Annotated in this window: 52 protein-coding genes (1 of these 52 only partly in view); 29 read left to right on the top strand and 23 right to left on the bottom strand. The window is 71.0% G+C overall.

What is annotated here, in order from left to right; all coding sequences use genetic code 11:
- Positions 1-422, bottom strand: the start of a protein-coding gene (locus ACO2TI_RS04130) for a putative bifunctional diguanylate cyclase/phosphodiesterase (RefSeq protein WP_423282189.1). The gene continues 1,276 nt to the left of window position 1, outside the view; the window shows 422 of its 1,698 coding nt (coding positions 1-422); the start codon lies at positions 420-422; the stop codon falls past the left edge of the window.
- 260 nt (positions 423-682) lie between these two features.
- Between ACO2TI_RS04130 and ACO2TI_RS04125 the strand changes: the two genes are divergently transcribed.
- Complete coding sequence (locus ACO2TI_RS04125) at positions 683-1,015, top strand: hypothetical protein (RefSeq protein WP_423282188.1); 333 nt, start codon at positions 683-685, stop codon at positions 1,013-1,015.
- A gap of 21 nt (positions 1,016-1,036) precedes the next feature.
- On the opposite strand, the gene ACO2TI_RS04120 is transcribed toward ACO2TI_RS04125, so the two are convergent.
- The 6 genes from ACO2TI_RS04120 to ACO2TI_RS04095 all read right to left on the bottom strand — a co-directional run bounded on the left by ACO2TI_RS04120 (position 1,037) and on the right by ACO2TI_RS04095 (position 9,170).
- Positions 1,037-2,761, bottom strand: a complete 1,725-nt coding sequence (locus tag ACO2TI_RS04120) for a methyl-accepting chemotaxis protein (RefSeq protein ID WP_423282187.1) — start codon at positions 2,759-2,761, stop codon at positions 1,037-1,039.
- A gap of 102 nt (positions 2,762-2,863) precedes the next feature.
- The gene (locus tag ACO2TI_RS04115; protein WP_423282186.1) at positions 2,864-4,246 is read right to left on the bottom strand and encodes a TolC family protein; all 1,383 of its coding nucleotides are present in this window, start codon (positions 4,244-4,246) and stop codon (positions 2,864-2,866) included.
- Between the two features lie 2 nt (positions 4,247-4,248).
- The gene (gene trxC, locus ACO2TI_RS04110) at positions 4,249-4,683 is read right to left on the bottom strand and encodes a thioredoxin TrxC (protein ID WP_423282185.1); all 435 of its coding nucleotides are present in this window, start codon (positions 4,681-4,683) and stop codon (positions 4,249-4,251) included.
- Between the two features lie 22 nt (positions 4,684-4,705).
- Positions 4,706-4,915 carry a YgaP family membrane protein gene (locus tag ACO2TI_RS04105; protein WP_423282184.1) on the bottom strand — a complete coding sequence of 70 codons (210 nt, stop codon included), beginning with the start codon at positions 4,913-4,915 and terminating at the stop codon, positions 4,706-4,708.
- On the bottom strand, positions 4,912-8,130 hold the full coding sequence (locus ACO2TI_RS04100; protein WP_423282183.1) for an efflux RND transporter permease subunit: 3,219 nt from the start codon (positions 8,128-8,130) through the stop codon (positions 4,912-4,914). The genes ACO2TI_RS04105 and ACO2TI_RS04100 overlap by 4 nt, the downstream gene beginning before the upstream one ends.
- The gene (locus ACO2TI_RS04095; protein WP_423282182.1) at positions 8,130-9,170 is read right to left on the bottom strand and encodes an efflux RND transporter periplasmic adaptor subunit; all 1,041 of its coding nucleotides are present in this window, start codon (positions 9,168-9,170) and stop codon (positions 8,130-8,132) included. The genes ACO2TI_RS04100 and ACO2TI_RS04095 overlap by 1 nt, the downstream gene beginning before the upstream one ends.
- 158 nt (positions 9,171-9,328) lie before the next feature.
- Between ACO2TI_RS04095 and ACO2TI_RS04090 the strand changes: the two genes are divergently transcribed.
- Positions 9,329-9,700 (top strand): ArsR/SmtB family transcription factor, encoded by a 372-nt coding sequence (locus tag ACO2TI_RS04090; RefSeq protein WP_423282181.1) that lies wholly within the window; start codon positions 9,329-9,331, stop codon positions 9,698-9,700.
- Positions 9,701-10,065: 365 nt separating this feature from the next.
- Positions 10,066-11,862 (top strand): SulP family inorganic anion transporter, encoded by a 1,797-nt coding sequence (locus ACO2TI_RS04085; RefSeq protein WP_423282180.1) that lies wholly within the window; start codon positions 10,066-10,068, stop codon positions 11,860-11,862.
- Here ACO2TI_RS04085 and ACO2TI_RS04080 read toward each other — a convergent pair.
- Positions 11,843-12,310, bottom strand: coding sequence for a glycine zipper 2TM domain-containing protein (locus tag ACO2TI_RS04080; RefSeq protein WP_423282179.1), 468 nt, complete (start codon positions 12,308-12,310; stop codon positions 11,843-11,845). The genes ACO2TI_RS04085 and ACO2TI_RS04080 overlap by 20 nt on opposite strands.
- A 113-nt stretch (positions 12,311-12,423) precedes the next feature.
- Positions 12,424-12,981 (bottom strand): HNH endonuclease, encoded by a 558-nt coding sequence (locus ACO2TI_RS04075; protein ID WP_423283302.1) that lies wholly within the window; start codon positions 12,979-12,981, stop codon positions 12,424-12,426.
- A gap of 253 nt (positions 12,982-13,234) precedes the next feature.
- Between ACO2TI_RS04075 and ACO2TI_RS04070 the strand changes: the two genes are divergently transcribed.
- The 11 genes from ACO2TI_RS04070 to ACO2TI_RS04020 all read left to right on the top strand — a co-directional run bounded on the left by ACO2TI_RS04070 (position 13,235) and on the right by ACO2TI_RS04020 (position 24,269).
- Positions 13,235-13,939, top strand: a complete 705-nt coding sequence (locus ACO2TI_RS04070; protein ID WP_423282178.1) for a TetR/AcrR family transcriptional regulator — start codon at positions 13,235-13,237, stop codon at positions 13,937-13,939.
- Positions 13,940-13,989: 50 nt separating this feature from the next.
- Entirely contained in the window at positions 13,990-15,780 is a 1,791-nt protein-coding gene (locus ACO2TI_RS04065) for an acyl-CoA dehydrogenase C-terminal domain-containing protein (RefSeq protein WP_423282177.1), read from the top strand.
- 33 nt (positions 15,781-15,813) lie between these two features.
- Positions 15,814-16,257 carry a DUF2147 domain-containing protein gene (locus tag ACO2TI_RS04060; protein ID WP_423282176.1) on the top strand — a complete coding sequence of 148 codons (444 nt, stop codon included), beginning with the start codon at positions 15,814-15,816 and terminating at the stop codon, positions 16,255-16,257.
- Between the two features lie 38 nt (positions 16,258-16,295).
- Positions 16,296-18,680, top strand: a complete 2,385-nt coding sequence (locus ACO2TI_RS04055) for a 3-hydroxyacyl-CoA dehydrogenase/enoyl-CoA hydratase family protein (RefSeq protein WP_423282175.1) — start codon at positions 16,296-16,298, stop codon at positions 18,678-18,680.
- Positions 18,681-18,753: 73 nt separating this feature from the next.
- The gene (locus ACO2TI_RS04050) at positions 18,754-19,185 is read left to right on the top strand and encodes an endonuclease domain-containing protein (RefSeq protein WP_423282174.1); all 432 of its coding nucleotides are present in this window, start codon (positions 18,754-18,756) and stop codon (positions 19,183-19,185) included.
- A complete protein-coding gene (locus tag ACO2TI_RS04045; protein WP_423282173.1) occupies positions 19,178-20,377 on the top strand; it encodes an acetyl-CoA C-acyltransferase in 1,200 nt (399 codons plus the stop codon). Before ACO2TI_RS04050 ends, ACO2TI_RS04045 begins: the two co-directional genes overlap by 8 nt.
- A gap of 80 nt (positions 20,378-20,457) precedes the next feature.
- Positions 20,458-21,324: an alpha/beta fold hydrolase gene (locus ACO2TI_RS04040; protein WP_423282172.1), complete on the top strand. Its 867-nt coding sequence runs from the start codon at positions 20,458-20,460 to the stop codon at positions 21,322-21,324.
- Positions 21,325-21,352: 28 nt separating this feature from the next.
- Complete coding sequence (locus ACO2TI_RS04035) at positions 21,353-22,114, top strand: enoyl-CoA hydratase (RefSeq protein WP_423282171.1); 762 nt, start codon at positions 21,353-21,355, stop codon at positions 22,112-22,114.
- Positions 22,115-22,150: 36 nt separating this feature from the next.
- Positions 22,151-22,864 (top strand): SGNH/GDSL hydrolase family protein, encoded by a 714-nt coding sequence (locus tag ACO2TI_RS04030; protein ID WP_423282170.1) that lies wholly within the window; start codon positions 22,151-22,153, stop codon positions 22,862-22,864.
- Between the two features lie 24 nt (positions 22,865-22,888).
- Positions 22,889-23,722: an SDR family oxidoreductase gene (locus tag ACO2TI_RS04025; protein WP_423282169.1), complete on the top strand. Its 834-nt coding sequence runs from the start codon at positions 22,889-22,891 to the stop codon at positions 23,720-23,722.
- 124 nt (positions 23,723-23,846) lie between these two features.
- The gene (locus tag ACO2TI_RS04020) at positions 23,847-24,269 is read left to right on the top strand and encodes a PaaI family thioesterase (protein WP_423282168.1); all 423 of its coding nucleotides are present in this window, start codon (positions 23,847-23,849) and stop codon (positions 24,267-24,269) included.
- On the opposite strand, the gene ACO2TI_RS04015 is transcribed toward ACO2TI_RS04020, so the two are convergent.
- Positions 24,266-24,700 (bottom strand): hypothetical protein, encoded by a 435-nt coding sequence (locus ACO2TI_RS04015; protein WP_423282167.1) that lies wholly within the window; start codon positions 24,698-24,700, stop codon positions 24,266-24,268. The genes ACO2TI_RS04020 and ACO2TI_RS04015 overlap by 4 nt on opposite strands.
- Positions 24,697-24,882: a glycine zipper 2TM domain-containing protein gene (locus tag ACO2TI_RS04010; protein ID WP_423283300.1), complete on the bottom strand. Its 186-nt coding sequence runs from the start codon at positions 24,880-24,882 to the stop codon at positions 24,697-24,699. Before ACO2TI_RS04010 ends, ACO2TI_RS04015 begins: the two co-directional genes overlap by 4 nt.
- Positions 24,883-25,048: 166 nt before the next feature.
- Here ACO2TI_RS04010 and ACO2TI_RS04005 point away from each other — a divergent pair, with 166 nt between their 5' ends.
- A complete protein-coding gene (locus tag ACO2TI_RS04005; protein WP_423282166.1) occupies positions 25,049-26,905 on the top strand; it encodes a diguanylate cyclase in 1,857 nt (618 codons plus the stop codon).
- A gap of 24 nt (positions 26,906-26,929) precedes the next feature.
- Here the strand turns inward: ACO2TI_RS04005 and ACO2TI_RS04000 are convergent, their stop codons facing one another.
- Positions 26,930-27,982, bottom strand: coding sequence for a serine endopeptidase (locus ACO2TI_RS04000; protein ID WP_423282165.1), 1,053 nt, complete (start codon positions 27,980-27,982; stop codon positions 26,930-26,932).
- 68 nt (positions 27,983-28,050) lie between these two features.
- Between ACO2TI_RS04000 and ruvB the strand changes: the two genes are divergently transcribed.
- Positions 28,051-29,115, top strand: coding sequence for a Holliday junction branch migration DNA helicase RuvB (gene ruvB / locus ACO2TI_RS03995; RefSeq protein ID WP_423282164.1), 1,065 nt, complete (start codon positions 28,051-28,053; stop codon positions 29,113-29,115).
- A 7-nt stretch (positions 29,116-29,122) separates the two neighbouring features.
- Here the strand turns inward: ruvB and ACO2TI_RS03990 are convergent, their stop codons facing one another.
- Positions 29,123-30,253 (bottom strand): sterol desaturase family protein, encoded by a 1,131-nt coding sequence (locus ACO2TI_RS03990; protein WP_423282163.1) that lies wholly within the window; start codon positions 30,251-30,253, stop codon positions 29,123-29,125.
- A 57-nt stretch (positions 30,254-30,310) separates the two neighbouring features.
- Positions 30,311-30,985, bottom strand: coding sequence for a TetR/AcrR family transcriptional regulator (locus tag ACO2TI_RS03985; protein ID WP_423282162.1), 675 nt, complete (start codon positions 30,983-30,985; stop codon positions 30,311-30,313).
- Between the two features lie 103 nt (positions 30,986-31,088).
- Between ACO2TI_RS03985 and ACO2TI_RS03980 the strand changes: the two genes are divergently transcribed.
- From ACO2TI_RS03980 to ACO2TI_RS03940, 9 genes are read left to right on the top strand one after another with little or no spacing between them, the layout of a single operon-like run.
- Complete coding sequence (locus tag ACO2TI_RS03980; RefSeq protein WP_423282161.1) at positions 31,089-32,369, top strand: NAD(P)/FAD-dependent oxidoreductase; 1,281 nt, start codon at positions 31,089-31,091, stop codon at positions 32,367-32,369.
- The gene (locus tag ACO2TI_RS03975) at positions 32,369-33,130 is read left to right on the top strand and encodes a DUF1365 domain-containing protein (RefSeq protein WP_423282160.1); all 762 of its coding nucleotides are present in this window, start codon (positions 32,369-32,371) and stop codon (positions 33,128-33,130) included. The genes ACO2TI_RS03980 and ACO2TI_RS03975 overlap by 1 nt, the downstream gene beginning before the upstream one ends.
- Entirely contained in the window at positions 33,127-34,371 is a 1,245-nt protein-coding gene (locus ACO2TI_RS03970; RefSeq protein WP_423282159.1) for a class I SAM-dependent methyltransferase, read from the top strand. The genes ACO2TI_RS03975 and ACO2TI_RS03970 overlap by 4 nt, the downstream gene beginning before the upstream one ends.
- Before the next feature lie 16 nt (positions 34,372-34,387).
- Positions 34,388-34,915: a chalcone isomerase family protein gene (locus ACO2TI_RS03965; protein ID WP_423282158.1), complete on the top strand. Its 528-nt coding sequence runs from the start codon at positions 34,388-34,390 to the stop codon at positions 34,913-34,915.
- On the top strand, positions 34,912-36,174 hold the full coding sequence (locus ACO2TI_RS03960; RefSeq protein WP_423282157.1) for an MFS transporter: 1,263 nt from the start codon (positions 34,912-34,914) through the stop codon (positions 36,172-36,174). The genes ACO2TI_RS03965 and ACO2TI_RS03960 overlap by 4 nt, the downstream gene beginning before the upstream one ends.
- Entirely contained in the window at positions 36,171-36,704 is a 534-nt protein-coding gene (locus ACO2TI_RS03955) for a DUF3833 domain-containing protein (protein WP_423282156.1), read from the top strand. The genes ACO2TI_RS03960 and ACO2TI_RS03955 overlap by 4 nt, the downstream gene beginning before the upstream one ends.
- Positions 36,705-36,722: 18 nt before the next feature.
- Positions 36,723-37,496, top strand: coding sequence for an SDR family NAD(P)-dependent oxidoreductase (locus ACO2TI_RS03950; RefSeq protein ID WP_423282155.1), 774 nt, complete (start codon positions 36,723-36,725; stop codon positions 37,494-37,496).
- Positions 37,497-37,499: 3 nt separating this feature from the next.
- Positions 37,500-37,946, top strand: a complete 447-nt coding sequence (locus ACO2TI_RS03945; RefSeq protein ID WP_423282154.1) for a nuclear transport factor 2 family protein — start codon at positions 37,500-37,502, stop codon at positions 37,944-37,946.
- Between the two features lie 35 nt (positions 37,947-37,981).
- The gene (locus ACO2TI_RS03940; RefSeq protein ID WP_423282153.1) at positions 37,982-39,679 is read left to right on the top strand and encodes an MFS transporter; all 1,698 of its coding nucleotides are present in this window, start codon (positions 37,982-37,984) and stop codon (positions 39,677-39,679) included.
- 111 nt (positions 39,680-39,790) lie between these two features.
- Here ACO2TI_RS03940 and ACO2TI_RS03935 read toward each other — a convergent pair whose 3' ends face one another.
- The 4 genes from ACO2TI_RS03935 to ACO2TI_RS03920 all read right to left on the bottom strand — a co-directional run bounded on the left by ACO2TI_RS03935 (position 39,791) and on the right by ACO2TI_RS03920 (position 43,073).
- On the bottom strand, positions 39,791-40,480 hold the full coding sequence (locus ACO2TI_RS03935; RefSeq protein ID WP_423283298.1) for a histidine phosphatase family protein: 690 nt from the start codon (positions 40,478-40,480) through the stop codon (positions 39,791-39,793).
- A gap of 11 nt (positions 40,481-40,491) precedes the next feature.
- Positions 40,492-41,118 (bottom strand): YbhB/YbcL family Raf kinase inhibitor-like protein, encoded by a 627-nt coding sequence (locus ACO2TI_RS03930; RefSeq protein WP_423282152.1) that lies wholly within the window; start codon positions 41,116-41,118, stop codon positions 40,492-40,494.
- Positions 41,119-41,368: 250 nt separating this feature from the next.
- Positions 41,369-41,692 (bottom strand): DUF1840 domain-containing protein, encoded by a 324-nt coding sequence (locus ACO2TI_RS03925; protein ID WP_423282151.1) that lies wholly within the window; start codon positions 41,690-41,692, stop codon positions 41,369-41,371.
- Between the two features lie 37 nt (positions 41,693-41,729).
- The gene (locus tag ACO2TI_RS03920; protein WP_423282150.1) at positions 41,730-43,073 is read right to left on the bottom strand and encodes a class I SAM-dependent methyltransferase; all 1,344 of its coding nucleotides are present in this window, start codon (positions 43,071-43,073) and stop codon (positions 41,730-41,732) included.
- Positions 43,074-43,173: 100 nt separating this feature from the next.
- Here ACO2TI_RS03920 and ACO2TI_RS03915 point away from each other — a divergent pair, with 100 nt between their 5' ends.
- Positions 43,174-44,025 (top strand): fumarylacetoacetate hydrolase family protein, encoded by an 852-nt coding sequence (locus ACO2TI_RS03915; protein WP_423282149.1) that lies wholly within the window; start codon positions 43,174-43,176, stop codon positions 44,023-44,025.
- Positions 44,026-44,053: 28 nt separating this feature from the next.
- Here the strand turns inward: ACO2TI_RS03915 and ACO2TI_RS03910 are convergent, their stop codons facing one another.
- From ACO2TI_RS03910 to ACO2TI_RS03895, 4 genes are all read right to left on the bottom strand, one after another.
- Positions 44,054-45,331 carry a DUF5666 domain-containing protein gene (locus tag ACO2TI_RS03910; RefSeq protein WP_423282148.1) on the bottom strand — a complete coding sequence of 426 codons (1,278 nt, stop codon included), beginning with the start codon at positions 45,329-45,331 and terminating at the stop codon, positions 44,054-44,056.
- 11 nt (positions 45,332-45,342) lie between these two features.
- Complete coding sequence (locus ACO2TI_RS03905) at positions 45,343-46,251, bottom strand: DUF6502 family protein (protein ID WP_423282147.1); 909 nt, start codon at positions 46,249-46,251, stop codon at positions 45,343-45,345.
- Between the two features lie 64 nt (positions 46,252-46,315).
- Positions 46,316-47,428, bottom strand: a complete 1,113-nt coding sequence (locus ACO2TI_RS03900; protein ID WP_423282146.1) for a methyl-accepting chemotaxis protein — start codon at positions 47,426-47,428, stop codon at positions 46,316-46,318.
- Positions 47,429-47,547: 119 nt separating this feature from the next.
- Positions 47,548-48,531, bottom strand: coding sequence for a helix-turn-helix domain-containing protein (locus ACO2TI_RS03895; protein ID WP_423282145.1), 984 nt, complete (start codon positions 48,529-48,531; stop codon positions 47,548-47,550).
- Positions 48,532-48,633: 102 nt separating this feature from the next.
- Between ACO2TI_RS03895 and eat the strand changes: the two genes are divergently transcribed.
- The 3 genes from eat to eutC are packed head-to-tail and all read left to right on the top strand — an operon-like array spanning position 48,634 to position 52,215.
- On the top strand, positions 48,634-50,004 hold the full coding sequence (gene eat, locus ACO2TI_RS03890; RefSeq protein WP_423282144.1) for an ethanolamine permease: 1,371 nt from the start codon (positions 48,634-48,636) through the stop codon (positions 50,002-50,004).
- A 7-nt stretch (positions 50,005-50,011) separates the two neighbouring features.
- Positions 50,012-51,415, top strand: a complete 1,404-nt coding sequence (locus ACO2TI_RS03885) for an ethanolamine ammonia-lyase subunit EutB (protein ID WP_423282143.1) — start codon at positions 50,012-50,014, stop codon at positions 51,413-51,415.
- Entirely contained in the window at positions 51,415-52,215 is an 801-nt protein-coding gene (gene eutC, locus ACO2TI_RS03880) for an ethanolamine ammonia-lyase subunit EutC (RefSeq protein ID WP_423282142.1), read from the top strand. The genes ACO2TI_RS03885 and eutC overlap by 1 nt, the downstream gene beginning before the upstream one ends.
- A gap of 9 nt (positions 52,216-52,224) precedes the next feature.
- Here eutC and fdhF read toward each other — a convergent pair whose 3' ends face one another.
- Positions 52,225-55,074 carry a formate dehydrogenase subunit alpha gene (gene fdhF, locus ACO2TI_RS03875; protein ID WP_423282141.1) on the bottom strand — a complete coding sequence of 950 codons (2,850 nt, stop codon included), beginning with the start codon at positions 55,072-55,074 and terminating at the stop codon, positions 52,225-52,227.
- Positions 55,075-55,335: the final 261 nt, after the last annotated feature.

The following is a 55,335-nucleotide window of genomic DNA, read 5'->3' as shown; positions in this document are numbered from 1 at the left end:
TCGAAGCCGTCGAGCGGGCGGCGGTAGGAGCCGACGAACCAGCGCAGCTCGCCGTCATGCGCGGCGAGCGCCTGAACGTCGAGCCAGACGCGAAACAGGCTGCCGTCCTTGCGGCGATTCCAGACCTCGCCGCCCCAGCTTCGGCGCTCGCGAAGGCTGCGCCACATCTGCTGGTAGAAGGCCGCGTCCTGCAGGCCCGACTTCATCAGCCGCGGCCGTGCGCCGACCAGCTCGTCGCGGGCGTAGCCGGTGGTCGCGAACATCGCCGCATTGGCATAGCGCACGATGCCGCGCGCGTCGGTCACCAGCACCGGCACGGCCAGGCGCGACAGCACGCGGGCGAGGTCGTCGGTCGACAGCGTGGACAGCGCCTCGCCGCGGGCCGATTCGGGCGCCATTCTTAAGAGGTTCGGAGCAAGCATGGCGGGGCTTGATTGACAGGCTTCGCAGCCTAACGGCCGGGCGCAGGGGTTCCGAGGCAGGAATCGACTGTCGAGGCCTCGACTGAAGGCATACCGCGCCAGACTTGACGCGCGTCAAGCCTGACCAAGCAGTCAGCGGCGGGACCGCCCGCGCGCATCCCCCGGATGCGCGCGCTCATCCATGGCAGCGGCACCTACGCACGCGGCGCGAATCCACCATGCTGGAGGCCTTCGTTTCCTCGGCTTCCACGGCTGATCGCATGAACGCGCAAGGGCACTCGCCATCCACCGCACCTCGCTGGCTGCGGCGCGTGCTGGTCGTGCCGCTCGCGCTGGCGCCGTTCGCGGCCGCGGCCCAGGGCGAGCCGGAGCCGCCGCTGGTGTGGCGCGTGCAGATCGAGCGCCGCCCCGCGGACGACGTGCTCGAGATGCGCTGGCGGGGCGACCCGCACCAGGGCCCGGGCGCGCGCGACGAGGCGCTGCGGCAGCGCCACTTCCAGCACCTGCTGCGCTTCGAGCTCGACCGCGGCGAAAGCATCTCGCTGCGGCCGGGCCGCGGCGGCCTGAGGCTGGTCTACCGGGCCGAGTTCTGACCTGGCGATCGCCTCACGTCGTCAGAAGCTGGTCCAGTCGTCGTCGCCAGCCGGTGCCGCGGCCAGTGGCGGGGTTGCGCGCGGCGCAACCGGCGCGGCCTTCGGTGCGGCCGGCTTGGCCGCCTTCGGGAGCGCTGTCGCACTCGCCGGGCGCGGCTGCGACCGGGCGACGTGCGCGGCCGACGCGGCCGATCCGGCCGGCTCGCCGGTCCTGAACACCGACACCGCCTCGGCGAGCTTGCGCGCCTGCTCGCTCATCGACGCCGCCGCGGCGGCCGACTCCTCGACCAGCGCGGCGTTCTGCTGCGTCAGCTGGTCGAGGTTGCCGATCGCCTGGTTGACCTGGCCGATGCCGTCGCGCTGTTCCTGCGCGGCCGCGGCGATCTCGGTGATCAGGTCGCTCACGCGCTTCACCGAGGAGACGATCTCTCCCATGCTCGCGCCGGCCTCGCCGGCCAGCTGCGCACCGGCCTCGACCCTCTCGACCGAGCTGCCGATCAGCGTCTTGATCTCCTTGGCGGCGGAGGCGCTGCGCTGCGCGAGGCCGCGCACCTCGCCGGCCACCACGGCGAAGCCGCGGCCCTGCTCGCCGGCGCGCGCGGCTTCCACGGCCGCGTTGAGCGCGAGGATGTTGGTCTGGAACGCGATGCCGTCGATCACGCCGATGATGTCGGCGATCTTCTTCGACGCCTCGCTGATCGAGTGCATGCTGTCGACCACGCGCTCGACCACGGCGCCGCCGCGCTCGGCGGCGCCGGCCGCGCCCGCGGCCAGCTGGTTGGCCTGGCGCGCGGTGTCGGCCGACTGCGCGACGGTGCCGGTGATCTCCTCCATCGATGCCGCGGTCTGCTGCAGGTTGGAGGCGGTCTGCTCGGTGCGCGCGGAAAGGTCCTGGTTGCCGGTGGCGATCTGCGCCGACGCGGTACCCACCGACTCGACGCCCATGCGCACCTGCGAGACGAGTTCGCGCAGGCGCTGGTTCATTGCGCCCAGCGCGCGCGTGAGCTGCGCCACCTCGTCGCGGCCGCTGGCGTGCAGCGAGCGCGTCAGGTCGCCTTGCGACACCGCTTCGGCCAGCTGCACCGCCTCGCCCAGCGGGCGCGTGATGGCGCGCGCGATCGCGAACGCCATCGCGACGCCACCGGCAATCGCCGCCAGCAGCACCGCCACCACCAGCAGGCGGCTGTTGGCGTAGATCTCGTCGGCGCGGTCACCGTCGGCGACGGCATGGTCGTCGTTGTATTTCTCGAGCTGCTTGAACAGCGCGAGCGCCGCGTCGAAGCGCTGCACGCCCTGCACCGTGACGAGGTCGGTGGCCTCGTCGATGCGGCCCTGGCGCATCGCGTCGACCAGCGGCGGCGTCAGCTCGACGTAGTGCTTCCACGCGGCCATGGCCTTGTCGAAGATCGCGCGCTCGTCGGCGTCGTGGATGGCGGCCTCGTAGCTCTTGGCGGCCTGCTCGAACACCTCGCGCGCCTGCGCGACGAGCGGGATCAACGTTTCGACCTCGTTGGGCTGGGCGATCGCGAGCCGGTACTCGCGGGTGCGGTAGCGCGTCGCGCTCTCGGCCATGCGCAGGCTGTCGCGCACGCCGGCCAGGCGCACTTCGGAGATCAGGTCGAGCTGGTCGCCCAGGCGTGACATCTGCCACAGCGAGAAACCGCCGAGCAAGGCCATCGCAGCCAGCACGGCACCAAAGGCGACGGCGAGCTTGCCGCCCACCGTCAAGCGGTCGAAGAACTTCATGGGGAGCTGGATCGTGGACTACTTCGATCCAGTATCGGCACGAATCCCAAGCGCTTGAGGCTGGAATTGGCCGGTCATCCTGCGGCGTCGTCTCCTCAATGGTCACGGACGCTGCGGCGCCTGGAGCCGCGCGTTGGCGCGCTGCAGCGCGATGTCGTCGAGCTCGCCGGCCAGCGCGGCCAGCTGCAGGTGGCGCGTGACAAGGCGCACGCGCGCCTCTGTCAGCGCGAGTTCGGCGGCGGTGGCGTCGTTCTCCGCGTTGAGCAGGTCGAGCGTCGTGCGGTCGCCGGCTTTCAACCCCACGCGCGTGGCGTCGAGTCGCGCGCGGGTGGCCTCAAGCGCAGCGGCGAGCGCGCCCGTCTGGCTCGCGCCGACCGCCAGGTCCAGCCAGGCGGCGCGGGTCTGCTGGGCCACCCGCTGGCGCGCACGCTCGAGCTCGGCCTGCGCCTTGTCGGCCAGCGCGCGATCCTCGGCATGCACAGCGCTTCGCGTGCCACCGGTGTACAGCGGCACGGACAGCTGCACACCGATCGCGCCGTTGCGCCCGGTGTGGCTCGCACGTCCGAAGTCGCCGTCGCCGGAGATGCGGTCGTAGCCCAGCTGCGCGACCACGTCGAGCGTTGGCGACAGGGCCGCCGAGGTGGCGCGTGCCTGGGCCCGGGCCACGTGCACATGCGCTTCGGCCATCATCAGGCCGGGGTTGCGCCGCGCGGCGCGGTCGAGCCAGTCGTCCAGCGTGCCGACGCCCTCGAGGAGCCGTTCGCCCGGCAGCGCCAGCGGCTCGTCGTTCAAGGCCAGCCCGGTGACGTCGGCCAGCGCATTGCGCTGCAGCTGCAGCTGCGTTTGCGCGGCCAGTCGCTCCGCCTGCAGCGCCGCCGCGCGGGCACCGGCCTCGTGCACGTCCGTCACCGGACGGTCGCCGATGCGAAAACGATCGCGCGCCTCGGTGGCCGCCTGGTCCACGGCCTGCTGCTGGCGCTGCAGCAGGCGCAGCCGCTCGGCCGCCAGCGCGGCGCCGAAGTACGCCTCGGTCGTGCTCAGCATCAGCGCCTGGCGTGCCTGCGTCCATTCGAACTCGGCCGCCCGTGCGCTCGTTTCCAGGGCCTCGCTGCGCGCGCTGCGTTCGCGGCTGTAGACCGGCTGGCGTAGCGCGAGCGCATAGCGCGTGCCCGTGCCACCGGTCACCGAGGTGTCGAAGTTCACGCCGTTCGTCTGGCCGAAGCCCGGGGCCGAGAACTGCGCGCCGCGGGCCGCGGTCTCGCTGGCGGCGTAGGACACGCCGCCTTCGAGCACCACGCTGGGCCGCCACAGCGTCTGGGCCTGCTCGCCACGCGCGCTGCCTGCCGCGCGCGCGGCCAGCGCAGCGGCGGCGTCGGGCGCGTGCTGCTGGGCAGCTGCCCAGGCCTGCACGAGGTCGAGCGCGTGCGCTCCCGGCGCCAGCGCAGCGGCCGCCAGCAGCGCGAGGACGCGCAGCGGGGGTTTCATCGTCAGGCCCATCTCGCGCCGAGCTGCTGGCGCAGCCAGTTCACGATCTCGCCAGCGGGCATCGCGCCGCTGCGGCGCGCGATCTCTCGACCGCCGAGGAACAGCACCATCGTCGGAATGCTGCGCACGCGATGGCGAAGGCTGGCGCGCGGCGCGGCTTCGGTGTCGACCTTGACGAAGCGCACCAGCGGCAGCTGGGCAGCCGCAGCGGCGAACTGGGGCGCCATCAGCTTGCAGGGGCCGCACCAGTCGGCCCAGAAGTCCACCAGCACCGGCAGCTCGGTGCCTGCGACGAAGGCGTCGAAGCCGCCGTCGTCCAGCGCCACGGGTTGCGGCGCCATCAGCGGCTCGCCGCAGCGCCCGCATTGCGCAGCGTCGGCGAGGCGGTCGTCGGGCACGCGGTTCCTGGTGCCGCACGAAGGGCAGACGACTTGCATGGCAGCCTCACACGTTGCGAGATCAGCAGCCGGGCTTCACGCCCAGCCTGCGCAGGATGATTTCCAGCGGACACCACTGGGTGAACGCGCTTTGCAGCAGGTTCGCGCCAACGAAGGCCGTGAAGGCAAGCCACCACGCGCTCAGGTAAAGCGGGCTGCCGGGCACGCCCAACGCCAGGGACAACAGGATGAACAGGCCCGCGAACATGCGGACGACGCGCCACGAGGTCATGCGTGTGCTCCTTCGGAGGTTGAGGGGGACGGCGAAACCGGCACCGGCCGGTGCCGGTACGCGACGTAGTACAGAAGCGGGATCACGACCAGCGTCAGCAGCGTGCTGACGAAGATGCCGAAGATCAGCGAGATCGCGAGGCCGTTGAAGATGGGGTCGTCGAGGATGAAGAACGCGCCCAGCATCGCGGCCAGGCCGGTCAGCAAGATGGGCTGAGCGCGCGTCGCGGCCGAGCGCACGACCGCCTCCTTCAGCGGCATGCCCTGCGCGACCTGCAGGCCGATGAAGTCCACCAGCAAGATGGAGTTGCGCACGATGATGCCCGCCAGCGCGATCATGCCGATCATGCTGGTGGCCGTGAACGGCGCGCCCAGCAGCGCATGGCCCGGCATCACGCCGACGATGGTCAGCGGGATCGGCGCCATGATGATCAGCGGCGTCAGGTAGCTCGCGAACTGGGCGACGACCAGCAGGTAGATCAGGATCAGCCCGACCGCGTAGGCGGCGCCCATGTCGCGGAAGGTCTCGTACGTGATCTGCCACTCGCCGTCCCACTTGATCGCGTAGTCGCGCCAGGTGTCGTCGGGCTGCCGGATGAAGGTTTCGCCCAGGCTGCCGCCGCCTGGCGTGCGGATCGCGGCCAGGGCCGGGCGCATCTGGAACATGGCGTACAGCGGGCTGTCGACCTTGCCGGCCATGTCGCCGACCACGTAGTGCACCGGCAGGCCGTCCTTGCGGAAGACCGGCTGCTCGCGCAGCGTGTCGCTCACCATCACCAGTTCGCGGATCGGCACCAGCTGGCCGGCGGCGCCGTGCACGCCCAGTTGCAGCAGCGCGTCGATGTCGCCGTGCCGTTCGGGCGGCAACTGGATCGTCGCGGCGGCCGGGTACTTGCTCTGGTCGTGCAGGTAGGCGGCGGCCTCGCCGGCCAGGCCCGCGCGCAGCGTGCTCACGATCTCCGACTGCGCGACGCCGAGCAGCGCGGCCTTGCGCCGGTCGACGAGCAGCAGCTTGCGTGCAGCGTCGGCGATGCCGGAGTCGTCGACGTCGACCACGCCCGGCGTGCTTTCGAACACCGCGCGCACGGCCTTGGCCACGTCGCGCCGGCCCGCGGCTTCAGGGCCGTAGACCTCGGCGACGATCGGCGAGAGCACCGGCGGGCCGGGCGGCACCTCGACCACCTTGACGTTGGCGCCGTGACGCCGGCCGATCTTCTGCAGCTCGGGACGAAGCCGCGTCACGATCGCGTGGCTTTGCTCGTCGCGATGGTGCTTGTCGACGAGGTTGACCTGCAGATCGCCGACCTCGCCGCCGGCGCGCAGGTAGTACTGCCTCACCAGGCCGTTGAAGCTGATCGGCGCGGCCGTGCCCGCATAGGCCTGCACGTCGGTCACCTCCGGCTGTCGGACGAGGTGGTCGCCGAGCTCGCGCAACACCGCGGCCGTGCGCTCGACCGTCGTGCCGGCCGGCATGTCGACCACCACCTGGAACTCCGACTTGTTGTCGAAGGGCAGCATCTTCAGCACCACCAGCCCCAGCGCCGGCAGCGCGAGCGACAGCCCGATCAGGCCCGCGACGCCGGCGCCGAGCCATGCGCGGTTGCGCGGTCCGCGGCGCTCGTCCAGCAGCGGGCGGAAGACGCGCTCGAACAGCGGGCCGAGCCTCGCGCCCAGGCCCCGAGACTCGTCCTGCGCATGCCCGCTCGCGTGCTTCATCCACAGGCGGGCAAGCCACGGCGTCACGACGAAGGCGATCGCCAGCGACAACAGCATGCCCATGCTGGCGTTGATGGGGATCGGGCTCATGTACGGCCCCATCAGGCCCGAGACGAAGGCCATCGGCAGGAGTGCCGCGATCACGGTGAGCGTGGCCAGGATGGTGGGGCCGCCGACCTCGTCGACCGCGCCGGGAATCAGCTGCGCGAGCGTCTTGTCCGGGTGCAACGCCATGTGGCGGTGGATGTTCTCCACCACGACGATCGCGTCGTCGACGAGGATGCCGATCGAGAAGATCAGGGCGAACAGCGAGACGCGGTTCAGCGTGAACCCCCACGCCCACGACGCGAACAGCGTGACGGTCAGCGTGAGGATGACGGCGCTGCCGACGATCGCGGCCTCGCGCCGGCCCAGGGCGAAGAAGACCAGCGCGACCACCGACGCCGTGGCGAACAGCAGCTTCTGAATCAGCTTCATGGCCTTGTCGTTGGCCGTCGCGCCGTAGTTGCGCGTCTCGGCCACGCTCACGCCCTGCGGGATCAGCGTGTTGCGCACGGCGTCGACGCGCCGCATCACCGCGTCGGCCACCGAGATCGCGTTCTCGCCCGGCTTCTTGGTGATGGCGATCGTCACCGCGGGCGACTCGCCTTCCTTCGTGGCATGCCAGACGTAGCGCTGGGGCGCCAGCGGGCCGTCGACGACGCGCGCCACGTCCTGCATGAACACCGGCCGGCCGTTGCGCGCGCCGACCACCAGCTCGCCGACGTCGCGCGCATCGCGCAGATAAGGGCCGGCTTCGAGCGCGACCGCGCGGTCGGCGCCCAGCAGTTCGCCCACCGGCGCACCGAGGTTGGCCGACTGCAGCGCCCGGCGCAGCTCGGCCACTGTGACGCCGGCGCCGGCCATGCGTGCCGGGTCGATCTCGACGCGCACCGCGCGGCCCGGGCCGCCGACGGTCGCGACTTCGCGCGTGCCGGGCACGCGCTTGAGCTCGGCCTCCAGCGTGTGCGCGACGCGCTCCAGGTCGAAGGCACCGACGCCGGCGTCGCGCGAGTGCAGCGTCAGCGTGACGATGGGCACGTCGTCGATGCCCTTGGGCTTGATGAGGGGCTCGCCGACGCCGAGGTGGCGCGGCAGCCAGTCGGCATTGGAATGGACGGTGTCGTAGAGGCGCACCAGCGCATCCGTGCGCGGCACGCCGACCTTGAACTGCACGGTGACGATGGCCAGGCCCGGACGCGAGACGCTCATCACGTGCTCGGTGCCGGCGATCTGCGACAGCACCTGCTCGGCCGGCACCGCCACCATCTGCTCGACGTCCGCGACCGACGCGCCGGGGAAAGGCACCAGCACGTTGGCCATGGTCACGTTGATCTGCGGCTCTTCCTCGCGCGGTGTCACGAGCACCGCGAACGCGCCGAGCAGCAGCGCCACCAGCGCCAGCAGTGGCGTGATCTGCGCCGACTGGAAGTAGCGCGCAATGCGCCCGGAGATTCCCATCAGCGCACCCGTGCCGCAGCCTGCGGGTCCAGCGCGACGCGCTCGCCGGCGGTCACGCCGGACAGCAACTCGACCGACTCCCCGCTGGCCGGCCCAAGGCGCACCTGGCGCAGCAGCGGCCTGCCGTCGGCGCCGATCACGTAGACGCCGGTGAGCTCGGCGCGCCGCACCACCGCCCGCAGCGGCACCGTGACGCGGGGCGCACCGTCGCTGCCGGGCAGCCAGACGCGCGCAAACATGCCGGGCGCGGCCCGCGTGGCGGCGGGCAGGTCCAGGCGCAGCTCCACGGTATGCGTCTGCGGATCGGCCGCCGGCAGCACCTGCCAGCCTGCCGGCTTGAGGCGATCGGGCGTGCGGCCCGGCAGCTCGACGAGCGGCTCGGCCTGCGGCGCGGCGGCCAGGGCCTGCGCGGCCCCCTGCGGCACCGGCGCGCTCACGCGAAGCGCCGCCGGGTCGTAGAGCGTGAGCAGCGCGCGGCCGGGCATGGCCATGTCGCCCAGCACGACGGCCACGTCGGACACGATGCCGCCGTAGGGGGCCCTCACCACGTAGAAGCCCGACTCGGTGCGCGCTGCGCCGGCTGCAGCCAGCTGCGCGGCGGCCTGCGCCTGCGCTGCCTTGAACTGCGCCTCGGCACGGTCGAGCGCCGCCTGGCTGATGTAGCTCTTGTCGAACAGCTGTTGCTGGCGCTCGAACTCCCTGGTCGCGGCGTCCTGGGCGGCGCGCGCCGCCTGCACCTGCGCGGCCGCCGCGCCGGCTTGCTGCTCGGCCGCGCGCGCGTCCAGGCGCAGCAGCACTTGGCCTGCCGCGACGCGCTCGCCCGCCTTCACCTGCAGCGCCACGACCGCGCCCGACACCTGGGCCGCAACCACCGTCTGGCGCACCGCCTCGACCACGCCGTCATAGCCGGCTTCTCGCGCGGTGGCGCTCGGCGCCACCACCACGCTGGCCAGCGCCCCCGGCGCGTCGGCGGCCACCGCTGCCTGCGCCGCCACGAGAGCGGCCAGCGACAGCATTGCGAGCTTGCGTTTGTGATTCATGTCGTTGGTTTCGCGCCTGAAATTCGGCTGGCATTCGGCTTCTTGTTGTGTAGTATTTAGCTATTCAGCTAAATAGTCAAGTGGCTACGTTAACGAACATCTTCCGGAAGCGGCCAATGAGGCATCATTCGCACTCCACATCCACCTCGTGTCCCGGCATGGAAGGCTTGCCCCCCGAGGCGTTGTCCCAGGTGGCGTCGTATTTCCAGGCGCTGTCGGAGCCGACGCGCCTGCAGATCCTCAACCTGCTTCGCGGCGGCGAGCGCAACGTCGGCGAGCTGGCCCAGGCCTGCGGCTACACCTCGGCCAACATCTCTCGCCACCTGTCCCTGTTGATGCAGCACGGCCTGGTCGAGCGCGAGAGTCGCGGCAACGCCGTCTACTACCGCATGGCCGATGACTCGGTCTACGCGTTGTGCGACCTCGTCTGCGGCAGCATCGCGCGCCGCCTCGACCGCAGCGCCCAGGATCGCAAGGCCTTTGCGCGCGCACGGCCCGCCGCCTCTCGCGCGCGATCGCGGGGCGCCTGATGCCGCGCCATGGCTTTGCCGCCTTCGCGCCCGCGCAGTGACAATCGAGCGAGGCCAACCCATCGACGCACCCCCGGGGGAATTGCTGTCTGGCATTGAATCGCTGCCGCACGCGGTCCGGATTGATTTGCGTCAGTCGCGCGCCCGGCAGGACTCGGCATCAGCATCGTCATGACCCATGCCGTGCCTCGCGTCCCGTGAACCTGTCCACCGCATACCCATGACCGTCAACAGGCACCCCCGTTCGCCCGCGGCTCCACTGGCCGGTGGCACACCGCAAGGGCGACCGGGCGGCACCTGCGGCGCATGAGCCGCCGGGCCGCTCCCAAGGCGAATTCCGGAGTGCGCAGCACGGAGGATTCCCAATGAGCCGCCGTGCCGCTCGCCTGTTCGGCGGCTGGGTGGGCGAGCTCTCGCGCGAGACCCTGCGCGCCGACCTGATGGCCGGCCTGCTCGGCGCGCTGCTGGTGCTGCCGCAAGGCATTGCGTTCGCGTCGCTCGCCGGCCTGCCGCCGCAGATCGGCCTGACCACCGCGGTGCTGCCGGCCGTCATCGCGGCGCTGTTCGGCTCGAGCCGGCACGTGGCCACGGGCCCGAGCAACGCGACCTCGCTGGCGTTGGCGGCCATGCTCGCGCCGCTCGCGGTGGCCGGCAGCGCGAGCTACATCGAACTCGCGTTCGCGGTCACCTTGCTGGTGGGCGTGCTGCAGACGGCCGTCGGCGCGCTGCGGCTGGGCGGCATCGCCAACTTCATCTCGCCCGCCGCGCTGCTGGGCTTCACCACCGGCGCCGCGCTGCTGATTGCGCTGCATGCGCTGCCCGACCTGCTCGGCGTCACGGTGGACGCGCACGGCAGCGCCGCCTTCCTCGCCGCGCTCGCTCAGCAGCTCGAGCTTGCGAAGCCGGGCCCGCTGCTGGTCGGTGGCGTGACGCTGGCGGCGGCCGTCGCCGTGCGCCGGCTGCAGCCGCGCTGGCCGGCGATGCTGATCGCGCTGGCCGCCGGCACGCTGCTGGCGAGCGCGCTGCCGCCCGGCGAGGCGTGGCGCGTTGCGCAGGTCGGCCAGGTGCCGGCGCCGCTGCCGATGCTGCACTGGCCGGCGGTCGATGCCTCGCGCTGGTTCGAGCTGATGGGCCTGGCGCTGCCGCTGGCGCTGGTCGCGCTGGCGCAGTCGATCTCGATCGCCAAGGTGATCGGCGCGCGATCGGGCCAGCGCATCGACGCGAACCGCGAGTTCCTCGGCCAGGGCCTGGCCAACCTCGTCGGCGGCCTGACCTCGTCGTATATCGCCTGCGGCTCGATGAACCGCTCGCTGCCGAACTATGAAGCCGGTGCGCGCACGCCGCTGGCCTCGGTGTTCGCGGCCGTGCTGCTGCTGGCGCTGGCGCTGGCGAGCGCGCCGCTGCTGGCGCTGATTCCGCTGGCGTCGATCGCCGCGCTGCTGCTGCTGGTGGCCTTCAACCTGCTCGAGCTGCCGCAGTGGCGCAGGCTCGCGAGGCTCGAGCGCTCGGACCTGGCGATCGCCGCGGCCACCGCGCTGGCCACGATCACGCTGCGCATCGAGATCGCAATCCTGCTGGGCAGCATCCTGTCGCTGGGCACTTATCTTCTGCGCACGTCGAAGCCGGCGATGCGCACGATGGGCTTCGATTCGTCCGACCCCAACCGGCCCTTCGTCGTGGTCGACGGCCGCAGCCCTGCGGACGGCGCGCTGCCCGAATGCCCGCAGCTCAAGCTGCTGCGCATGGAAGGCGCGGTCTACTTCGGCGCTGTGGCCCACGTCTCGGACCATCTTGCCGCGCTGCGCGCCGCGCCCGACGCGCCCAAGCACCTGCTCGTGATGAGCAAGAGCATGAACTTCATCGACCTCGCCGCGGCGCAGATGTGGGACGAGGAGCTGCAGCGCCGACGCGCGATGGGCGGCGACCTGCACTTCCATCGCCCGCGCCCGCCGGTGGTCGACCTATGGCGGCGCACCGGATTCCTCGAGGCGCTGGGCCCCGGACACGTTCACGCCGACAAGCGCAGCGCGATCGCGACCATCGTGCCGCGGCTCGATGCGGCGATCTGCGCGCGCTGCCGTGTGCGCGTGTTCTTCGAATGCGCCGACCAGCCCGGCGCGTCCGATCAGCCGAGCGTGTTGCTCAGCGCGCCGGCGCCCTAGCCACGCGCGTCGTGCCGCCGCTGGAGACCAGGATCACCGGGTCGCCGGGCTGGAAGGCCTCGCTGCCTTGGGCCTGCACGATCGCGCGGCGCTCGCCGTTGCGCAGCTGGACGATGATCTCGTAGGCCTGCTCGCGCGTCGAGTGACGCTCGACCTGGTTGCCGATCACCGCGCCGGCCACGGCACCGAGCACGCCGACCACGATGGCCTCGTTGCGCCCGCCGACCGTGCTGCCCGCGACGCCGCCGGCCACCGCCCCGGCCGCGCCGCCGATGCCCGACTGCGAGCCTTCGACCGTGACCGGCCGGATGCTGACCACCGTGGCGTCTTGCACCGTCGACAGGCGCTGCGCGTCCTCGCGCTTGATCACGTCAGGGCTGGTCGTCGAGCACGCCGCCATGGCGAGCGCGATGGCCAGCGCGGGGCCGGCGGTCCATTGGGTCTTCATTGGGAATTCCTTGAAAGTTCAGCCGAAGCAACGAGCGCGATGCACGCGACGTTGACCAAAGCTGCGAGTGTGACCTGCGGCGCGAGCGCCGGGTTCCGGCCCGGCGACCGAGCTCAGCCGTGGAGCCGGCTCGTGCGCGGCACGCTCGCGAGCAGGAACTCCATCTGGTCGGCCAGGATGCGCCGCCCGCGAAGAATCATGTCTTCGTGCAGGCTGGGCACGTAGGGCAGGTAGAGAAGGCTCATGCGCGCCTCCTCGGGCAGGCGATTGCCCTTGCGGCCGTTGCAGGCGCGGCACGAGGTGATGCAATTCATCCACGTGTCCTTGCCACCGCGCGAGACCGGCACGATGTGCTCGCGCGTGAGCTGCTCGGGATGGAGCCGGTGGCCGCAGTAGGCGCAGACGTAGCGATCGCGGGCGAACAGCTTGGGGTTCGACATCGCCGGCGTGGTCCGCCAGGCGCGGCTGGGGATCGCGCCGCGCACCGCGATGATGGAGTGCACCTCGATGCGCGACTGGCGCCCGGTCACGCGCTGGATGCCGCCGCGCAGCACCGCGCGCGCCGGGCCGAGCGTCCACGCGACGCCATCGCAGGCATAGATCACCGCCGCCTCGCGAGCCGAGATCCAGGCTTGCGGGCGACCGGACACGTCGAGCTGTAGCACGTCCAACATGCGTGACTCCTCGTGTCGAGCATACGGCGAACCGCTCGCGGCACTCAAGCGACGCCCCAGGAAGCCGAGCAAAGCGCACGAAGTCGCCATCACGGCGCGGCGCGGTTCGCCGGCCCGCGACCCCCAGGCACCCGCGTAAACCCTAGGTGCAGCTAGGCGACAGGCTCTACAAATCGTGAAGCCCGCATCACACCGGGGTCACGGAAAGCTGCAAAATAGAACGATCGTTCGTTTCTTTTTGCAGACCGCCATGTCCACCTCCGCATCCCTCGCCGCGCCCCGCCGCAGCAGTACGGGCAGCCGTGGCACGCTGCAAAAAGGCCAGCAGACGCGCGCCGCCATTCTGGAGGCGGCCCTTGGGCTGGCGTCGCAGATCGGGCTCGAAGGCCTGTCGATCGGCGCGCTGGCCGAGGTCATGCAGATGAGCAAGTCGGGCGTGTTCGCCCACTTCGGCTCGCGCGAGGAGCTGCAGATCTCGGTGGTGCGCGAGTACCACAACAAGTTCGAGGAAGAGATCTTCATGCCGGCGATCCGCGAGCCGCGCGGGCTGCCGCGGCTGCGCGCGATGTTCGAGCGCTGGGTCAAGCGCGTGTCGGTCGAGGTCGACTCGGGCTGCATCTACATCAGCGGCGCGGTCGAGTTCGACGACCGGCCCGGCCCGGTGCGCGACGCGCTGGTCGGCATGGTGCGGGCCTGGCACCAGGCGCTCGAGAAGGCGATCCGCATGGCGATCGACGAAGGCCACCTGAAGGCCGACGCCGACCCGATGCAGATGCTGTTCGAGATCCACGGACTGATCCTCGCGCTGCACCACGACGCGCGCTTCATGCGCAATGCCGGCGCGCTCGAGCGCGCCCACCGCGGCTTCGAGCGCATCGTGTCCGACTACCTCGCTGTCCCCGGCACGACCAGGCCGGCGCCCGCCAAGACCGCAGCGCGCGCTCGCGCGCGCTGACGCGATCCGTTCCCTTCGTTCGTTTCACCTGTCCTTCGGAGTTTCTCGAGATGGCGACCTACACCCCCCCGTTGCGTGACATGCAGTTCGTGCTGCACGAGCTGCTCAACGTCACCGACGAGCTCAAGCTGCTGCCGCCGCACGCCGAGGTCGACGCCGACACCATCAACGCCGTGCTCGAAGAAGGCGGCAAGTTCGCCGCCGGCGTGGTGTTCCCGCTCAACCGCAGCGGCGACGAAGAGGGCTGCACACTCGACAAGAACACCCACGAGGTCACGCCGCCCAAGGGCTTCAAGCAGGCCTACCAGCAGTACGTGGAAGGCGGCTGGCCCGCGCTGTCGTGCGACCCGGCCTTCGGCGGCCAGGGCCTGCCAATCGTGCTGAACCAGTGCTTCTACGAGATGCTGAACTCAGCCAACCAGGCCTGGACGATGTATCCGGGCCTGTCGCACGGCGCCTATGAAGCGCTGCACGCGCACGGCACCGACGCGCAGAAGAAGACCTACCTGCCCAAGCTCACCAGCGGCGAATGGACCGGCACGATGTGCCTGACCGAGCCGCACTGCGGCACCGACCTGGGCCTGCTGCGCACCAAGGCCGAACCGCAGGCCGACGGCACGTACAAGATCACCGGCCAGAAGATCTTCATCTCGGCCGGCGAGCACGACATGGCCGAGAACATCGTTCACCTGGTGCTCGCGCGCCTGCCTGACGCGCCGGCCGGCTCCAAGGGCATCTCGCTGTTCGTCGTGCCCAAGTTCAATGTCAACGCCGACGGCTCGCTGGGCGATCGCAACCCGATCTTCTGCACCGGCCTCGAGCACAAGATGGGCATCCACGGCAACGCGACCTGCCAGCTCAGCCTCGAAGGCGCCGTCGGCACCCTGGTCGGCGAGCCCAACAAGGGCCTGCAGGCGATGTTCGTGATGATGAACGCCGCGCGCCTGGGCGTGGGCAACCAGTCGCTGGGCCTGACCGAGGTGGCTTACCAGAACGCGGTCGCCTACGCGAAGGACCGCATGCAGATGCGCGCGCTCTCAGGCCCCAAGAACCCGGAGCTGCCGGCCGACAAGATCATCGTGCACCCCGACGTGCGCAAGATGCTGCTGACCGCGCGCGCCTATGCCGAGGGCGGCCGCGCGTTCGCGATCTGGACCGCGCTGCAGATCGACAAGGAGCTCTCCAGCGACGACGCGGACGAGCGCAAGGACGCGGCCGACCTCGTCGCCCTGCTCACGCCGATCATCAAGGCCTTCATCACCGACAACGCCTGGATCGCGACCTCGCACTGCATGCAGGTGTTCGGCGGCCACGGCTACATCCGCGAGTGGGGCATGGAGCAGTACGTGCGCGATGCCCGCATCAACATGATCTACGAGGGCACGAACACCGTGCAGTCGCTGGACCTGCTGGGCCGCAAGGTGCTGGCCGACAACGGCGCCAAGCTCAAGAAGTTCGGCAAGCTGGTCGCTGCCTTCGTCGAGGAAGAAGGCGTCAACGAGGCGATGCAGGAGTTCGTGAACCCGCTCGCCGACCTCGGCGACAAGGTCACCAAGCTGACCACTGAGCTGGGCATGAAGGCCTTCGGCAACGCCGACGAGGTGGGCGCCGCGGCGGTCGACTACCTGCGCGTGTGCGGCCATCTCGTGTTCGCCTACTTCTGGGCCCGCATGGCCAAGGTCGCGCTCGAGAAGCAGGGCTCGGGCGATGCGTTCTACAAGGCCAAGCTCGCGACCGCGCGCTTCTACTTCGCCAAGCTGCTGCCCGAGACCGCGGGCCTGATCCGCAGCGCGCGCGCCGGTCTGGCGCCGCTGATGGAAATGGAAGAAGCGCTGTTCTGAGCCTTTGAGCCACCACGACAACGGAGACAAGCGATGAAGCACTTCGCGACCACCCTGCTGCTCGCCACCGCCGCGTTCGCGGCCCAGGCCCAGACCACCCCCGCCGGCCTGTGGAAGACGATCGACGACGAGACCAAGCAGGAGAAGTCGCTGGTGCGCATTGCCGAGTCCGGCGGCGCCTTGAACGGCCGCATCGAGAAGCTGCTCGACCCGAAGGCCCTGCCCGACGCCAAGTGCGACAAGTGCAGCGACGAGCGCAAGGACCAGCCGGTGGCCGGCCTGTTGATCATCCGCAACGTGAAGAAGAACGCCGACGACGCGGCGCTGTGGGACGGCGGCGACATCCTCGACCCGAACAACGGCAAGGTCTACAAGGTCCGGCTCAAGCCCATCGACGGCGGCAAGAAGCTCGAGGTGCGCGGCTACATCGGCGCGCCGCTGCTGGGCCGCACGCAGACCTGGGTGCGCGTCGAGTGACGCGGCCCGACGAACACGAATTCACTGGAGAGAAGACGATGAGTCGATTCAACGTCCGCAAGGTCGCCGTGCTCGGCGCCGGCGTGATGGGCGCGCAGATCGCGGCCCACCTGGTCAACACCAAGGTGCCGGTCGTGCTGTTCGACCTGCCCGCCAAAGAGGGCCCCAAGAGCGCCATCGCGCTCAAGGCGATCGAGAACCTCAAGAAGCTCAAGCCCGCGCCGCTGGGCGTGGCCGAGGACGCTGGCCTGATCACACCGGCCAACTACGAGGAGCATCTCGCGCTGCTCGGCGAATGCGACCTGGTGATCGAGGCGATCGCCGAGCGCATGGACTGGAAGCTCGACCTCTACACCAAGATCGCGCCGCACATCGCCGCGCACGCGATCGTGGCGTCGAACACCTCCGGCCTGTCGATCACCAAGCTGAGCGCTGTGCTGCCCGAATCGATCAAGCCGCGCTTTTGCGGCATCCACTTCTTCAACCCGCCGCGCTACATGGCGCTGGTCGAGCTGATCGCGACGCCGACCACGCAAGCCGAGGTGCTCGACCAGCTGGAAGGCTTCGTCACCACCTTCCTCGGCAAGAGCGTCGTGCGCGCGAACGACACGCCGAACTTCATTGCCAACCGCGTCGGCATCGCCGGGATGCTGGGCACGATCAAGGAGGCCGAGAACTACGGCCTGTCGTATGACGTGGTCGACGACCTGACCGGCAAGAAGCTCGGCCGCGCCAGCTCGGGCACCTTCCGCACCGCGGACGTGGTCGGCCTCGACACGATGGCCCACGTCATCAAGACGCTGCAGGACAACCTCGCCGACGATCCGTTCTTCCCGAGCTATGCGACGCCCGCGGTGCTCGAGGGCCTGATCAAGGCCGGCGCGCTGGGCCAGAAGACCGGCGCGGGCTTCTACAAGAAGGTCGGCAAGGACATCCTGCGCCTCGATCCTGCCAAGCAGGACTACGTGCCGGCCGGCGGCAAGGCCGACGCCATCGTCGAGCGCATCCTGAAGAAGCCCGCCGCCGAGCGCCTGAAGCTGCTGCGCGAATCGAGCAACCCGCAGGCGCAGTTCCTGTGGGCGATCATGCGCAACAGCTTCCACTACGCCGCCGTGCACCTGGAAGCGATCGCCGACACCGCGCGCGACGTCGACTTCGCGATGCGCTGGGGCTTCGGCATGAAGCAAGGCCCGTTCGAGCTGTGGCAAGACGCCGGCTGGCAGCAGGTTGCCGCCTGGGTCAAGGAAGACATCGACGCCGGCAAGGCGCTGAGCAAGGCGCCGCTTCCCGCATGGGTCTTCGACGGCCGCACCGGTGTGCACACGCCCGAAGGCTCGTGGTCGCCCGCGAAGAAGGCCTATGTGCCCGCGAGCAAGCTGCCTGTCTACGCGCGCCAACTGTTCCCCGAGACCGTGCTGGGTTCGGGCGCGACCGATGCGCTCAAGAGCGGCACCGAACTCTTCAAGAACGAGGAAGTGCGCGTCTGGACGCTCGACGGCGAGGTGGTCATCGCCTCGATCACCGCCAAGCTGCACCTGATCAGCCCGGCCGTGACCGAAGGGCTGCTCAAGGCCGTGGAGATTGCCGAGGGCGGCTACCAGGGCCTGGTGATCTGGTCGCCCGACGACGTGTTCTCGGCCGGCGCCAACCTCGAGTCGCTGATGCCGGTGTTCATGAAGCTGGGCGCCAAGGGCATCGCGCCGGAGGAGAAGAAGCTGCAGGACGCGATGCTGCGCATCCGCTATGCGCAGGTGCCGGTGGTCAGCGCGATCCGCGGCATCGCACTGGGCGGCGGCTGCGAACTGGCGGTCCATTGCGCCAAGCGCGTCGCGGCGATGGAAAGCTACATGGGCCTGGTCGAGGTCGGCGTCGGCCTGATCCCCGGCGGCGGCGGCCTGGCCTACATCGCGCGCCGCGCGGCCGAGATGGCCACGGCCGGCAACGCGAACGCCGACATCCTGAAGTTCGTGACCGACGGCTTCACCAGCGCCGCGATGGCCAAGGTGGGCACCAGCGCGATCGAAAGCCGCAAGCTCGGCTACCTGCTCGACAGCGACGTGATCGTTGCGCACAAGGACGAGCTGCTGTACGTGGCGCTTTCGCAGGCCAAGGCGCTGTACGCGAGCGGCTACCGCGCGCCGGTGCGCAAGCCTTTCCCGGTCGCGGGCCGCAACGGCATCGCCACCATCAAGGCACAGCTCGCCAACATGCGCGACGGCGGCTTCATCAGCGCGCACGACTTCCACATCTCGGCCCTGATCGCCGACGTGGTCTGCGGCGGCGATGTCGACGCGGGTTCGCTCGTGACCGAGGAGTACCTGATGGCCCTCGAGCGCAAGCACTTCTGCGGCCTGCTCGAGCACCCGAAGAGCCAGGAACGGATCATGGGCATGCTGCAGACCGGCAAGCCGGTTCGCAACTGAGCCACGCGGGCCGCGCATGTCTCACGCACCCGCACCGCCTGACTCCCTCTCCCGCTCGCGGGAGAGGGCGGGGGTGAGGGCTGCGCGCGGCCTGCGCCAGCGCTCGACCGATGCGGAAGCAATGCTCTGGAACCGCCTGCGTTCGCGCCAGCTCGACGGCCTCAAGTTCCGCCGCCAGCACCCGGTTGCAGGTTTCGTCGTCGACTTCGCGTGCATGGAGGCCGGCATCGCGGTCGAACTCGACGGCGGTCACCACGCCGAGCCTGCAGCGGTTCTCCGCGATGACCAACGTTCACAGGCTATCGCCGACGAAGGCTTGCGCGTGATCCGCTTCTGGAACAACGACGTTCTGAACAACATCGAGGGCGTGCTGCAGATCATTGCCGAGGCCACTCGTCACCCTCACCCCAGCCCTCTCCCGCAAGCGGGAGAGGGAGCAAAACACCCTGCGCTCTCTCCGGCAATTGGAGAGGGAGTGAACACCAAGGAGCCTTCTCATGGCTAAGCAAGTGCAAGACGCCTACATCGTCGCTGCCACCCGCACCCCGATCGGCAAGTCCGGCCGCGGCTACTTCAAGAACACGCGCCCCGACGACCTGCTGGTCGCCGCGATCAAGAGCGCGCTGACGCAGGTGCCCACGCTGGACCGCGGCGCGGTCGAGGACGCGATCATCGGCTGCTCCTTCCCCGAGGGCGAGCAGGGCATGAACATGGCGCGCATCGCGGTGCAGCTGGCCGGCTTCACCAAGCCGGTCGGCGGCGTCACGGTAAACCGCTTCTGCGCCTCGGGCCTCACGGCCATCCAGATGGCGGCCGACCGCATCCGCGTCGGCGAGGCCGACGTGATGATCGCCGGCGGCGCCGAGTCGATGAGCCTGGTGCCGATGGGCGGCAACAAGCCCTCGTTCAACCCGGCCATCTTCGAGCGCGACGAAGACATCGGCATCGCCTACGGCATGGGCATCACGGCCGAGAAGGTCGCGGCGCAGTGGAAGGTCTCGCGCGAGGCGCAGGACGCCTTCTCGCTCGAGTCGCACCAGCGCGCGCTGAAGGCCATCGCGGCCGGCGAGTTCAAGGACGAGATCACGCCGATCGAGGTGCTCGCGCGCATGCCCGACCTCGCCACCGGCGAGCAGATCGTCAAGCGCCGCACCGTCGACATCGACGAAGGCCCGCGTCCCGACACCTCGCTCGAGGGCTTGGCCAAGCTCAAGCCGGTGTTCGCCGCCAAGGGCAGCGTCACCGCCGGCAACAGCTCGCAGACCAGCGACGGCGCCGGCGCGCTGATCCTGGCCTCCGAGCGCGCCATCAAGCAGTACGACCTCAAGCCGCTGGCGCGCTTCGTCAGCTTTGCGGCGCGCGGCGTGCCGCCGGAGATCATGGGCATCGGTCCGATCGAGGCGATCCCGGCCGCGCTCAAGTACGCGGGCCTCACGCAGGACCAGATCGACTGGATCGAGCTCAACGAAGCCTTCGCGGCGCAGTCGCTCGCGGTGATCAACAGCGTGGGTCTCGACCCCGCCAAGGTCAACCCGATGGGCGGCGCGATCGCGCTCGGTCACCCGCTGGGCGCCACCGGCGCGATCCGCGCGGCGACCGTGGTGCACGCGCTGCGCCGTCGCAACCTGAAGTACGGCATGGTGACGATGTGCGTCGGCACCGGCCAGGGTGCCGCGGGCATCTTCGAACGCGTCTGAGGCACGACCTGCCAGGACACGAGAGGGCCGCCGCTGCGCACAACGCAACGGCGGCCCTCGCTGCATCGGGAGTCCCATCGATGACGCAACCCGTTCGCTTCCTCGCCGACGACGGCTTCGAACTCCACGGCACGTTGCACGGCGATGCCGCGCAGGCGCAGACCGCCGTGCTGCTCGCGCCCGCGATGGGCGTGCCGCAGCGCTTCTATGCCGACTTCGCGCAGTGGCTGGCGCGGCAAGGTCATCTGGTGCTGTGCTTCGACTACCGCGGCATCGGCGCCTCTCGTCCGCCATCGCACAGGACGCTGCGCGGCTTCGAAGCCGACGTCAGCACCTGGGCCGAGCGCGACACTGCCGCGGCGCTGCGCTTCCTCGAATCGCAGGCGGCCGACGGCGCACCCCTGCACTGGATCGGCCACAGCCTCGGCGGCCAGATCGTCGGCCTGGTGCCGGGCCACGAGCGCGTGGCCAGCATCGTGACCGTCGGCTGCGGCAGCGGCTACTGGCTGCAAAACGCCTGGAAGCTGCGCGTCTACGTCTGGTGGCTGTGGTTCGTGATCTGCCCGATCGTGATGCCGCTGGCGGGCTACTTCCCCGGCCGGCGGCTCAAGAAGATCGGCGACCTGCCCTATGGCGTGATGCGGCAGTGGCGGCGCTGGTGTCTCCACCGCGACTACCTGATGAGCGAAGGCGGCGCACGATGGCGCGAGCGCTATGCGGCGATCCGCGCGCCGCTGCTGAGCCTCTCGTTCACCGACGACGAATACATGTCCGCCGCGAACACGGCCTCGATCCACGGCTTCTACAGCGGCAGCGAGAAGACCATGAAGCGCATCGCGCCGGCCGACATCGGCGCGCGGCAGATCGGACACTTCGGCTTTTTCCGCAAGCGCTTCGAGGCGACGCTGTGGCCGCAGGTCGGCCAATGGCTCGCGCGCAGCGCCTGACCCTCTTTCACGCCCAGGAGACACACCCATGAGCATCAAGACCGCGACGCTTTCCGGCGTGGCCACCATCGAGATCGCGCGCCCCGAGAAGAAGAACGCGATCACGATGGCGATGTACCAGCAGATGGCCGACGCCATCCTCGACGCGCAGCTCGACTCGAGCGTGCGCGCCATCCTGATCACCGGCCAGCCCGGCATCTTCACCTCGGGCAACGACCTCGAGGACTTCATGCAGCGCCCGCCGCAGGGCGCCGACTCGCCGGTGTTCAAGTTCATGGAGGCGCTGCTGGGCTGCGACAAGCCGGTGATCGCCGCGGTGACGGGCGCGGCGATCGGCATCGGCACCACCATGCTGCTGCACTGCGACCTGGTCTACGTGGCCGACGAGGCGCGCCTGGCGATGCCCTTCACCAGCCTGGGCCTGGTGGCCGAGTTCAGCTCCAGCCTGCTGGTGCCGCAGCTGATGGGCCGCGCGCGCGCGGCCGAGAAGATCCTGCTCGGCGACCCGATGACCGGCGCCGAGGCGGTGGAACTGGGCATCGCCAATGCCGTGTTGCCCACCAGCGAGGTGGTCGCGCATGCGCGCCGCGTCGCCGAGCGCTTCAACGGCCTGCCGCCGACCGCCGTGCGCGAGACCAAGAAGCTGATGACACGCGCGAGCGCCGCGTTGATCAAGGAGCAGATCGCCGCCGAGGGCGAGGTGTTCGCACGCCAGCTGCGCAGCCCCGAGGCGCGCGAAGCCTTCCAGGCCTTCTTCGAGAAGCGCAAGCCGGACTACTCGAAGTTCTGACGCGGCCGGGAAGGTTTGCGCAATGACCCTGAGGCCATGACCACCCTCGCCAAGATCGCCCTCGGCCCGCTGCTGCTGGCCCAGGCGCGGCTGGCGCGGCGCAGGGCACCGGTGCTGCCGGAGGCCGACGGCGAGCGCGAGGGCCGCATTGCCGGCACGGGCGTGCCCCTGTCGCTGCTGATCGTCGGCGATTCGTCCGCCGCCGGCGTCGGCGTGGCGACGCAGGACCGCGCCTTCACCGGCTTCTTGCTGCGCGCGCTGCGCGCGCAAAGCGACCGCGCGATCCACTGGCGGCTGGCGGCGAAGAGCGGGGTCAACTCCGAGGCCGCGCTGGCGCTGCTCGACCCGCTCGACGGCTGGCGCGCCGAGATCGCGGTCGTGGTCCTGGGCGTCAACGACGTGATCGACCAGCTGCCGCCGCACCGCGTGCTGATCGCGCGCGAGGCGCTGGCCGCGCGGCTGCGCGATCGTCACGGCGTGCGCCACACGGCGTTCACGCCGCTGCCGCCGATGCACGAGTTCCCGCTGCTGCCGCATCCGCTGCGCGCGGTGGTCGGCCGCGACGCGCAGCGGCTCAACGCCGCGCTGGCCGCCTGGGCGCGGCGGCGCGACGACGCCAGCCTCGTGCCGATCGACGGCCTGCGCCTCGGGCCCGAGTCGATGGCGGCCGACGGATTCCACCCCGGCGAGCCGGTCTACCGCGTCTGCGGCGAGGCCGTCGCGCGCCACATCGCAACGCGGCTGCTTTAACAAGATCCAACAGGAGACCCGCGCATGAACACGCTCAAGGGCAAGACCCTCTTCATCACCGGCGCGAGCCGCGGCATCGGCCTGGCCATCGCCAAGCGCGCGGCAGCCGACGGCGCCAACGTCGCGCTGATCGCCAAGACCACCGAAGCGAATCCCAAGCTGCCGGGCACGATCTACAGCGCGGCCGAGGAGATCGCGGCGGCCGGCGGCCAGGCGCTGCCGATCGCCGGCGACATCCGCGACGAGGCCAGCGTGCTGGCCGCGGTGGCGCAGGCGGTCGAGCGCTTCGGCGGCATCGACATCCTGGTCAACAACGCCAGCGCGATCAGCCTGACGCCGACGCACGCGACGCCGATGAAGCGCTTCGACCTGATGTTCGGCGTCAACGTGCGCGGCACCTACCTGTGCACCCAGGCCTGCCTGCCGCACCTGATCCGGGCCGCCGAGCGGGGGCGCAACCCGCACGTGCTCAACATGAGCCCGCCGCTGTCGATGAAGCCGCACTGGTTCCAGCACCACGTGGCCTACACGATGGCCAAGTACGGCATGAGCGAGTGCACGCTGGGCCATGCGGCCGAGTTCAAGGCCTATGGCATCGGCGTGAACAGCCTGTGGCCGCGCACGGCCATCGCGACGGCGGCGTTGCAGATGATTCCGGGCGTCGACGTGGCCAAGTGCCGCACGCCGGAGATCCTGGCGGATGCGGCCTATCTGATCCTCACCAGCGACGCCAAGACGACGACCGGCAACTTCTTCATCGACGACGCGCTGCTCGCGCAGCACGGCGTCACCGACCTGGAGAAGTACAGCGTCACGCCGGGCAACAAGGACTTCATCCCCGACTTCTTCGTGGATTAGGTGAACCACCCCCGAAGCGCCTTCGGCGCCTCCCCCTCAAGGGGGCGACGCGAGTGGACCAGCGAAGCCGGATCCACCGCGTCCGCTGGTTTCAGCTTGCGCGACGCGCAGTGGAGCAACTGAAGTGAATGCAGACGACTTCAACCGCCGCGGCGCCGGTCACCTGCCGGGCCACCTGGGCATCGTCGTGCGCCGCGTCGACCGCGACGCGGTGCATGCCGAACTGCTGGTGCGCCAGGAGCTGATGGCGCCCAACGGCTTCCTGCATGCCGGCAGCGTCGTGACGCTGGCCGACACCTGCGCCGGCTACGGCTGCGTCGCCAACCTGCCCGAGGGCGCGAGCGGCTTCACGACCATCGAGCTCAAGAGCAACCACCTCGGCACCGCGCGCGAGGGCACCATCGAGTGCATCGCCACGCCCGTGCACCTGGGTCGGCAGACCCAGGTGTGGGACTCGGTGGTCACGCACCGCGAGAGCGGCAAGACGATCGCGCTGTTTCGCTGCACGCAGATGGTGCTGTTCCCGCGCGCACCCGTCGGCAGCTAGCGCGCCGGGGCCGACGCCGCTTCGCTGGCCGGCTGCGCCGGTGGGCGCGGACCGATCTCGACCGTCACCAGCTCGCGCAGGATGCCGCCACCGGCGACGCTGCCGCTCGTCGTGCCACGGCCGTCCATGCGCGCCAGGCAGGCCTCGCGGTCCTCGGGCGGCAGGCGCTCGCAGCGCAGCCGCGCGTTGCGCGCGTACACCGCTGGATCCTCGCCGGCCGCGAGGCGTGCCGCCTCGGCGCGCGCGGCGCCCGCCTCGCGCAGGCAGGCCTCGCGGTCCTGGCTGCTGCGCCCGCTGAGGCAGGCGGCTCGCTCCTGCTCGTATCGCGAACGGGCCTCGCCAGGGGGTGACGAGGCACCGGGCTTCGCCGGCGCCTGGGCCATCGCGGCGGCACAGGCCAGCAGCGACAGGCCGAGCGTGAGGCGCCTCATCTCTTCTTGCCGACGCGATTGCCGATCACGCCGCCGACCGCAGCCCCGCCGACCGTGCCCAGTGCGCTACCGTCCGTCAGCACGGCACCGCCCACGGCACCCACGCCGGCACCGATGGCCGTAGCCTTGTCGCGTTCGGACATGCTGGCACAGCCACCCAGGCCAGCCAGGAACGCAGCCATCGTGGCGCACGCGGCGCCGGTTCGTATTCGGTTGAGTCGTTTCATTGCGGACCTCCTGCATCACAAGCGAAACCCCATGCCGCCCCCTCACGGGCGGGCGGCACCGTGTCCCCGTGCTGGATGCGGGCAAGCGCGATGCCCGCCAGCGCCTGCCGGCAGGACGTCCATGCGCCTGACGCGGCTTTTTCGCCTGCTGACCGGCCTGCTGCTGCTGCCGGTCGCGGCCACGCTGGCCTACATCGGGGTGGCCGAGTGGAAGGCCCATCGCGCCGCACAGGCAGGGGTGGAACAGCTCGAGGGCCTGCGCAGCGCGCTGACGGCGGCCGAGATGGCCTCGCGCGAGCGCGGACCGGCCAACGGCGTGCTCGGCGACGGCGAGCCGGCCGACCGGGCCAAGCAGCGGCGGCTGGCCGAGGCGCGCGAGCGCACCGACCGCGCCTTCGACGACCTCGAGCGCCGTCTCGGCGAGGACGGCGCCGACGGCGCCCATGCCCGCGAGGCCGAGCGCATCGCCGCGGCGCGCCGGGCCTTGCGCGAGGCACGTCGCACGATCGACGGCCTGGCCGTGCAGGCGCGCGCGCACCGCGCGCCGGCCGACATCCAGGCCGCGGTGGAGCGCATGTTCGCGGTGATCCCCATGCTCGGCCCCACCACCAACTGGTACGCCGGCGGCGCGCAGGCCGTTCATCCCGAGCTGTCGGACGCGATCATCGGCGCGCGCCTGGCCGCCGACCTGCGGGAGTACGCCGGCCAGCTCGGCTCGCACTTCACCGCCGCGCTGACTGCCGAGCAGCCGTTCACGCGCGCCGAACAGGCACGCATCGACCACACGCGCGGGCGCATCGACCAGCTCCACGCGCTGCTGCGCACGCGGCTGGCGGCCGAGCCGCTGCCGGAACCAGCGGCCGCGGCGGCCGCGCGGCTGGAGGAGCGCTACTTCGGCCGCGCGCAGCGCCTGCTGGAAGAGGTGATGCGCGCCGGCGCCGACGACGGCCGCTACGGCCTGGACACCGCCGAGTTCGCCGCCCGCTATGTGCCGGACATGAACCCGATCGTCGAGCTGCGCGACGCGCTGCTCGACGACGCGATGCGCCGCGCCAATGCCGACCGCGACGCCGCCGGCATCGCGCTGGCCGCCGTCATCGCCTTGCTGCTGACGGTGCTCGCCGCGCTGGCGACGCTGCTGATCGTGATCCGACAGCGCATCGTGCAGCCGCTGGCCGAGTCGAGCGCGCTGATCGCCGCGCTGGCCGACGGCGACCTCGAGCGCGAGGTTCCCGAACCGGTGGCCGACGACGAGATCGCCGACATCCTGCGCGCGACGCAGGCGCTCAAGCAGCGCAGCCTCGAGCGCCACGTACTCGCCCTGGAGCGCGACGGCCTGATCGCGCAGTTGCGCGAGCAGTCCAACACCGACTTCCTGACCGGCCTGCCGAACCGGCGCGCCTTCTTCGAAGCCGCCACGCGCGAGCTGGCGCAGGCCCGGCGCCACCTGCACTCGCTGTCGCTGATGATGCTCGACCTCGATCACTTCAAGCGCATCAACGACACCTACGGCCATGCCGCCGGCGACGAGGTGCTCAAGGCGGTGGCGGCACGCGCGCGGGTGAGCTTTCGGCTCGGCGACGTGGTCGCGCGCTACGGCGGCGAGGAGTTCGTCGTGCTGCTGCCGCACTGTCCGCGCGAGGAGGCGATCCACAACGCCGAGCGGCTGCGCCAGATCATCGCCGAGCTGGTGGTGCCGCTGGCCACGCGTGATCGAATGACCACCACGGTGAGCATCGGCGTCGCGGTCTCGACGCCCGAGGACCTGACGCCCGACACGCTGTGCCAGCGCGCCGACCGCGCGCTCTATCACGCCAAGCGGCACGGCCGCAACCGCGTCGCCTTCGCCGCGCTGGACGGCATCGTCGACATCGCGCGCTACGACAGCTACGACGACGATCCGCCGGCCGGCGGCATCACGCCGGACACGCCGGCGCACCCTCTGGAGCGCGCAAGCGGCGTGCGCCCGGACACCTAGGGCGCAGGCCCCAGGCACGCGGGTTCATGCAGGCTCGGCCTGCGCTGCCGCGCTGCCGCAGCTCGGGCAGTAGTGGAAGAAGGCGTTCTTGCGCGTCGCGCACTGGCCGCAGCGGTCGAACAGCTTCAGGCCGCAGTGCACGCAGAAGTTGCTCGCGGCATCGCCCGGGCTGGCGATCGCACGCTCGCAACCCGGGCAGACGTTGATCGACATCTGCTTGAGCGCCTGCTCGTAGCCCAGCGATGCGCGCCGCTGGGCCTCGGTCTGCTGCGCCGCTTCCTGGCGCTTGGCGAGGTAGCGGCGCATCGCCTGGATCACGTAGTGACCGGCCACCGCGGTGAGCAGGATGCCGACCGCGTAGCGCACGTAGCCGCCGTAGCTCGGCAGGTAGGGCACGAGCTCGAAGAAGAAGGTGAAGGCCGCGAACAGCACGAAGCCGCGCGCCAGCGGCCAGTAGTCGCTCTTGCGCTTGCGCGCGACCAGCCAGGCCGCGATCGCCAGCAGCGGCAGCGTCAGCGCGAGTCGCGCGCCGAACACGCGCAGCTCCTGGCGGAACAAGGCTTTCTCGTAAGCCGGCTGCGCGGCGGCGAGCAGGTCGGCCTCGGCCTGGCGCGCGCGCATGCCGGCCTGCGACGCGTCGAGCAGCGCCTGATCGATCTGCTCGACCGCCGCCTGCGCCTCGCGCTCGCGCGCCTTGAGGCCGTCGAGCTCACGCGTGCGCTTGATGACCTCGGGGTCCTGCGCGGGATCGGTGGTCGCGGTGCGCGTCGCGAGCCAGTTCTGGTAGGCCGCGCGCGCGGCGCTGTAGGCGTTGCCGGCCGCGTTCTGCGCCAGCTGGGCCTGCTGGCGGCGCGCATGCAGCTCGCTTTGGCGCTTGTCCTGCTTCTCGGCCTCGGCACGCGCATTGGCCAGTGCGATCGGCTCGGCGAAGCGGTCGATCGACACGCGGTCCTCGACCTTGGGCAGATCGGCGACGATCTTCGCGCCCAGGCCGATCAGGAAGCCGGCGAACACGAAGCTCACCAGCCACATGACGATCGCGAACAGCCGCTCGGGAACCCGCAGGCTCTTGAACATGGACGCCCTCTCCGGTCGTTGGTGTGCGGCGATTCTTGCCTGCGCGGGCACTCGCGCACAATCGCGGCATGAGCATCCAGACCGACGACTTTTCCGCAGGGACGCCGCTGCCGCGCGTGGTCAGCGCTGCCAGCAGCTCGCCCAACGAAGAGGCCGTCGAGCGCGCGCTGCGGCCCAAGGACCTGCACGAGTACGTCGGCCAGGCCAAGGCGCGCGAGCAGCTCGAGATCTTCATCGGCGCGGCAAAGAAGCGCGCCGAGGCGCTGGACCACGTGCTGCTGTTCGGCCCGCCGGGGCTGGGCAAGACGACGCTCAGCCACATCATCGCCGCCGAGCTGGGCGTGAACCTGCGCCAGACCTCGGGGCCGGTGCTCGAGAAGCCCAAGGACCTGGCGGCCATCCTCACCAACCTCGAGCGCAACGACGTGCTCTTCATCGACGAGATCCACCGGCTCTCGCCGGTCGTCGAGGAGATCCTCTATCCCGCGCTGGAGGACTACCAGATCGACATCATGATCGGCGAGGGGCCCGCGGCGCGCTCGATCAAGCTCGAGCTGCAGCCCTTCACGCTGGTCGGCGCGACCACGCGCGCCGGCATGCTGACCAACCCGCTGCGCGACCGCTTCGGCATCGTCGCGCGGCTGGAGTTCTACTCGACCGAGGAGCTCGCTCGCATCGTCACGCGCTCGGCCGGGCTGCTGCACGCGCCGATCGACCCCGAGGGCGCGATCGAGATCGCGCGCCGCTCGCGCGGCACGCCGCGCATCGCCAACCGGCTGCTGCGCCGCGTGCGCGACTACGCCGACGTGAAGGCCGAGGGCCACATCGGCCGCGCGATCGCCGACAAGGCGCTGGCGATGCTCGACGTCGATCCACAGGGCTTCGACGTGATGGACCGCAAGCTGCTCGAGGCGGTGATCCACCGCTTCGACGGCGGCCCGGTCGGCCTGGACAACGTGGCCGCGGCGATCGGCGAGGAGCCGGGCACCATCGAGGACGTGATCGAGCCCTACCTCATCCAGCAGGGCTACCTGCAGCGCACGCCGCGCGGCCGCATCGCGACGATGGCGGCCTATCGGCACCTGGGCGTGGTGCCGCCCAAGGCGAGCGGCGGGGATCTGTTCGGCGCCTAGTCCCGGCTCAGTCCCTCTTGCTCGGGGAGAGGGCCGCAAGCGGCAAGGGGCGCGTCTCGCTCGGCCCGCGTGGTGTGCACAGCCGGCCCACGATCCACAGACCCGCGGCCAAGGCCGCCACGCAAGCCAGCTGCGCCGTCCACGCGAGCGTGTGAGCAACCCACAGGAAGCCCAGCGCGCCGGACAGCAGCAGCACGAACAGCGCGATCGCGGCCCACTGCCGCGCCGGCGTGAGCGGCGGGTCGTAGCGACCGTGGCGCACGCGCTCGATGTCGAACGGCGGCTTGGGAAAGCGCTCGACCACGTCCGCCGGTCGCCAGCCGGGCGGCTTGAGCCACACGCGCAGCTTGTCGGCCCACGAGCGCGCATGCCAGCTGTCGTGCGCCAGCGCCGCGTAGACCTCGAGGTTGGCCCACAGCGGGTTCCAGCTGCGCAGTGGACTGCGCGTGCCGTAGACGCAGGGCTCGTCGTCGTGCTCGGGCTCCCAGCTGCCGAACAGCCGGTCCCAGACGAGCAGGATGCCGCCGTAGTTGCGGTCCAGGTAGCGGTCGTTCACCGCGTGGTGCACGCGGTGGTTGCTGGGCGCGCAGAACCAGCGGTCGAACCAGCCGAGCCGGCCGATCTGCTGCGTGTGCACCCAGTACTGGTAGAGCAGATCGACCAGGCCGACCACCGCATAGACCAGCGGCGGAAAGCCCAGCACCGCCATCGGCAGGTAGAAGATCCAGCTCAGCAGGAAGTAGCTGCTGGGCTGGCGCAGCGCGGTGCTGAGGTTGTAGTCCTCGCTCTGGTGGTGCACCACGTGCGCGGCCCACAGCACCGCCACCGTGTGGCCGAGGCGGTGGTTCCAGTAGTAGAGGAAGTCGTAGAGCACCAGGCCCGCGAGCCACACCCACCACGCCGAGGCAGAGAGCTCGAACAGCGCCAGGTGCTGCCATGCCAGCGTGTAGATGCCGAGCATCACCAGCTGCCCGAACACGCCGGTCAGCTGGCTCAGGATGCCCAGGCCGATGCTGTTCAGCGCATCGTTGACCCGATAGGTATTGCGTCCGCGCCGCCAGCCGACGAGGCACTCGAGCGCGATCAGGCCGAGGAAGACGGGCGTTGCGAGGACGATGACTTGGGCACCTTGCAGCATCGCGCGATGTTCACGCAACGGCGCCCGACTGCACAGCCGGTGAAGCCCGAGGGCGACTCAACGCGCACGGGCCGACCTGGCCGGCCGGCTCGCCGGCTGCGGCACGTTGGCGATGCGCCGCTCGCCGGCGCCGAGTCCATCGAAGGTGCTCGTCACGAGCCAGTCGATGATCTGCTCGTCGCTGTACTGCCCGCCCGCCTTGAGCAGCCCCAGCACCGGATCGCAGGCGCGCGCGAACAAGGTGAACAGCACCAGCTCGGCAGGTAGCGAGGGATTCAGCCCCCCGGCGGCCTGTGCACGCAAGATCCAGTCGCCCAGCTTGTCGCTGAGCACGAGCAGCCGGTCCATGTAGGCCGCGTGGCCGCGCAGCGCCTCGGTCAGCCGCGAGTTCTGCGACGGCAGGCTCGGCATCTCGCCGGCGAGCTGCACCTCCAGCGTCCAGCGCACGATGGCTTCGAGCCGCTGCGTCACCGCCAGTTGCGGCTGCGCATCGAGGGCATCCACCTGCTCGATCGCCCGCTCGAGCACGCGCACCATCGCCGCGGCGGCCAGCTCCTCCTTGGAGGTGAAGTGCTTGTACAGGCTGGCCTTGGCCAGCCCCGCTTCGGCCGCGACCTCGTCGACCGTCATCAGGTCGTAGCCCTTGGTGGCCAGCAGGCGGTTGACCGCGCTGACGATCGCGTCCTCGCGCAGGCGCAGCACTTGATCGCGGTAAGAGAGGGTGGTGGCCATGCCCGCATTCTATGCCGATTGAACCGATGAGTACGTTATTTGAACTTGACGGTCATTTCGTGAACCGATTAGTATTCGTCACATACCAATGAGTTCAAGCAACGTGGAACGCATCGCCGTCATCGGCTCCGGCATCTCGGGCCTCGCTGCCGCGCGGCGGCTGCACGCGGCCGGGCGGCGCATCACCTTGTTCGAAGCAGGCAGCCATTTCGGCGGCCACGCGAACACGGTCGACATCGCCATCGACGGCATCGAGCATGGCGTCGATACCGGCTTCCTGGTCTTCAACCACCGCACCTATCCCAAGCTGGTGAGCCTGTTCGGCGAGCTCGGCGTGGCCACAGCGCCATCGGACATGTCGTTCTCGGTGCAGTCGGCCGGCGTCGAATGGGCGGGCAGCAGCCTGGGCGCGGTCTTCGCGCAGCGCCGCAACCTGTTGCGCCCCTCGTTCTGGCGAATGCTCGCGGACATTGCCCGCTTCAATCGGCTGGCAACCGAACTGGCGCAGCGCGGCGGCGATGGCGAACGGCGCGAGCCGGTGGCCGACTTCCTGGACCGGCATGGCTTCGGCCGGCCGTTCCGGCAGTGGTACCTGCTGCCGATGATCGCGTGCATCTGGTCGTGCCCGACCGAGCAGATGCTGCGCTTTCCCATCGAGACGCTGGTGCGCTTCTGCCACAACCATGGCCTGCTGCAGATCGACGACCGGCCGCAGTGGCACACGGTGCGCGGCGGCTCGCGCCACTACGTGCGGCGCATCGTGGAGCAGCTGCCCGATGCACGGCTGTCGACACCGGTGCTCGAGATCGTGCGGCGCGATGCCGGCGTCGGCGTGCGTACGCTGGACGCCTTCGAGCACTTCGACCAGGTCGTGATGGCCTGCCACAGCGACGAGGCGCTCGCGCTGCTCGGCGACGGCGCGACGCCGGTCGAGCGTCACATCCTCGGCGCGATCCGCTACCAGTCCAATCGGGCCCTGCTGCACACCGACGCGAGCCTGCTGCCCAGGCGCCACGGCGCCTGGGCAGCCTGGAACTACGAGGCCTCTGACACGAACCGCGGCGAGCGCGCCGTGTGCCTCCACTACCTGCTGCAGCGCCTGCAGCCGCTGCCCTGGCGCACGCCGGTGATCGTCACGCTCAACCCGCTGCGCGAGCCGCGGCCCGAAAGCGTGCTGCGTCGCCTCGTCTACGCGCACCCGGTGTTCGACCAGGCGGCGATCGAGGCGCAGCGGCGCCTGCCCGAGGTCCAGGGGCAGCAGCGCATCTGGTTCTGCGGGGCCTGGACCGGCTACGGCTTCCACGAGGACGGATTGGCGTCCGGCCTCGCCGCCGCCGAAGCCCTGCTGGCCCACAGCGAGCGGCCATGGCAGGGGGCCGCCTGATGGATGCCTCTGCGCTGATCGGCTTCGGCGAGGTGTGGCACCACCGGCTGCGTCCGCGCGAGCACGCCTTTCGCTACAGCCACTATTTCCTGATGCTGCCGATGCGCGCCTTGCGCGAGCACCCGGCACCCGCACTGCAGCGCAACCGCTTCGCGGCGCTCTCGTTCCACGATGCCGACCACGGCGACGGACGTGCCGACGCACTCGCGTGGTTCGACGAACTGCTCCAAGCCGAAGGCCTGCGCCACGAAGCCGACGGCGAGGTGTGGCTGCACACCTATCCGCGCGTGCTCGGCCACACCTTCAAGCCGGTGAGCTTCTGGTATGCGCACCGCGCCGACGGCTCGCTCGCCGCGGCGCTGGCGGAGGTCAACAACACGTTCGGCGAACGCCACGCCTACCTGATGAGCGGACCGCAGCTGGACTGGGGCCGCGAGGTGCAGGCGGCCAAGGTCTTCCACGTCTCGCCGTTCTGCGCCGTCGAAGGCCACTACCGGTTCCGCTTCGAACGCGACGAGGCGATGCGCCGCACCTCGGTGCGCATCGACCACCACGATGCGCAAGGCCCGCTGCTGCTCACCGGCGCGCACGGTGCGCTCGAGCCGCTGACCGCCCTCAGCGCACGCCGCGCGCTGCTGCGCATGCCGCTGCTGTCGCTTGGCATCGTCGCACGCATCCACTGGCAGGCGCTGCGCCTGGCGGCCAAGCGCGTGCCCTTCCATCGTCAACCAGCGGCGCCCGAGCGCTTCGTGACGCGATGAACCAACCCCTTGCCGGCCAGGCGCACCTGGCGTCCCCCGCGGCTGCGTGGCGGCCACCGCGCGCGGCGCGAACCGTGATGCGCCTGCTCGAACGACTGGCCGTGGGGCAGCTCGAGCTCTCGATGCCCGACGGCTCGCAACTGCGCTTCGGCCGCGGCGCGCCGCACGCCGCCTTGCGCGTGCGCGATGCGCGCTGCTTCGATCGCGCCCTGCGCGCCGGCGACATCGGCTTCGCCGAAGGCTACCTTGAAGGCGAATGGGACACCGCCGACCTGCCGGCGCTGATCGGCCTGATGCTCGCCAACCGCGAGGTGCTCGAGCGGGTGATGTACGGCTCGTGGTGGGGTTCGGCGCTGCACCGGCTGCGCCACGCGCTCAACCGCAACTCGCGCCGCGGCAGTGCCCGCAACGTCCATGCGCACTACGACCTGGGCAACCCGTTCTATGCGCTGTGGCTGGACGAGAGCATGAGCTACTCGAGCGCCTGGTTCGAAGGCGACCTCACCCGGCCGCTGGCCGAAGCCCAGCGCGCCAAGCAGCGGCGCGCGCTCGATCAGGCCGGCGTCCGCGAAGGTTCGCGGCTGCTCGAGATCGGCTGCGGCTGGGGCAGCCTTGCCCAGACGGCGGCGACCGAGTTCGGCGCCCGGGTCGCCGGCGTGACCCTGTCGCGCGAGCAGCTGGCCTGGGGACGCGAGCGCATCGCCGCTGCCGGGCTGGGCGACCGCGTGGACCTGCGACTCGCGGACTACCGCGACCTGCCCGCCGAGTTGGCGCGGCAGCCGTTCGATGCGGTGGTCTCGATCGAGATGTTCGAAGCCGTGGGGCACGCATACTGGGGCAGCTGGTTCGACACGCTGAGCCGCAGCCTTGTGCCGGGTGGACGGGCCTGCATCCAGAGCATCACGATCCGCGACGACCTGTTCGAGCGCTACCTGCACTCGACCGACTTCATCCAGCAGTACATCTTTCCCGGCGGCCTGCTGCCCAGCGTCGCGGCCTTCGAGGCCGAGGCACGGCGCCGCGGATTCGCGGTGGAGCAGCGCTTCGCATTCGGCCGCGATTACGCCGAGACGCTGCGCCGCTGGCGGCACGCCTTCCTGGCGCGCGAGGCCGAGGTGCGTCGACAGGGCTTCGACGATCGATTCCTGCGCATCTGGAACTTCTATCTCGCCTACTGCGAGGCGGCCTTCGACCATGGCAGCACCGACGTCGTCCAGTTCACGCTGCGGCGCACGACCTGATGGCACGCGCCGCCGCATGCTCGCCGCGCTGGCGGCGTGGCCTTGTCTTGCGGCGCGTGCCCAGGCCGACGCGCCGGCACCGGAGATCGCCGCCGCGCTGCCGATGGCACGGCCCATCGGTCGCGGCCGGATGCGCTATCTCGGCTTCACGGTCTACGACGCGCGCCTGTGGGCACAGGCCGGCTTCCGTGGCGCGCAGTTCGAGCGCGAGCCGTTCGTGCTCGAGCTCGTCTACGCGCGCCGGCTCGACGGCCGCGACATCGCGCAGCGCTCGATCGAGCTGATGCGCCGCCTCGGCCCCATCGAGCAGACGCAGGCCGCCGCGTGGCGCGCTGCGATGGAACGCGCCTTTCCCGACGTGGCGGCCGGCGACCGGCTTTGCGGCCTGTACCGGCCGAGCGGACTCGCGGCCTTCTGGCACAACGGCCGGCCCACCGCGACCATCGAAGACGCCGACTTCGCGCGCCGCTTCTTCGGCATCTGGCTGGCCGAGACCACGACCGAGCCGCAGCTTCGCCTGCAGCTGCTGGGTCACGCGCCATGAGCACCGGTGCGCGGCCGATCGGTACCTGGGCAGGACTGCGCTACGGCGCGCTCGGCCTGCCGCTGGCCTTTCTGGCGCTGCCGCTGTACGTGAACCTGCCCGACCACTACGCGCGCACGCACGACGTGCCGCTTGCGACGCTGGGGGCGGTGCTGCTCGCCACGCGGTTCGTCGATGCGGGCCTCGACCCCTTCATCGGCCCGGCGGTCGACCGGCTGTTCGCGCGTTCGGTACGCAGCGCCTGGTTCGCCGCCGCAGCGGCCGCGACAGTCGCCGCGGGCGCGTTCGCCGCCCTGTTCCTCGTGCCGGCCGGCGCTTCCCTCGCGATGCTGGCCGTGGGACTGGTCGCCGCCTATGTCAGCTACAGCGTGCTGAGCATCGTGCACCAGGCCTGGGGAACACGCCTGGGCGGCGATGCGCTGCAGCGCGCCCGCGTCACGGCCTGGCGCGAAGGCCTGGGCGTGATCGGCGTGCTGCTGGCCAGCGTGCTGCCGGCGCGCGCCGGCCTGGATGCTACCAGCGCGCTGCTGGCGATCGCGATGCTGCTGGGCCTGTGGGGCCTGGCACGAGGACCGAGCGCCGACGCCCGTGGGACGGCGCACGGCGGCAGCGATTGGCGCCTGCCGCTGTCCGACGCGCGCTTTCGCGGCCTGCTCGCGGTGTTCATGCTCAATGGCATTGCGGCCGCCGTCCCGGCAACGCTGCTGGTGTTCTTCGTGCGTGACCGCCTCCAGCTGCCCGGATCGCTGCCGCTGTTCCTGGGCGCCTACTTCGCCGCGGCCGTGCTGGCCGTGTGGCCCTGGCTTCGAGCGGTACGCCGTCACGGCCTCGCGGCCTGCTGGCTCGCCGCCATGCTCCTCGCGGCGGCGAGCTTCGCCGGCACGCTGGCGCTCGGCGCCGGCGACGGCGTCGGCTTCCTCGCGGTGTGCGTCGCCAGCGGCATGGCACTCGGTGCCGACCTCGTCTTGCCCGGTGCGCTGCTCACCGGCGTCGTGCAGCGCAGCGGCCATGCGCTGCGCGCGGAGGGTGCCTACGCCGGCTGGTGGACCGCGGCGACCAAGCTCAACCTCGGCCTCGCGGCCGGCGTCGCGCTGCCCGCGCTCGCGCTGGCCGGCTATGCGCCCGGCACGCGCGACGCGCAGGCGCTGCAGGCGCTCGCCGCCGCCTACGTTGCCGTGCCGTGTGCGCTCAAGCTCGCCGCGGCCGCCTTGCTGTGGCGCTGGCGACACCACGATCTTCAGCAAGGAGTTCGCGCATGAACCTGATTCGCCGCACAGCGGCCGTTGGCGCCGCTGCCTTTCTGCTGGCGGGCTGCGCAGGCCCGGGACTGGACGTCTACCGCCACGAGAAGCCGGCCTTCGACCTGCGCAGCTACTTCGACGGCCGCGTGCTCGCCCACGGCCTGGTCAGCGACCGCTCGGGCAAGGTGCTGCGCCGCTTCACCGTGACGATGGACGCTCGCTGGGAGGGTGATGTCGGCACGCTGGACGAGCAGTTCGTCTTCAGCGACGGCGAACGCCAGCGTCGCGTCTGGCGGCTCGTGCGTGGTCCCGACGGCCGCTTCAGCGGCACCGCCGACGACGTGGTCGGCCAGGCCGAGGGCGCGCAGTCCGGCGCGGCCTTTCGCTGGCGCTACACGCTGCGCGTGCCGGTGGACGGCCGCACCTGGGAGATCGACTTCGACGACTGGATGTTCGCCGTCGACGAGCGCACGGTGCTCAACCGCGCCGCGATGAGCAAGTGGGGCGTGCGCGTCGGCGAGGTCACGCTGGCCTTCACGAAACCCTGAACCGCGGCTCGTCTCGCCATGGCCGCCAATCCTCGCCTGAAGCAATGGGCCGGCCGCGTCGCCTGGGTCGTCGGCGCATCGTCAGGCATCGGGCGCGCCACCGCCTCGATGCTGCACGCGCAAGGCGCCAAGGTGGCGGTCTCGGCGCGCCAGGCGGGGGCGCTGGAGGCCTTCGTGCGGGACCATCCGGGCAGCTGCTCATTGCCGCTCGACGTGTGCGACGCGACCGCGCTGCGCAGCGCGGCACGGCAGCTGCTCGCGCGGCATGGCCGCATCGACCTCGCGATGTACTGCGCCGGCCACTATCGGCCGATGCGTGCGCAACACTTTGACGCGGCGGAAATGAGCCGCCATCTCGACGTCAACTACCTCGGTGCCGTGCGCTGGCTCGATGCCCTGCTGCCCACGCTGATCGCGCAAGGCGACGGCCATCTCAGCCTGGTCGCCAGCGTGGCAGGCTACCGCGGGCTGCCCCAGGCGCTGGCCTACGGGCCGAGCAAGGCGGCGCTGCTGCACCTGGCGCAGACGCTGTACATCGACCTCGCGCCTCAAGGCCTCGGCGTCTCGGTGATCAATCCGGGCTTCGTCGACACGCCGCTGACGGCGCAGAACGATTTTGCGATGCCGGCGTTGATCACGCCCGAGGAGGCGGCGCGGCACATTCTTCGGGGCTGGGCGCGCGGTCGCTTCGAGATCCATTTCCCATGGCGCTTCACGGTGCCGCTCAAGCTGCTTGGGCTGCTGCCGCACCGCCTCTACGTCGCGGCCGTGCGCCGCAGCACCGGAATCTGAACCATGGCAGGCGATCGACCGGTCAGCGACGACGCGCGCGTTCAGCGCGTCGTGCAGTTCTTCGAGAACCTCAGCTTGCCGCGGCTCGATGCATTGCACGAGATCTACGCTGCCGAGGCCCGCTTCATCGATCCGTTCAACGACGCGAACGGCCTTGATGCCATCCGGCGCGTCTACGCCCACATGTATGAGCAGCTCGAGCAGCCGCGCTTTCGCATCCAGCTGGCGGCGCTCGAGCAAGACGCGGCCCTGGTGCTGTGGACGTTCAGCTTCCGCCGTCGAGGGCGCGCGCAGACCGAGCGGATCGACGGAACCAGCGAACTGCGGTTCGGCGCCGACGGCCGCCTCCTGCTGCACCGCGATCATTGGGATCCGCAGCCGGTCTACGACATGGTGCCGCTGCTGGGGGCAGCCTTGCGCTGGCTGCGCCGACGGCTGTCGGCGCGCTGAAAGTCGCGACCGGGCGCATCCGGGACAATCCGTTGATGCGCCTGCCCAACCTGCTTGCCACCCGCTTCGGCCGCCTGACGGCCTTCTTCTTTCTCTACATCACCGAGGGCATTCCGCTCGGCTTTGCCGCCACCGCGATCGCCACGCAGCTGCGCCGGCAGGACGTCGGGCCGGCCGAGATCGGCGCCTTCGTCGGTTCGTTCTACCTGCCCTGGGCCTTCAAGTGGGCCTTCGGCCCGTTCATCGACGTGTTCGCGTCCGAGCGGCTGGGGCGCCGGCGCGGCTGGATCCTGGGCACGCAGATCATGCTCGTCGTCACGCTGCTGGCCTGCATGGGCCTGGAGCTGCCGGCACAGCTCGGCGCGCTGACCGGCGTGCTGCTGATCCACAACAGCTTCGGCGCGATGCAGGACGTCGCGATCGACGCGCTGGCAGTCAACACGCTGCACGAGGACGAGCGCGGCCTGGCCAACGGCGTGATGTTCGGCGGCGCGGCGATCGGCATGGCGCTGGGCGGCAGCGGCGTGCTGTTCCTGATGCCGCTGATCGGCATCAAGGGCGGCTTCATGTTCGTGGCCGGGTGCATCGCCGCGGTCACCGTCTTCATCGTGCTGCCGCTGAAGGAGCCGCGCCAGGAGATCGCCAGGCGCGCCGCCGGCTGGGCCGCCGCGGGCGCCGAAGTGGCGCGCTTCTCCGCGCAAGCCTTTCGCAGCTTCGTCGGCACGCGCGGCGCGTTTGCGGGGCTCGGCTTCGCGCTGCTGCCGGCCGGCGCGATGAGCCTGGGGCTGGCGCTGCAGTCCAACCTCGCGGTCGAGATCGGCATGAGCGACGACAGCATCGCCTGGCTGAGCCTGTGGTCGCAGGTGATCTCGGCCATCTCGATGGTCATCGGCGGCCTGCTGTCCGACAAGCTCGGCCGCCGCCGCACGCTGTTCGTCTACCTCGCGCTGATGAGCGTGCCGGTGTTCTATCTGATGGGCGTGCTGACCGAGCACCAGTGGGTGATGCCGGCGGCCAAGGGCGAGCGCATCGCGCCGCCGGCGCTGATCACCGCGATGTGGGTCGCGACCTTGCTCTACGCGGTGGCGCAGGGCCTGATGTACGGCACGCGCTCGGCGATCTTCATGGACGTGACCAACCCCGCGGTCGCGGCCACGCAGTTCACCGCCTACATGGCGATGATGAACCTCGCGATCTCGTATTCGGCCACCTGGCAGGGCATCGCGATCGAGGCGATCGGCTACCCGAGGACGCTGTTGATCGACGGCATCACCGGCCTGCTGTGCCTGATCGTGCTGCCGATGATCAAGCCCAGCCTCACGCCCGAAGGCGACGGCGGTGGCGCCTTGCGCACCCGCGTGCTGGCCATCGTGCTGGCGGTGATGTGCCTGGTCTACCTGCCCTACCGGCTCGGCAGCTGGAGCACCGGGGCGGTGGCGCCGATCTTCGAGACGCTGTTCACGCTGGTGTTCGTCGCCTCGGCGGTCTTCCTGGCGGCCGGCTGCGCGGTGCTGGGCCACAGCGCGCGCTCGCTGGGCCGCATCGGCCTGATGATCGCACCGCTGCTGCTGGCGATGTACGCGCGCCGCTGGTGGCCGCAGTTCGAATGGCTGTGGCTCGCGATCCCGGTGGTCGGCGCCGTCGCGCTGGCCGCGCAGGCGCGCTTGGCGTGGGGCGTGCTGAAGGTGGTGGAGCCGGCGGCCGAAGGCCGCGCGGCCGCGCAGCCGGCATAAGCGACGCGTGCTACGCCGGGGGGCCGAGAGCTTGCGCGTATCCGGCTCTGCCAGTCCGCGGCAAGGGCCCCCTCGGGGGGCAGCGAGCGAAAGCGAGCGTGGGGGCTGCTTTCACGCGGCGTGACCGACCCGGTCGCCCGGAATCACGACGCCCTGCCCGCCATCCGACACCTCGTCGTGCTCGGCGCCGTCGAGGTGCGAGGTGTCGCTCCAGCCCACCAGCGTGAAGCCGGCGTCGGTGAACAGCAATCGGTTGATGCTGGCGTTGCCGAGCTGCCAGGTGCGCGGCGCGTTCAGCGCGACGCGCGCGGCCGCGCGGTACAGGCAGTCCATCACGCCGCCGTGCGCGACCAGGGCGATGGTCTGGCCCGGATGGCGCGCGGCCAGCCGCTCGGCCGCGCCGACCACGCGGTCGTAGAAGCCTTGCAGCGTCTCGCCGCCGTCGGGGCCGAAGCCGGTGTCGCGGCTGCGCCAGCGCCGGCTTTCCTCGGGATGGCGCTCCTCGATCTCGGCCCAGGTCAGGCCCTGGAAGACGCCGAAGTGGCGCTCGCGCAGGCCGATCTCGGGCTGCACCTCGACCCCGGTCTCGCCCGACAAGGCGAGCGCGGTGTGGAAGGCGCGCTCGAGGTCGCTGGCGTAGATCGCGTCGAAGCTCTCGCCGCCGAGCGCGCGCGCCATGCGGCGCGCCTGCCAGCGGCCGGTGTCGTTGAGGCCGATGTCGAGCTGGCCCTGGATGCGCGTGTCGACGTTCCAGTCGGTCTCGCCGTGGCGGATCGCGAAGACCCGCGTCGCTTCTCCCATCGACGCCATCGTCATGCGAGCCGGCTGTTCAGCGTGTAGGTCCCGCTGAACGAGGCCTCGGCCAGCACGTGGCCGCGCAGCGCCTCGCGCACCTGCGCGCCGGTGAAGCTCCCCTCGACCGGCAGGCGCGCCACGTCGAGCGCGTAGAGCGTGAAGACGTAATGGTGCAGCCGTGCGTCGTTGAACGGCGGGAACGGGCCGTCCCAGCCGTGGTACTGCCCGCCCATATGCGCGTCGCCGGCGAACCAGCCGGTGTAATCGTTCAGGCCGTGGCGCGCGCCGTGCAGCGTGGCCGGGCCGGGCTTGCCGCGCGCGGTGAAGCCGCGGCTGAACTCGCCCTCGGCGATCTCGGCGAGCGACGACGGCAGGTCGACCATCACCCAGTGGAAGAAGTCGACGCGCGGCAGGTCGGCCGGCACCTCGCGGCCCGGCTGGTTGACGTCGTCGCCGCGGCTGGGCACGTCGGGGTCGTGGCAGATCAGCGCGAAGCTCTTGGTGCCGGCCGGCACGTCGCTCCAGGCGAGGTGGGGCGAGACGTTGTCGGAGAAGGTGACGGTGGATTGCGGATCCGGCTTGCCGGCGGCGAAGCGCGCGGGGATGCGAGCGCCGTCGGGCCAGCTCTTGCTGGTGAGCTTCATGGGGTCTCCTCGATTCAGATGGTCGACGGCCGGGCGCCGGGCCGCCCCAAGCCCGGCCAGCCCCCTCGGGGGGCAGCGAGCGAGGCGAGCGTGGGGGCAGGAGGCCGGGCGCCGGGCCGCCCCAAGGTCCGCCAGCCCCCTCCGAAGGCAGCAAGCGCAGCGAGCGTGGGGGCCGGCCGGGCGCTGGGCCGCCCCAAGCCCGGCCAGCCCCCTCGGGGGGCAGCGAGCGAAGCGAGCGTGGGGGCCGACATCAAACGCCCCAGACGATGTCCTTGCCCGCCGCGTGCGCGCGTCTGAGCATCTCGATCATCGGCCAGGCGCGCTGCTTGAACGACACGCCCTCGCGCGAGGGCCGCGGCCGGCCCTCGGCATCGGCCTCCTCGTCCTGGCGCTTGCGCTCGGCCTCGTCGGCCTCGACCGCGGCTTCGAGCGCGGCGAGTGCGGCGGGCATCTGCTCGGGCTGGACGATGCCCTTGGGCGCGGGCTCGCGGCCCATGCCGCGCAGCACGGCGTCGCCGTGCGCGCCGGTCATGATGAGGTCGCTGGCGGCTTTCGACTTGAACTTGTAAAGCATCGGTGTGCGCTCGTGCGAGGGGCGTGCGGGTGCGCGCTCACCGATGGATGTGGTCGCGCCGGAAGGGATAGACCGATTGTGCGCCGCGCAGGCCGGCGCCCGGGCCGACCACGCCGTCCGGCCGCGTCGCGACGAACTGGTGCAGGCTCATCCAGCCGCGCTCGAAGGCCATGGCGCAGCCCGCCAGGTAGAGCCGGTAGGCGCGCACGATCTTCTCGTCGACGATGCGCCGCGCCTCGGTCAGCTGGGCCTCGAGGCCGTCGCTCCAGGCCCACAGCGTCTTCGCATAGTGCGGGCGCAGGTTCTCGGTATCGACCAGCTCGAGCCCGGCGTCGGCGATGTAGGCCGCGACGTGGGCCGCATGCACCAGTTCGCCGCCGGGGAAGATGTAGCGGTCCATGAAGTCGCCGATGCCGCCGCCGAAGTGGCCTTCGGGGCGACCGCCCTTGGTGATGCCGTGGTTGAGGATCATGCCGCCGGGCGCGAGCAGGCGGCGGATCTTCTCGAAATAGGGCACCAGGTTCACGCGCCCCACGTGCTCGAACATGCCGATCGAGGCGATCTTGTCGTAGGGGCCGCCCAGCGCGCTGCCGTCGTGATCGCTGCCTCGCTCGGGGATGTCGCGGTAGTCGAGCAGCTCCATGCGCACCCGAGCGCGCAGGCCGAGCTCGTCGATCAGGCGGTTGACGTGCGCATGCTGATGCTGCGACAGCGTGACGCCGTGCGCACGCACGCCGTAGTGCTGCGCGGCCCACAGCAGCAGGCCGCCCCAGCCGGCGCCGATGTCGAGGAAGCGCTCGCCGGCCTTGAGCATCAGCTTGCGGCAGATCAGGTCGAGCTTGGCCTCCTGGGCCTGCGCAAGCGTCGCGTCGTCGCTCGGGAAATAGGCGCAGGAGTAGACGCGCTTCGGGTCGAGCCACAACGCGTAGAAGTCATCGGAGACGTCGTAGTGGAACTGGATCTGCGCGCGGTCCTTCTCGCGCGTGTGGTGGCGCAGCGACCAGCGCGACATCACCAGGTCGGCCCACCAGCGCGCCACGGCCGAAAGCCGCGAGGGCTGCGTCGGGTCTTCGGGGATCAGCGCCGCGGACAGCTCCATCAGCGCGCGCAGCGGACCGTCGATGCCCATGCGGCCCTCGACGTACTCCTCGGCCAGGCGACCCATCTGGCCGGCCGCCAGCAGGGCGAGCTGGCGATGGTCGGTCAGCCGCAGCGTCACCTCGGCATGGTCGGCGCCCAACTGCTGCCCGCCCGGCAGCACGATCGCGGTGCGCACCGGCAGGGCTTCGACACGCTGCGCGATCGCCGCGTGCCAGCGCTCGCTCACCGGCGCGGCCGGCAGCGGCCGCGCGGCAGAAGATCCGGGTTCCAGCGAAGTCATGTGGTTCATGCTCCCTAGGTCAACCGACCCTGGCTATGCTGCGCGGCCAACTCTAGCGAATCCGTGCATCCCTGGTGGGCCCGCATCTTTGGGAGTCTCTATGAAGCTGATACGCCACGGCGCCCCCGGGCGCGAACGGCCCGGGCTGATCGACGCCGACGGCGTCGCGCGAGACCTTTCCTGCGTCATCGACGACATCCACGGGCAAACGCTGGGCCCGGCGGAGCTCGCGCCGCTGGCACGGCTCAAGCCGCGCGAGTTGCCGAGCGTGCCCGCGGGCACGCGACTGGGCGTGCCCTTCGCCGGCATCAGCAAGTTCGTCGGCATCGGCCTGAACTACCGCGACCACGCGGCCGAGGCCGGCATGGCGGTGCCCAGCGAGCCGATCGTCTTCATGAAGGCCACCACCTGCATCAGCGGCCCGAACGACCCGGTCGAACTGCCGCCCGGATCGCTGAAGACCGACTGGGAAGTCGAGCTCGGCGTCGTGATCGGGCGCACCGCGAAGCGCGTGTCCGAGCGCGAGGCACTCGAGTACGTGGCGGGCTACTGCGTCGTCAACGACCTCAGCGAACGCGAGTGGCAGCTCGAGCGCGGCGGCACCTGGGACAAGGGCAAGGGCTTCGACGGCTTCGGGCCGATCGGCCCCTGGCTCGTGACGCGTGACGAGGTGCCCGACCCGCAGGCGCTGTCGCTGTGGCTGGACGTCAACGGCCAGCCGCGCCAGCGCGGCCACACCGGCACGATGGTGTTCGGCGTGGCCGAGCTGGTCAGCTACGTGAGCCGCTGCATGACGCTGCTGCCCGGCGACGTGATCGCCACCGGCACGCCGCCAGGCGTGGGCATGGGCATGAAGCCCGCGCCGCAGTTCCTGCGCGCCGGCGACGTGGTGACGCTGGGCATCGCCGGGCTGGGCGAGCAGCGCCAGGAAATGCGCGCCGCGGCTGCCTAGGCCCCGGCGCGGCGCCTGCGCGCGAGCCTCAGAGGTGGGGCTCGATGCGGGTGGCGAGGAAGGTCGTGCCGTCCGGGCCGCTTTGCGCCACCGCCTTGACCTCGACATTGCGGCCGTTGAGATTGGCCGGCGTCACTCCGTTGTCGAAGCGCGTCGTCGCGTCGTAGTACAGGCTCACGCCCTGCACGCTGAAGCTGCCCTCGGTCGCGCCGCAGTTCACGCAGGTGGCCACGCCGTCGAACTCGAAGGGTGCCTCGCTGCCGTCGTCGCCGCCGCTGTCGTCGTTCTCGTCCTCGAACTCGACCTTGCGAGCGATCAGCGTGCCGGAGACCACCGTGCCCTCGACCTCGACGCGAACGCCATTCGCCAGGTCGCCCGGCAGACCGCCCTCGAAGCTCGCCGCGGCGTCCAGCCGCACCGGATAGCCCGCGACCGTGAACGGCTGGTCCAGGCCAACGAAGCCGCTGACATAGCCCTCGAGTTCGGCCTCGTCGACGTCGTCGTCGAACGCACGGTCCTTGACCTGCACGCGCAGCGCCGCATAGCTGCCGTCGCCGGCAGGCGTCTTGGCCAGGCGCACGCCGACGAAGACGTCGTTGGCGAGCGGGCCGTCGACGAGCGTCGTCGCATCGGTGGTCACCGTCACGCTCGCCACCGTGAAGCGAAGGGTCGGCGCGGTCCCGCTCAGGCCCTCGATCCGGCCACGCACGCGGAAGTCGCCGTCGTAGGCCGCGACCGTCAGCGCCTTGCGCTCGATGCGCGTGGCGGCCAGCTGCCCATCGGCATCGCGCAGCGCGTAGACCTCGACCACGTTGCCTGGCGACAGGCCGGCCAGGCCGCCGGCGATGTCGGCGAACACGGTCGTTGCGGTCACGCGGATGGACTGGCCGAAGACGCTGAAGGTCTGGCCCGCGGCGTCGACCACGGTGACCGGGCCCTTGATCTCGGCCACGCGCACGAAGCTCGTGGCCCGACCCGTCAGCCCGTCGTCACTGACGCTGCCGCGCACCTCGACCACCATGCCGATCTCGAGGTCGTCCCGGCTGCCGCTGTCGCCCTCGTCGTCGCGGACGCTGGCCTGGCTGTCGTCGTAGTGGACACCGTTGACGACCACCGAGCCGAAGCCGGTGATCGGCCCCATCGCGAACGAGCCGGTGCCGCCGGTGCCCACGCCGGCCGAACTGCCGCCCCCGCCGCCGCAGGCGACCAGCGCGCAAGCCGCAACCGCGGCAAGCCAGGCGGCTGCGCGGGCGCGCCAGCGCGGCGGAATCGACGGGGCGCGCTCGTGTCGGTCGGTGTCAGGCATGACAGTGCTCCTCAGTTCGTCTTGGGCCCGCCCACGGCGCCCGGGGATGAAAGCGATGCAGACGGCGCGCTGGCGCCGTCCATGCGATCGGTGAAGGTGTACAGGCCGATGCGCATCCGGCGGTCGCTCGGCGAGCCCGCCGCGCGGTCGTGCTCGATGCGCTGCTCGATGGCCGGAACCAGCGCCGAGCTGATCGCACGCCACTGGCCGCTGATCAGCTCTCGCAGCACGGCCAGCGAAGCCTCGGACAGCTCATCGGCAAAGATGGCCTGCTCGAAATGCGCGCGTCCGTCGCCCAGCACGTTGGCGACTGCGGCGCCGAGGTGGTCGCCGACGTTGTCGCCCAGAAAGCCGAGCATGCGCTGCGCGTCGCCGCGCGGCACGAAGGCGTCGCGCACCAGCGCAACGGTGTCGCTGTCGGGATCGTGGACGGCCAGGCCGAGCCGCTGGAGTTCGTCGAGCAGGCTGCGCGGATGGACGTCGCGCGTGACCGACTGGGCCAGCGACTCGAAGCTCGGCGCCACGCCCTGGCGCGGCAGACTGCGCGGGCGGCCGCGACCGTCGCGGTAGAGCGGGTCGCTGGCCCACCGGGCAAACAGTTCGGCGGCGACGGGCCTGCGCGCCGGCGGCGCAGGCTCCGTCTGGGTGAGCCGCGTGACCTCGCGCCGGTTCAGGCCCGTCGCGGTGGCAATGCGGCTGACCGCACGATGCGGCGCCAGCGGCGCATGAGCCTCCAGCGCGGCGCGCACGAAGGCGCGCTTGAGCAAGTCCTCGACCACCGCGAACGGCATGCCCTTGGCGACGGCCAGCCGGGCCAGCGGCTGCAGGACATCGCTGATCGCGCGCTCGAGCGCGTCGGCCTCACCCGATGCCGCGGTGGCGGGAAGGGACAGCCCGGGAGCGGATCGGGGTGAACGCATGCCCGGAGTTTAAATGTGCATCTTGCACATTTAAACTCCGGGTGGAAACGAAACGTAACGCGCGTCAAGCCGCCAGGCGGAAGAAGCCCACGGCCTGCGTCAGCCGCTGCGACTGCTCGCGCAGCGAGGACGCCGCCGCGCTCGCCTGCTCGACCAGCGCGGCGTTCTGCTGCGTCATGCCGTCGATCTGCACCACCGCGGCGTTGACCTGCTCGATGCCTTCGCGCTGCGCGTCGCCGGCGTGGCGGATCGACTCGATCAGCCGCGCGACCTCGGCGACGCTGCCACGCAGCTCGCCGATCGTGCCGCCGGCGTCGCCCACCAGGCGCGAGCCGGCGGCGACCTGCTCGACCGATTCGCCGATCAGCGCCTTGATCTCCTTGGCCGCGTTGGCCGAGCGCTGCGCGAGGCTGCGCACCTCGCCGGCCACGACCGCGAAGCCGCGCCCCTGTTCGCCGGCGCGCGCCGCCTCGACCGCGGCGTTGAGCGCGAGGATGTTGGTCTGGAACGCGATGCCGTCGATCACGCCGATGATGTCGGCGATCTTGCGCGACGAGCCATCGATCGCCTGCATCGTCTCGACGACGCGGTCCATCGCCTGGGCACCGCGGCCGGCCACGCCGCTGGCCACCTGGGCCAGCTCGTTGGCGTTGCGCGCGCCGTCGGCGTTGCTGCGCACCGCGCCGGTGAGCTGGTCGACCGAGCTGGCGGTTTCCTGCAGCCGCGCCGCCTGGGCTTCGGTGCGCACGCTCAGGTCGCTGTTGCCGGCCGCGATCTCGCCGGCGGCGGCCTCGACCTGCTCGGCCGACGCGCGTACCTCGGCGATCGTCGCGGCGAGCTTCTTGCGCATCTGGTTGAGCTCGTGGTTGAGCCAGGCGAACTCGTCGCGCCCCTGGGAGCTGACCTTGGTGGCGAGATCGCCCGCCGCGATGCGCGTCAGCGCGCCGACGAAGGCCTCGACCGGCCCCTTGACGCTGCGATGCAACAAGACCGCGAAGAAACCGCCCAGCAGCAGCGTCGTCGCCACGACTGCGGCCACGACGGCGAAGGCGGTGCCATGCCCCGGCACCCGGTACAGCGTCCACAGGCTCACGGCGCCGGCGACCACGGTCAGCAGCATCAGCGCCGCGAAGCCTGCCGCGATGCGCGTGGTCAGGCGAAAGTTCAGCAACGACATCTTTTGTCTCCTCGCCGGCAGGCGAAGCGCACGACTGCCGCGCCCTGGCACTGCCGGTCACGTGACTATCGGCCGCAAGCGCGACGGGCTTGAGCCGATGAAACCCCGCGCGGGGCCGCTTATCGGCCGATCGAAGCGCCCGCGCGCGCCAGGGTCTGCGAGGCCCGCTCGCCGAACTGGCGCCGGTAGTCGAGCGCAAAGGCGCTCAGGTTCCAGAAGCCCCACTGGGCCGCCGCGCGCTGGACCGTCATGCCTGGCGCCGCGGCGCGCAGCAGCCGGCGCACGCCGTTGAGCCGCACGCTGCGCAGGTAGGCCAGGGGCCCGAGGCCCACCTCGTCCTCGAAGGCGTACTGCAGGGTGCGCCGGCTCACGTGCAGGGCCTCGCACAGCTCGGGCACGCTGGGCACGCGCTCGGGCGCGGCCTCCAGGCGCTCGTGCACTTGCGCCACCAGGCGCCGCCTCGCACTGGCGTTGCCGCGTTCGCGCCGCCGCGGCACGCGCGCATCGAGCAGGCCGGCGACGACCTCGAGCATCGCGCCGCGCAGCTCGGCGTCGGCGCCGGCCGCGGCCAGCGCCAGGATGGCGCGCGCGTGCGCCAGCGCGCGCTGGCGGCGGGCCGGATCGATCGGCCACCAGGCCGCCGCCGCTTCGCGCGGCCACGCCAGTTCGGGCGCATGCGCGGCCAGCGCCTCGCGCGCGACGACGAAGCCGACGATGTCGTGCCCCGCCGGGCTCACCAGCTCGAAGCCGCCATCGCTGCCGCTGGCCATCACCGCGCCGGCGCCGACCTGGCGGCCGTCGAGGCGCGAGCCGTCGTCGGCGAGGGTGATGCCGCACCAGATCGCGTCGCGCCAGACCTCGCAGCGCTGGCGCAGCTGGCGGCTGGTGCGCTCGCGAAACAGCTGCACGCCCTCGCCCACCGCCTCGTCGAGCCGGCCGCTGAAGCGGCCGCTGCCGAGCTGGTCGTAGGACTGACGCCAGCCGCTCAGGTGGGCGGCGTGCTCGTCGACGTCGGCCGAAAGCCGCGAGCGCACCTGCCAGGCCGCGCGCTCCAACGGTGCGCGCGGCACTGCATCCGTGCCTTCCGAGCCGACCACCAACATTGCCGAATTCCGCTAACGCTCCCCGCGGGGCCTGCCTACGCTGATGCAAAGACCGCGCCATCGGCGGCGCGGAACGCGGCACATCGTCCGGAGGGATCGCGCATGGGTACGGGTTCGCAACCAGGACTGAACAAGTCTTTGTCGACGCTTCAGCTGTGGGGCATCGCGGTCGGCCTGGTGATCTCCGGCGAGTATTTCGGCTGGAGCTACGGCTGGGCCGGCGCCGGCACGCTGGGCTTCCTGGTCACGGCCGCGTTCATCGCGCTGATGTACGCGACCTTCATCTTCAGCTTCACCGAGCTGACGACCTCGATCCCGCACGCCGGCGGCCCGTTCGAGTACGGCCGCCGCGCCTTCGGGCCGACCGGCGGCTACATCGCCGGCTACGCGACGTTGATCGAATTCGTGTTCGCGCCGCCGGCCATCGCGCTGGCGATCGGCTCCTACCTGAACGTGCAGTTCCCCGGGCTGGACCCGAAGACCGCCGCGGTCGGCGCCTACCTCGTCTTCATGACGCTCAACATCCTGGGCGTGCAGATCGCGGCGACCTTCGAGCTGGTGGTCACGCTGATCGCGATCTTCGAGCTGCTGGTGTTCATGGGCGTGGTCTCGCCGGGCTTCTCGCTGGCGAACTTCGCCAAGGGCGGCTGGTCGGGGCAGGACACGTTCAGCCTGGCGGCCATTCCCGGCATGTTCGCGGCGATCCCGTTCGCGATCTGGTTCTTCCTCGCGATCGAGGGCGTCGCGATGGCGGCCGAGGAGGCCAAGGATCCGAAGCGCTCGATCCCGATCGCCTACATCGCCGGCATCCTGACCCTGCTGGTGCTGGCCGCCGGCGTGATGGTGTTCGCCGGCGCGGCCGGCGACTGGACCAAGCTCGCCAACATCAACGACCCGCTGCCGCAGGCCATGCGCATGATCGTGGGCGACTCGAGCGGCTGGCTGCACATGCTGGTGTGGCTGGGCCTGTTCGGGCTGATCGCGTCCTTCCACGGCATCATCCTCGGCTACTCGCGGCAGATCTTCGCACTGTCGCGCGCGGGCTACCTGCCCGAACTGCTCGGCCGCGTCCACCCGCGCTTTCACACGCCGCACATCGCGGTGATCGCCGGCGGCGTCGTCGGCCTGCTGGCGATCTTCAGCGATGAGTGGATCTCGTTCGGCGGCCAGACGCTGACGGCCAACATCGTGACGATGAGCGTGTTCGGCGCGATCGTGATGTACATCGTCAGCATGGCGAGCCTGTTCAAGCTGCGCCGCGCCGAGCCCGCGCTGGCGCGGCCCTTCCTCGCGCCGCTCTACCCGTGGTTCCCCGGCTTCGCGCTGCTGGCGGCGCTCGTGTGCCTGGGCACGATGGCCTACTACAACCCGCTGATCGCGCTGCTCTTCGTCGCGCTCGGCGCGCTCGGCTACGGCTACTTCCTGCTCACCCACAAGCGCCGCGCGCGCGTGCTGGCCGCCATCGGCGCATGATGCGGGCATGGCATTCGCACACGCAGTCGGTGCGCGGCGCTACGCCTTCGAGGACCTGCGCACGCTGATGGCGCGCGCCTCGCCGGCGCGCTCGGGCGACGAGCTGGCCGGCGTCGCGGCGCGCAGCGCCGAGGAGCGCGCCGCGGCGCAGATGGCGCTGGCGGCGCTGCCGCTCAAGCACTTTCTGAACGAGTCGGTGGTGCCCTACGAGGACGACGAGGTCACGCGGCTGATCGTCGACGGCCACGACGCGCAGGCCTTCGCGCCGATCGCGCAGCTCACGGTCGGCGACTGGCGCGACTGGCTGCTGTCCGACGAGGTCGACGGCGCGACGCTCGCCGCCCTGGCGCCCGGCCTGATGCCGGAGATGGCGGCCGCGGTCAGCAAGATCATGCGCAACCAGGACCTGATCGTGGTCGCGCGCAAGTGCCGCGTGCAAACGCGCTTTCGCGACACCATCGGCCTGCCCGGTCGCCTGTCGACGCGGCTGCAGCCCAACCACCCGACCGACGACGCCGCCGGCATCGCCGCGAGCGTGCTCGACGGCCTGCTCTACGGCAGCGGCGACGCGGTGATCGGCATCAACCCGGCGACCGACAACGTGGCCCAGGTGACGCGGCTCTTGCAGATGCTCGACGCGGTGATCCAGCGCTACGACATCCCGACGCAAAGCTGCGTGCTGACCCACGTCAGCAACACCTTGCAGTGCATCGAGCGCGGCGCGCCGGTGGACCTGGTGTTCCAGTCGATCGGCGGCACCGAAGCGACCAACCGCAGTTTCGGCATCGACCTCGCGCTGCTCGCCGAGGCGCAGTCGGCGGCGCTGTCGCTGGCGCGCGGCGCGCTGTTCGACGATGGCCAGCGCGGGCGCAACGTCATGTACTTCGAGACCGGCCAGGGCAGCGCGCTGTCGGCGCAGGCCCATCACGGCTGCGACCAGCAGACCATCGAGGCGCGCGCCTACGCGGTGGCGCGCCGTTTCGAGCCGCTGCTGGTCAACAGCGTGGTCGGCTTCATCGGCCCCGAGTACCTCTACGACGGCAAGCAGATCATCCGCGCCGGGCTCGAGGACCACTTCTGCGCCAAGCTGCTGGGCCTGCCGATGGGCTGCGACATCTGCTACACCAACCACGCCGAGGCCGACCAGAACGACATGGACGTGCTGCTGACGCTGCTGGGCGTGGCCGGCTGCAGCTTCATCATGGGCATCCCCGGCTCCGACGACGTGATGCTGAACTACCAGACCACCTCGTTCCACGACGCGCTCTATGCGCGCCGCGTGCTGGGCCTCAAGCCCGCGCCGGAGTTCGAGCGCTGGCTCGAGGCGATGCGCATCACGCAGCCCGGCGCGCCGGACCGGCTGGCGGCCGCGCTGCCGCCCGCGTTCGAGCGGCTGCTGCCGTCGCGGTGATGGGCAAGGCCGTCACGCCCAATCCCTGGAGCCTGCTGCGCCGGCACACGCCGGCGCGCATCGCGCTCGGGCGCAGCGGCATCAGCCAGCCGACCGTGCCTCAGCTGGACTTCCAGCTCGCCCACGCGCAGGCGCGCGACGCCGTGCACCGGCCGTTCGACCACGCCGCGGTCGAGCAGCGTCTGCGCGACCTGGGCCTGGCCACGCTGTCGCTGCACAGCGCCGCGGCCGATCGCCACATCTATCTGCAGCGCCCGGACCTTGGCCGCCGCCTCGACGAGGCCTCGTTGCAGCGCCTGGCCGGCAGCGCCGGCCACGAGCGCGCCGATCTCGCGCTCGTCGTCGCCGACGGCCTCTCGGCGCTGGCGATCGAGCGCCATGCCGTGCCCTTCGTCGCCGCGCTGCGCGGCGTGCTCGGGGCCGATTGGCGCTGGGCGCCGGTGGCGCTGGTGCGTCAGGGCCGCGTTGCGATCGGCGACGCGATCGGCGAGGCGCTGCGCGCCGACCTCGTGGTCGTGCTGATCGGCGAGCGCCCCGGGCTCAGCTCACCCGACAGCATGGGCATCTACATCACGTGGTCGCCGCGGCCCGGCTGCGTCGACGCGCAGCGCAACTGCATCTCCAACGTGCGCCCCGAAGGCCAGCCGATCGCCGCGGCGGCCGATCGGCTGGCGTGGCTGCTGCGCGAAGCGCGCTCGCGCCGGCTCACCGGCGTCGGGCTGAAGGACGAGAGCGCGCCGGCGCTGCCGGCCGCGGCCGAGGCGCCGGCGCCCTTCCTGCTCGCGCCGCCGGCGAAGTAGCGAACCCGATCAGGCGACGGCGCGCACCCGCACCGCCGTGACCTTGAAGCCCGGGATCTTGCCGAACGGATCGATCGCGTCGCCGGTCAGCCGGTTGGCCGCCGCCTCCCAGTACGCGAAGGCCATGAAGACCTGGCTGCGCTGTACCTCCGGGCTCAGGCTCGCGACGCCGCGCACGCTGCCGTGGCGCGTGACCAGCTCGATCCCCGCACCGTTGGAGATGCCCAGCGCCTGCGCATCGTCGGGATGCATCGAGACCAGCGGCGACGGCGCGATCGCCTCGAGCATGCTGGCGTGGCGCGTCATCGCGCCGGTGTGCCAGTGCTCGAGCACGCGGCCCGTGGTGAGCACGAAGGGGTACTCCGCGTCGCGCGTCTCGGGACCCGGCACGAAACGCGTGGGCACGAGGTTGGCGCGGCCGTCGGCGGTCGGGAAGCGGTCGATGAAGACCACCGCCTCGCCCGGCGCGTCCTCGCGCGCGGCCGGCGTGACCACCGCCTCCTCGCGCGCGAGTCGCGACCACGGCACGCCCGCCAGCGGGCTCATGCCGGCGCGCATCTCTTCATACACGCGCGCGACCGGCGCCTCGGCGCCGAGGCGGCCGTCGCCGTCGCTGGCGTGCCAGTAGTTCCACGGCAGGTCGAGGCGGCGCGCGATCTGCTCGATCGCCCACAGGTCCTGGCGCGCGTCGCCCGGCGGCGCGAGCGCGGGACGGCCGACCTGGATCAGGCGGTCGGTATTGGTGTAGCTGCCCCACTTCTCGGCATGAGCCGAGGCCGGCAGGATCACGTCGGCCAGGATCGCGGTCTCGGTCGCGAAGATGTCCTGCACGACCAGGTGTTCCAGGCTCGCCAGCGCAGCGCGCGCATGGGTGAGGTCCGGATCGCTCATCGCGGGGTTCTCGCCCTCGACGTACATGCCGCGGATGCGGCCCTCGCTGGCCGCATGCATGATCTCGACGACCGTGAGCCCCGGCGTCGCGTCGAGGTGATTGGCCAACGGCGTGCCCCACAGCTGCTCGAAGCGCGCGCGCACCGAGGTTTCGGCCACGCGCTGGTAGTTGGGCAGCATCATCGGGATCAGGCCCGCGTCGCTCGCGCCTTGAACGTTGTTCTGGCCGCGCAGCGGGTGCAAGCCGGTGCCCGGGCGCGCGATCTGGCCGGTCACCATGGCCAGCGCGATCAGGCCGCGCGCGTTGTCGGTGCCGTGCACGTGCTGGCTGATGCCCATGCCCCACAGGATCATCGAGGCGCGGCTGGTCGCATACGCCCGCGCCACGGCGCGCAGCGTGTCCGGGTCGATGCCGCAGATCTCGCTCATGCGCTCGGGCGTGGCCTCGGCCACCGAGGCCTTGAGCTGCTCGTAGCCGTTGACGCGCGCGGCGACGAAGTCCTCGTCGACCAGGCCCTCGCCGATGATCACGTGCAGCATCGCGTTGAGCAGCGCAACATCGGTGTCGGGCCGGAACGCGAGGTGCCACTTCGCGCGGCGCGCCAGCGCGTTGCTGCGCGGATCGGCGATGCACAGCGTCGCGCCGCGGTCGACCGCGTTCTTGATCCAGGTGGCCGCGACCGGATGGTTGACCACCGGGTTCGCGCCGATCAGGAAGATGAACTCGGCCTGCGCGACATCGGCCACCGGGTTGCTGACCGCGCCCGAGCCGATGCCCTCCAGCAGCGCGGCGACCGAGCTCGCATGGCACAGCCGTGTGCAGTGGTCGACGTTGTTCGTCTCGAAGCCCTGCCGCACCAGCTTCTGGAAGAGATAGGCCTCCTCGTTGCTGCCCTTGGCCGAGCCGAAGCCGGCGAGCGGGATGTCGTTGCCGCGCAGGCCCTTGGCCACCGCGTCGTCGCGCAGGCGCTTGAGGCCCGAGGCCGCGAGGTCGAGCGCCTCGTCCCAGCGGGCGGGGCGGAACAACGCGTCGAGCGCGAGCTCGCCGCGCTTGACGCGCTCGATGTCGGCGGGGTCCTTCTTGGCCCCCTCACGGCGGATCAGCGGCGTCGTCAGGCGCTTGGGGTTGCGCACGTAGTCGAAGCCGTAGCGACCCTTGACGCACAGGCGTCCGTGGTTGGCCGGGCCGTCGCGGCCGGTGACGAACTGGATCACCTCCTCGCCCTTCGCGTCGGGACCGACATGCCAGGTGAGCTGGCAGCCGACGCCGCAATACGGACACACCGAGTCGACCGACTTGGTGATCTGCGCGAGCCCCGCATCGCGCGCCGGCATCAGCGCGCCGGTCGGGCAGGCCTGCACGCACTCGCCGCAGGCCACGCAGCTCGAGGCGCCGAGCGTGGCGTCGGCATCGAAGACGATCTTCGCGTGCGAGCCGCGCAGGGCCAGGCCGATCACATCATTGCCCTGCTCCTCGCGGCAGGCGCGCAGGCAGCGCGTGCACTGGATGCAGGCGTCGAGCTTGACGGCAATCGCCGGATGCGTGAGGTCGGGCGCGGCGTAGTCGGCTTCGCGCTGCGGGAAGCGCACCGACTCGACGCCGCACTCGTGCGCCCAATGCGTGAGTTCGGATGTCTTGGTGTAGCCCTCGCTCGCGGCGCCGGCGTCGCTCATCAGCAGCTCGAGCACCAGCGCGCGCGACTTCTTCGCGCGATCGCTTTGCGTCTCGACCTGCATGCCGGCACTCACCGTGCGGCAGCACGACGCCGCCAGCGTGCGCTCGCCCTTGACCTCGACCATGCAGGCGCGGCAGTTGCCGTCGGGGCGCAGGCCGGGCTTGTGGCACAGGTGGGGGATCTCGATGCCGTGTTCGAGGGCCACGGTCCAGATCGTGGCGCCGGTGGGAGCTTTGACGGACTGGCCGTCAAGGGTGAACTCGACGGTGGAGAGGTCGGTGGGGGCGTTCATGGCTGTTCCGTCGTCATGGCGGCGCGTCGTCGGGTTGCCGCCCCTGCGGGGGGCTGAAGCTGCCCCTGCGGGGCAGAGCCGGGATGTGCGCCCGGCGGCGCACCTACTTTTCTTTGCTTCACCAAAGAAAAGTAGGCAAAAGAAAGGCGACCCCCGCTCAGGCGCCCGGCTGCGCCGGGTGCCCTGCGGTGCTCGCGAAGCGGGCGCGCCGCGTAACTCGCTACGCGCCCTGCGGGCGCTGCGCTCGAACAGACGCGTCGA

It is taken from the genome of Caldimonas sp. KR1-144 (genome assembly GCF_049446155.1).
In the GTDB taxonomy this organism is placed as follows: domain Bacteria; phylum Pseudomonadota; class Gammaproteobacteria; order Burkholderiales; family Burkholderiaceae_C; genus Rivibacter.
This window is presented reverse-complemented; position numbering and strand designations above follow the sequence as displayed.

Coding starts and splice junctions, on each gene's coding strand:
- ACO2TI_RS04125 (WP_423282188.1), top strand. CDS start 683: ATGAACGCGCAAGGGCACTCGCCATCCACCGCACCTCGCTGGCTGCGG.
- ACO2TI_RS04120 (WP_423282187.1), bottom strand. CDS start 2,761: ATGAAGTTCTTCGACCGCTTGACGGTGGGCGGCAAGCTCGCCGTCGCC.
- ACO2TI_RS04115 (WP_423282186.1), bottom strand. CDS start 4,246: ATGAAACCCCCGCTGCGCGTCCTCGCGCTGCTGGCGGCCGCTGCGCTG.
- trxC (WP_423282185.1), bottom strand. CDS start 4,683: ATGCAAGTCGTCTGCCCTTCGTGCGGCACCAGGAACCGCGTGCCCGAC.
- ACO2TI_RS04105 (WP_423282184.1), bottom strand. CDS start 4,915: ATGACCTCGTGGCGCGTCGTCCGCATGTTCGCGGGCCTGTTCATCCTG.
- ACO2TI_RS04100 (WP_423282183.1), bottom strand. CDS start 8,130: ATGGGAATCTCCGGGCGCATTGCGCGCTACTTCCAGTCGGCGCAGATC.
- ACO2TI_RS04095 (WP_423282182.1), bottom strand. CDS start 9,170: ATGAATCACAAACGCAAGCTCGCAATGCTGTCGCTGGCCGCTCTCGTG.
- ACO2TI_RS04090 (WP_423282181.1), top strand. CDS start 9,329: ATGGAAGGCTTGCCCCCCGAGGCGTTGTCCCAGGTGGCGTCGTATTTC.
- ACO2TI_RS04085 (WP_423282180.1), top strand. CDS start 10,066: ATGAGCCGCCGTGCCGCTCGCCTGTTCGGCGGCTGGGTGGGCGAGCTC.
- ACO2TI_RS04080 (WP_423282179.1), bottom strand. CDS start 12,310: ATGAAGACCCAATGGACCGCCGGCCCCGCGCTGGCCATCGCGCTCGCC.
- ACO2TI_RS04070 (WP_423282178.1), top strand. CDS start 13,235: ATGTCCACCTCCGCATCCCTCGCCGCGCCCCGCCGCAGCAGTACGGGC.
- ACO2TI_RS04065 (WP_423282177.1), top strand. CDS start 13,990: ATGGCGACCTACACCCCCCCGTTGCGTGACATGCAGTTCGTGCTGCAC.
- ACO2TI_RS04060 (WP_423282176.1), top strand. CDS start 15,814: ATGAAGCACTTCGCGACCACCCTGCTGCTCGCCACCGCCGCGTTCGCG.
- ACO2TI_RS04055 (WP_423282175.1), top strand. CDS start 16,296: ATGAGTCGATTCAACGTCCGCAAGGTCGCCGTGCTCGGCGCCGGCGTG.
- ACO2TI_RS04045 (WP_423282173.1), top strand. CDS start 19,178: ATGGCTAAGCAAGTGCAAGACGCCTACATCGTCGCTGCCACCCGCACC.
- ACO2TI_RS04040 (WP_423282172.1), top strand. CDS start 20,458: ATGACGCAACCCGTTCGCTTCCTCGCCGACGACGGCTTCGAACTCCAC.
- ACO2TI_RS04035 (WP_423282171.1), top strand. CDS start 21,353: ATGAGCATCAAGACCGCGACGCTTTCCGGCGTGGCCACCATCGAGATC.
- ACO2TI_RS04030 (WP_423282170.1), top strand. CDS start 22,151: ATGACCACCCTCGCCAAGATCGCCCTCGGCCCGCTGCTGCTGGCCCAG.
- ACO2TI_RS04025 (WP_423282169.1), top strand. CDS start 22,889: ATGAACACGCTCAAGGGCAAGACCCTCTTCATCACCGGCGCGAGCCGC.
- ACO2TI_RS04015 (WP_423282167.1), bottom strand. CDS start 24,700: ATGAGGCGCCTCACGCTCGGCCTGTCGCTGCTGGCCTGTGCCGCCGCG.
- ACO2TI_RS04010 (WP_423283300.1), bottom strand. CDS start 24,882: ATGGCTGCGTTCCTGGCTGGCCTGGGTGGCTGTGCCAGCATGTCCGAA.
- ACO2TI_RS04005 (WP_423282166.1), top strand. CDS start 25,049: ATGCGCCTGACGCGGCTTTTTCGCCTGCTGACCGGCCTGCTGCTGCTG.
- ACO2TI_RS04000 (WP_423282165.1), bottom strand. CDS start 27,982: ATGTTCAAGAGCCTGCGGGTTCCCGAGCGGCTGTTCGCGATCGTCATG.
- ruvB (WP_423282164.1), top strand. CDS start 28,051: ATGAGCATCCAGACCGACGACTTTTCCGCAGGGACGCCGCTGCCGCGC.
- ACO2TI_RS03990 (WP_423282163.1), bottom strand. CDS start 30,253: ATGCTGCAAGGTGCCCAAGTCATCGTCCTCGCAACGCCCGTCTTCCTC.
- ACO2TI_RS03985 (WP_423282162.1), bottom strand. CDS start 30,985: ATGGCCACCACCCTCTCTTACCGCGATCAAGTGCTGCGCCTGCGCGAG.
- ACO2TI_RS03975 (WP_423282160.1), top strand. CDS start 32,369: ATGGATGCCTCTGCGCTGATCGGCTTCGGCGAGGTGTGGCACCACCGG.
- ACO2TI_RS03970 (WP_423282159.1), top strand. CDS start 33,127: ATGAACCAACCCCTTGCCGGCCAGGCGCACCTGGCGTCCCCCGCGGCT.
- ACO2TI_RS03965 (WP_423282158.1), top strand. CDS start 34,388: ATGCTCGCCGCGCTGGCGGCGTGGCCTTGTCTTGCGGCGCGTGCCCAG.
- ACO2TI_RS03960 (WP_423282157.1), top strand. CDS start 34,912: ATGAGCACCGGTGCGCGGCCGATCGGTACCTGGGCAGGACTGCGCTAC.
- ACO2TI_RS03955 (WP_423282156.1), top strand. CDS start 36,171: ATGAACCTGATTCGCCGCACAGCGGCCGTTGGCGCCGCTGCCTTTCTG.
- ACO2TI_RS03950 (WP_423282155.1), top strand. CDS start 36,723: ATGGCCGCCAATCCTCGCCTGAAGCAATGGGCCGGCCGCGTCGCCTGG.
- ACO2TI_RS03945 (WP_423282154.1), top strand. CDS start 37,500: ATGGCAGGCGATCGACCGGTCAGCGACGACGCGCGCGTTCAGCGCGTC.
- ACO2TI_RS03940 (WP_423282153.1), top strand. CDS start 37,982: ATGCGCCTGCCCAACCTGCTTGCCACCCGCTTCGGCCGCCTGACGGCC.
- ACO2TI_RS03935 (WP_423283298.1), bottom strand. CDS start 40,480: ATGGGAGAAGCGACGCGGGTCTTCGCGATCCGCCACGGCGAGACCGAC.
- ACO2TI_RS03930 (WP_423282152.1), bottom strand. CDS start 41,118: ATGAAGCTCACCAGCAAGAGCTGGCCCGACGGCGCTCGCATCCCCGCG.
- ACO2TI_RS03925 (WP_423282151.1), bottom strand. CDS start 41,692: ATGCTTTACAAGTTCAAGTCGAAAGCCGCCAGCGACCTCATCATGACC.
- ACO2TI_RS03920 (WP_423282150.1), bottom strand. CDS start 43,073: ATGACTTCGCTGGAACCCGGATCTTCTGCCGCGCGGCCGCTGCCGGCC.
- ACO2TI_RS03915 (WP_423282149.1), top strand. CDS start 43,174: ATGAAGCTGATACGCCACGGCGCCCCCGGGCGCGAACGGCCCGGGCTG.
- ACO2TI_RS03910 (WP_423282148.1), bottom strand. CDS start 45,331: ATGCCTGACACCGACCGACACGAGCGCGCCCCGTCGATTCCGCCGCGC.
- ACO2TI_RS03905 (WP_423282147.1), bottom strand. CDS start 46,251: ATGCGTTCACCCCGATCCGCTCCCGGGCTGTCCCTTCCCGCCACCGCG.
- ACO2TI_RS03900 (WP_423282146.1), bottom strand. CDS start 47,428: ATGTCGTTGCTGAACTTTCGCCTGACCACGCGCATCGCGGCAGGCTTC.
- ACO2TI_RS03895 (WP_423282145.1), bottom strand. CDS start 48,531: ATGTTGGTGGTCGGCTCGGAAGGCACGGATGCAGTGCCGCGCGCACCG.
- eat (WP_423282144.1), top strand. CDS start 48,634: ATGGGTACGGGTTCGCAACCAGGACTGAACAAGTCTTTGTCGACGCTT.
- ACO2TI_RS03885 (WP_423282143.1), top strand. CDS start 50,012: ATGGCATTCGCACACGCAGTCGGTGCGCGGCGCTACGCCTTCGAGGAC.
- eutC (WP_423282142.1), top strand. CDS start 51,415: ATGGGCAAGGCCGTCACGCCCAATCCCTGGAGCCTGCTGCGCCGGCAC.
- fdhF (WP_423282141.1), bottom strand. CDS start 55,074: ATGAACGCCCCCACCGACCTCTCCACCGTCGAGTTCACCCTTGACGGC.